Below are 57,671 nucleotides of genomic sequence, written 5' to 3'. Positions count from 1 at the left end.
GCAGCGCCGCAGACATTCCCGAGCTCGCCGCGCAGTTGGAAGGAATGGGCCAGACCGCCGCGAAGTGGTGGGGGTCCATGGACAAATCAGCCAATCGGACCTCGCTGTGGACCGACATCCCCCTGACCGGCATTGGGCAGTCAGCCGACGCCACGGGCAACATGGGCCTGCATTTCAACCGCCTCTATGACATGGCACTTGGATACGCCGTTCCGGGGAACCCTTACGCGGGCAGCCCGGAGCTGGCCGCTGACATTGTTGCGGGCTTGCAGCTCCTGAGTGACACCGCCTACAAGCCATCGGTGAAGGCAGCCGGCAACTGGTGGTTCTGGGAGATCGGCGTTCCCCGGAAGACCGTGGACATCCTGACGCTCCTCTACGCTGAAGTTCCAGAAGCTCTCCGCACGTCATTGTTGGCTGCCGTCCGTTGGTTCGCGCCCAACCCGAATTGGCGCGGACGTGCCACATCCTTGGCAGAGACCGGCGCCAACCGCGTGGACAAGTCCTTAGCCTGCTGCATGCGGGGCATCCTGGATAACAAGGATAGTGAAATAGCGCTGGGCAGGGATGCCTTGAGCGACACCGTCCGTGGCGGGGTCAACAGCGTCTTCACGTACGTGACCAGCGGCGACGGCTTCTACGCTGACGGCTCCTACGTCCAACACTCCTACCTGCCCTACGCGGGAACCTACGGAGTGGTGGCCCTGGCCGGAATCGCTGAGATCATCGCCATGCTGGGCGGCAGTACCTGGGCAGTCAACGACCCCAAGCAGTCCGTGCTCCTCAACGCTGTGGAGGATACCTATGCCCCGTTCGTGTGGGACGGACGGATCATGGACACCATCCGAGGCCGTGCTGTCTCCAGGCAGCGCGAGCCCGACTACGTCAGCGGCTTTGGGCTCATCTCAGCAGTCCTGCTGCTGGCCCCGGGCTGCGAAGAACCCTACAAGTCGCGGTTCCTGGCCTTGGCCAAGGGCTGGCTGGAACGCTGCGCGGACCAGAAACTCGTGGGGCATCCAACCCAGAGCCTGGCAAAGTCCCTGTTGTCCCTGGGCGTCCTTTCCGACGCTGCCGTAACTGCGGCACCGGCGCCCGTCTACAGCCGTATGTTCGCTGACCAGGACAGGCTGGTCCATCACCGCCCCCAGTGGGGCTGCACTGTGAACCTTTCCTCCAAGCGCATAGGCCGCTACGAGTGGGGCAACAGCGAGAACAACCTTGGTTGGTACCAAGGCGACGGGATGACCTTCCTGTACACCAGGCAGGATCCGTCCCAGTTCAGCACAGACTTCTGGCCGACTGTGGATCCGTACTCACTTCCCGGAACCACCGTCAATGACCAGGCGAGGGTCAGCGGAGCCGGGGGTGCGGGCACCGGAATTCCCCGCGCTTTCCAAGCATTTGCCGGCGGGCTGACCGTGGATGGCCGCTGGGGCGTCGTCGGCATGGACCACCTCAACCACAACAAGACCCTGTCCGGCCGGAAATCGTGGTTCTTCCTGGACGACGCAGTGGTCTGCCTCGGTGCGGGTATTACCGGTACCGGGGGTTCGGCCGTGCAGACCACGGTGGAAAACAGGTCCTTCGCGGCCGGTGCCGTTCCTGCGCTGCGCACCGATTCCCGGAAAAGGACCATGGCGGCCGGAGACGCCGCCGTGGCTGTGAAGCGGTCCGTGCATGTGGAAGGCCATGGTGGCTACGTGTTCCTGGAAGCGCCAGGGGTTTCCGGCAGCACTGAAGTGGCCGTGATCCGTCGGACGGGCTCGTGGTTCGACATCAATTCAGGGGCGGACACCGGCGGCACCAAAGATCCCGTGACCCGGGACTACGTGACCATCACGAATCGTCATGGCAAAGATCCCGTGGGGTCCGGCTACGCCTACATGGTGCTTCCCGCTGCCAGCCACTCTGACACTTTCTCCCAGTCCGCGAATCCCGGGGTGAAAGTCCTGGCCAACTCCGCGGAGGTCCAAATGGTGGAGGTAGCCAAGGATCAACTGGTCATGGCCAACTTCTTCACAGCAGGTTCCGGTGGCGGGTACTCGGTTTCCGGGCCATGCACCGTGGCGGCACAGATGACCGGGGACAAGCTCGGGCTCTCCGTGGCCGATCCCTCCCGGACCCAGTCCTCTGTGCAGATCACCGTGGATGGGGCGTGGAGCAAGCTGGCGGATTCCGATGCCGGAGTGACTTTGGTCAGCACCACTCCGCTCGTCATCGAGGTCCAGTTGGACGGACACGGCCACCAGAAGAACCTGACGCTGGGCACCTAGGCGCGATCCGCCGTCGTGCGTCCTGCGGTTGGTTCGCCGAGTTCGCGGGAACACTGCGAGGACCGCCGGAAACTTCCAGCGAACTCGACGGTTTCCCGCGAACACGGCGGCGAGAGTTAAACAAAGGAGGGCCTGGTTCACGAATGAACCCGGCCCTCCTTGTGTGCGAAGCGGTGAAGCTTACGCGTGCGCCTTGATGGCTGCTGCGAGGACCTCGAGGCCGTCGATCAGCAGTTCGTCGCTGATGACCAGCGGCGGGAGCAGGCGGATGACGTTGCCGTAGGTGCCGCAGGTCAGGATGATGACGCCTTCCTTGAGGCAGGCGGCGGCAACGGCCTTGGTGAGCTCGGCGTTCGGCTCCTTGGAACCGGGCTGGACCAGCTCGATTGCCAGCATGGCGCCACGGCCGCGGATGTCGCCAACTACGGAAACTTCCCCGGCCAGTTCGCGGAGCTTGCCCAGGGCGAGCTCTTCGATGTGGCGGGCACGGCCGTTGAGGTCGTGCTGCTCCATGGTGTCGATCGCTGCAAGTGCTGCGGCGCAGGCAACCGGGTTGCCACCGTAGGTGCCGCCGAGGCCGCCGGGGTGAACGGCGTCGAGCAGGTCTGCACGGCCGGTAATGGCGGACAGCGGGAGGCCGCCGGCGATGCCCTTGGCCATGGTGATGATGTCCGGGACAACACCTTCGTGGTCAACGGCGAACCATTCGCCGGTGCGGCAGAAACCGGACTGGACCTCGTCTGCGATGAAGACGATGCCCTTTTCCTTGGCCCACTCGGACAATGCCGGGAGGAAGCCTTCGGCCGGGACGATGAAGCCACCTTCACCCTGGATGGGTTCGATGATGATGGCGGCAACCTGGTCGCCACCGATCTGCTTTTCGATCATGGTGATGGCGCGCTTGGCGGCCTCGGCACCGGTGATCTCCGGGTTTTCTTCACGGAACGGGTAGCTCATGGGCATGCGGTAGACCTCGGGCGCGAACGGGCCGAAGTTGGTCTTGTACGGCATGGCCTTGGCAGTCAGCGCCATGGTCAGGTTGGTGCGGCCGTGGTAGGCGTGGTCGAAAGCTACGACGGCGTCGCGGCCGGTGGCCAGGCGGGCAACCTTGACGGCGTTCTCCACGGCTTCAGCGCCGGAGTTGAAGAGCACGGTGCGCTTGGCGTGGTCGCCCGGGGTGAGGCGGTTGAGCTGCTCGGCAACTGCAACGTAGCCCTCGTACGGGGTGACCATGAAGCAGGTGTGCGTGAAGTGCGCGGCAGCTTCCTGGACGGCAGCGACGACGGCGGGGTCGGACGCGCCGACGCTGGTCACGGCGATGCCGGAGCCGAGGTCGATGAAGGAGTTGCCGTCGACGTCGCGGATGATGCCGCCGTCGGCGTCTTCAACGTAGACGGGGACGCCGGAGGCGACGCCGGCAGCAACGACGGCGGAGCGACGCTCGGCAAGTGCCTGCGACTTGGGGCCGGGGAAAGCGCCGTTGATGTTGCGCTTCTGCTCGATGCGGTACGAGAGTTCGTTCGCGGTGGTGGTCATGGGGTGGTTGCCTTTCTGGGAAATTCGTACGGGTGGGGCGGACGCGCTACGCAACTGAGCTATGCATCTGAGTTATGCATCGAGTGCAGACATCACGTGCTTGATGCGCGTGTAGTCCTCCACGCCGTACATGGAGAGGTCCTTGCCGTAGCCGGACTGCTTGAAGCCGCCGTGGGGCATCTCTGCCGTCAGGAGGATGTGGGTGTTGATCCAGACCGCACCGAAGTCCAGGTCACGGCTCATGCGCATTGCCGTTCCGTGGTCGGTGGTCCAGACGCTGGACGCCAGGGCGTATTCGACGTCATTGGCGAGCTCGAGCGCTTCTGCTTCGGTGCTGAACTTCTGGACGGTGATGACCGGGCCGAAGGTTTCCTTCTGCACGATGTCATCGGTCTGCTTGGCGCCGGAGATGATGGTGGGCTCGAAGAAGAAGCCCTTCTCCCCTGCGCGGTGGCCACCGGTTTCGATCTTGCAGTTGGCCGGAAGGTGCTCCACTACCGAGGTGACGGCGTTGAAGTGGTTCACGTTGTTGAGCGGGCCGAAGTAGTTCTCTTCGTCGTTCTGCGAACCGGTGTGCAGGGTCTTGGTGTGTTCCACCATGGCTGCCACGACGTCGTCGTGAACGGAGTCCTCCACCAACACGCGGGTGATGGCGGTGCAGTCCTGGCCGGCGTTGAAGAATGCGAACTCGGCGATGGCCGCGGCGCTCTTCTTGATGTCGGCGTCCTTGAAGACGATGGCCGGAGCCTTGCCGCCAAGTTCCAGGTGTGCACGCTTGAGTCCCTTGGCTGCGCCGCTTGCAACGGCGATGCCGGCGCGGACGGAACCGGTGATGGAAACCAGGCCGGGAACTTTGTGGTCCACCATCATGGCGCCGGTCTCACCGGTACCAAGGACCACGTTCAGGACACCGGCCGGGAAGATCTCGCCAGCCAGGCGGGCCAGCACCAAGGTGGATTCCGGGGTGGTGTCCGAGGGCTTCAGGACGATGGTGTTGCCCGCAGCCAGGGCGGGGCCGATCTTCCAGATGGCCATGAGGAACGGGTAGTTCCACGGGGCAACCTGGGCTACGACGCCGATCGGTTCGCGGCGGACGTAGGAGGTGTGGCCCTCGAAGTATTCGCCTGCGGACTTGCCTTCCATGATGCGTGCGGCACCGGCAAAGAAGCGGAGCTGGTCTGCGCCTGCGGCAACCTCTTCGGAGGCAATCAGGGAGCGAACCTGTCCGGTGTTGCGGTGCTGGGCGTCAACGAGCTCGTCGCTGTTGGCTTCCACGGCGTCGGCAAGCTTGAGCAGCATGAGCTGGCGCTGTCCGGGGGTGGCGTGCTTCCAGGTCTTGAAGGCCTCAGCTGCTGCGGTCATTGCAGCATCGACGTCGGCCTGCACCGAAATGGGCGACTTGGCAACGATTTCCCCATTGGTGGGGTTCACGATGTCCAGAAGACCCGTACCTGCCGGCGTAACGAATTCGCCGTTGATGAAGTTCTGCAAGGTTTGAACCACGGTGTGCAACCTCTTTCGGTGTCTGGGCATGGGTTTTAGCTGATCAGAGCCTATGCCAGGGAGGGGGTCCAAGGAATAGTCAGCTGCACACAGAGGAGGCCCCGGCTTAGTGCGCTTGACCAGCGCCGGGTTAGGCTTTTAAGCATGGCAATGTCCCTCGCTTCGCTCGTCGCTGTCCCCTCCCTGAAACTCCGCCAGGCCGGCCTGGCCGAAACCACCTGGAACCAGGACATCAGCTGGGTTGCCGTCACGGAATTGGAGGATCCCCAGCGTTTCCTCAGCGGTGGCGAACTGGTCCTCACCACCGGCCTGCGTCTCAAGAGCGCCGCGGACCAGAGGCGCTTTGTCCGTCAGGTCCAGAGGGCCGGCGCCGTGGGCATCGGCTTCGGCATCGGCCTTACCCATGAGGCTGTTCCGGAGGCACTGATTGCAGAAGCAAACCGCTGGGGCCTTCCGCTGGTGCAGGTGCCCTACGAGATCCCCTTCATTGCCATCGGAAAACTGGTAGCGGAGTCGCACTCGGCGGACCACTACTCCAACCTTGAGCGCCTCTTGGCCGGACATCAGATCCTGGCCCGCTCGCTGCTCACCGGCGGTGGCCTGAACGAACTCCTCAAGCAACTGGGCAGCATGCTCCGCACGGACGTTGTGCTCACCCAGTTCAGCGCGCAGTTGTACAACAGTGTTGCGGGAAAACCGGCGCCGACGGCGGATGGCTGGGCGTCCTACCCGATTCCCACCGGCCGCAGGGACGCCTGCACGCTCTGGTTGAGGCAGCCGTTTGTGGACTCGGGAATCGTCAGTTATGCGCAGAACCTCATCAGCGTGGAACTGAACAACATGGTCAAGCAGCGCCAGTCCCAGCGGGCCATGGCCGGCCAGGTGCTGGACGACGTCATCCACGGCACCCTGGAGACCATTGAGGCAGCCCGGCGTTTGGCCGGCGTTGGCATCAACAGCACTCGGAAGAACGTGGTGCTGGTTGCCGAGTCCACAGCCCACCACAAACAACTGGTCAGCATCTCACTGCCCCAGGCGCTGGAAGCGGGCGTCAGCGCCGTCGTCGGGAAGGACCTGGTCACGGTCATCAGCGACGACGGTACCTCGGCTACCGCTCTGGCCAAGAGCCTCAGCGATCATTTGCAGGAAGCCGGTATCCACGCCGTCATTGGGATCGGCGGCGCCTACACGAAGCCGAACGGTTTGCGCTGGAGCTACTTTGAAGCGCGCGACGCCGTGGCGCACGGCTTGCCGGTCAACGAGCCGGAGCGCCTGAGCCTGACCTCGCTGTTGCTCGCCAGTGAGGACGTTCCCCTGGCGGATATGGCCAGCGAATCCCTTACGCCTTTGCGGAAGTTCGACGCCGCCCACGGTGCCGAACTGGTGGCCACCCTGGAGAGCTACCTGAACCACAACGGCTCGGTGGCAGCCGTGGCTGAAGCCCTCACCTTGCACCGCAACACGGTCCGTTACCGTTTGGCCCAGATCACTGAACTGACGGGCTACGACCCCTCGCAGACGCAGGACCGCGTGCAGCTTTGGCTGGCTTTGGCTGTCCAGCGCCTCGGTTCCCGCAACCCCCGCTGAGCGTCCCTCAACTTCCCGCCGCTCAGCGTCCCCATAGGTTCCAACGGAAAGCTTCGAGTTCCAGCGGAGAGCTTCGCCACAAAACTGTGGACATTAGACGTCAAACGTCTAACCTTTAGATATGGCAGCGACGACTCCCCTTACCCCCAGCACCGGAAACATTCCTACCGTTGGCCCTGCCCAGGCCCTGTCTGCGCAGGCGGTCCCCAAAACGCGCGTGGTCGCCGTCGTCGGCATTATTGCCGTGGTCCTTATCGGTTTGAATCTTCGCGCAGGCATCACCAGCGCCGCAGCACTGTTCCACGAACTGCAGCAGGTCCTTGGCTACGGTGCTTTGGTGGCGTCCATCCTGCCGTCCATTCCGCTCCTGTGCTTTGCGGTTGCAGGTTTGGGAACGTCCTGGCTGACCCGCCGCGTAGGCGTAGAGAAAGCCATCGCCATCGCCTTGGCACTGCTGGCCGGTGGTTTGCTGGTGCGTGGCGTTCCGGTGACCGGCGCACTGCTTGGCGGCACAGTCCTGGCAATGTCCGGCCTGGCAGTGTGCAACGTGGCCATGCCGTCCTTCATCCGCGAACACTACTCCGAGCGCACCTCAATGATGACGGGCCTTTACACCTTCACCATGTCCGGCGGCGCCACCTTTGCCGCGGTCGTCAGTGTTCCCTTGGCGCAGGAACTCGGCTCGCCCTCCATGGGCTTGGCGGCTTGGGGCCTGCTGGGTGTCGCAGCCCTCCTCGGTTTCCTGCCCATAGTCCTGCACACCCACCGGAACGCCACCAGGATCGATCGGCCCCGGGTCTCCATGTGGCCGCTGCTGCGTACCCGCCTGGGCATCCTCATCACCGCGATCTTCACCTTCCAGGCTTTCCTGGCATATGCCGTGATGAGCTGGTTTGCCTACATTCTGACCTCGCAGGGTCTCAGCGCTTCCGAAAGTGGTCTCCAGTTCGGCGTGATGCAGCTGGTCTCCGTCGCTGCCGGCATGATCCTGCTCGCCTTCGGTTCCCGCCCCGGCATGCTCCGCCCCGCGCTGTATCTGGCCAGCAGCTCAACCTTGCTGGCCATCGCCGCCATGGTCTGGCTGCCGACGTCGTTGGCGGTTGTTCCCGCCGTCCTGTTCGGCTTCGGCTTGGGCATCTTCCCGCTGGTTCTGGTGATCATCAGCCGCAGTGGACGCTCGACGGCGGAAACCACCGCGCTCTCCACCATCGCTCAATCGCTGGGATACTTGATTGCGGCAATCGGCCCGTTTGGCATGGGCCTGCTCCACAGCGCAACCGGCGGCTGGGTGCTGCCCCTGAGCCTGTTGTCGGTCGTGGCCGTGGCGCTCATGGTTACCTGCCACTTGCTCACCAGCAAGCGCACTGCCACCAAGACCGGACCGAGGACAGCATGACCCTGACCCCTTCGCATCGCCCGGCCCTTGCCGAGGAGATCACCGCCAAGCTGCGGGACATGATCAAGTCCGGCGAGTGGCCGCTCCAGGAGCGGATCCCCGCGGAACCTGAGCTGATGTCCACCTTGGGTGTTTCCCGGGGTACCTTGCGCGAGGCAATCAAGGCACTGGCCCATTCGGGCATGCTGGAAGTACGTCGCGGCGATGGCACCTATGTCCGGGCAAACAGCGAGATGTCCGGCGCGGCGCAGCGCATGTACCTGGAGCACACGCAGGAACATATCGTTGAGGTCCGGCTTGGCCTGGACACCCAGGCGGCCCGCCTTGCCACCAAACACGCCACCGCCGAGGACCTGGCCGAAATGCGCCGCCTCCTTGCGCTCCGCCACGACGCCTGGCAGGCCGAGGACTACCCCACGTGGGCCAGCGCCGACTGGGAGTTCCACGAGCGGGTCGCCCTGGCATCGGGCAATCCCCTGCTGCATCAGCTGTACGTTTCGTTCGGCGGAGTGTTCCACAACGACCTCCTCCGCCAGCAGCGCAAGGACGGCTTCAACGGCATTCCACGCGAGGGCCATGACGAACTGGTTGACGCACTTGAAGCCCATGATCCGGAGGCCGCAATCCAGAGCGTGTACCGGAACCTGGACTACTGCTCGGATAAGGCGCCGCGGTAGCTTTTGCTGTTTACGGCACTGTTTCAACACCGGCACCGGCGGCGTCCCTGAACCTGGCATTGATCAGGACAACCTCCCGTCCGGCCCGGTCCAGGAGACTTGCGGCGACACTCGCCCGGTATCCCGTGGCGCAGTGCACCCAGGTCCTGTGATCCGGCAGTTCGGTGATCCTCCCGAGGAGCTCGTAGACGGGCACGTTCAGCGCACCCTTGATATGGGAAGTGGTGAACTCGTCCGGACGCCGGACGTCCAACACCAAGTCCCCCGGCTTCCGCTCGCTTGCAAAGAGGTTCCAGTCTCCGTGCCCATAGCTCGTCCGGGGATGGTCGGCGGCCAACAAAACGGCTTCAGGCCCGACGGCGGCATCCGGGCTGTCGATGCCGATCCTCGCCAAGTCACGGATCGCCTTTTCAACCTCACTGAGCGGGCCCAGCAATGTGAGGGGTTCGTTCCAGGGGATCACCCAACCCAGGTAGCTGGTGAAGTTGTCACCGCGGCCGTACTCGAAGCCCACGCTGCCTTGAAGGTGGCCGTCCGCAAATGCCACCCTGTGGCGGAGGTCCACCACCCACTCCCCTGCCCTCAACCGCCGGCTCAGTTCCTCAGGATCAACTGAATCCGGCACGTCCAGGTTCGCGGCCCCCACCCCTGCAGCGTTGAGCGGGCTCATGTGAGCGTAATAGGCAGGATAGGCGGTGATGTTCGCCAACAACTCTGAGACGAAGTGGTCCTCGCTGGAATCGGTCAGGGCGTGGTTGGACTCAGCCTGCTCAGCAATCGTCGAGAATTCCTGATGGCTCGCGGGCCCGATCGAACAGAACGATCCGAAGCCATGGGTCGGGTACAGCGCAGCCTCCGGACGGGAAGCATCCACCAGGCGCCGTACCGACGAATACTGGTTATGGGCCAGCTTGGCGGTGTCACGAGGGGAGACCAGGTCCGTCCGCCCTACTGAACCGTAGAGCAAGCTGCCGCCGGAAAACACAGCCTCCCGGCCGCCGTCGTGCGTGTCATCCCGCACCACATAAGAGAGGTGCGTGCGGGTGTGGCCCGGCGTCGCAACGACCGAAACCGCGAGCCTGCCGACGCGCAGGACCTGGCCGTCGGTGACGGGAACCCTCACAAACGAAACCTCATCCGCCGCGTTCACCAGATACGCGGCACCGTGCTTCTCCGCCAGGACCAAACCGCCGGTGACGTAGTCATTGTGCAGGTGCGTTTCGGCCACATGCGTGATCCGGACACCGGCGTCACGGGCAGCCTTTTCAACCCGGTCAATGTCCCGTTGAGGGTCAATAACCAAGGCAACGGAGCCGTCGTGCACCAGGTAACTTCGGTCCCCCAACTGGGGAGTTTCGATGACCACGACGTCCATGCTTCAGGATACAGCCGGGCGCAATGAAGGGGACTAAAAACAGAAACGGGGCCACTCCCAAGGAGTGACCCCGCCCGCAAAACGGAAAACTAGACCTGTGCGGCTACGCCATCGCGGGAGATGTTGACCATGTCCTCGCGCGGCACCACCTTGATGCGCTCACGCTTAACCTCAACACCGTGGGAGGTGCCGGCCTCGGTGGCTGCTGCGCCGAGGGCGAGCTCGTGGGCGTCCAGGGCCAGCCAGCCTTCCCAGCTGGTGAACTTCACGCCGCGGGAATCGAGAAGATCCACGACGGCGTCTGCCGCGGGAACCTCGGCGACCGGCAGGTTTTCGCGGTCCTCCAACAAGTACGTGACGGTTTCGAGGGCATCGCCCTTGGTGTGGCCGATGAGGCCAACCGGACCGCGCTTGATCCAGCCCGTTGCATAGAGACCCGGAACGTGCTGGCCGTCGGCGTCAAGGACGCGGCCGCCGTCGTTGGTGACGACGCCCTTCTTGTGGTCGAACTCGACGTCCGGCAGGGCCGAACCGAAGTAGCCGATGGAGCGGTACACAGCCTGGACCGGGTAGTCGATGAACTCGCCGGTGCCGCGGGCGTTGCCCGTGCCATCCAGCTCGGTGCGCTCGAACTTGATGCCGGCAACCTTGCCCGGGGTTTCCGGGGAGTCCACGATTTCCACCGGGCTGTGCAGGAAGTGCAGGTGCAGGCGGCGGGAAGCGGTGAGCTCGGAGAGGTCCTCGGGCTGCTCGGCGATCCAGTTGGTCAGCGTGCCAACCATGGTTTTGGTCTGGTTGTTTGTCTGGACCTGGCGATCAGACTCTTCGTCGAATTCGAAGTCCTCGGCGTAGAGGATGATGTCTACGTCCTTGGAGTGCGAGAGTTCACGCAGTTCCAGCGGGGTGAACTTCACCTGTGCCGGTCCGCGGCGGCCGAAGACGTGGACGTCGGTGACCGGGGAGTTCTTCAGGCCGGCGTAGACGTTGTCCGGGATTTCGGTGACCAGCAGGTCATCGGCGTGCTTGGACAAGACGCGGGCGACGTCCAGGGCGACGTTGCCGTTACCCAGGACGGCGATTTCCTTGGCGTCCAGCGGCCATTCACGGGCAACGTCCGGGTGTCCGTCGTACCAGGAGACGAAGTCTGCGCCGCCGAAGGAACCCTCGAGTTCGATGCCCGGGATGTTCAGGTCGGCGTCCTTGATGGCGCCCGTGGCGAAGATGACGGCGTCGTAGTGCTTGCGGAGGTCCTCGATGGAGATGTCCGTGCCGTAGTCCACGTTGCCGAAGAAACGGATGTCGCCACGGTCCAGGACCTTGTGCAGGGCGTTGACGATGCCCTTGATGCGGGGGTGGTCCGGAGCAACGCCGTAGCGGATCAGGCCGTAAGGTGCCGGGTAGCGGTCGAAGAGGTCGATGCTGACGGTGAGTTCGCCGCTCTTGACGGCCTCACTCTTGGTCAGGATGTCCGCTGCGTAAACGCCGGCCGGGCCGGAGCCGATGACGGCGACGCGAAGCGGACGGTCCGCAGAACCTACGGGGGTGCTAATTGACACGGCTGTGTTCCTTCTTCTTCTCAGTTACTGCGGACGCGGGGACGGTTGGGGGTAATAGTGCTGTAGTCAGCGGTCTTGAAGTGCTGCGGTGCAAAGGGGCTGACACGGACAACATCGCCGATCACGATGACCGCCGGGTTGGCCACGCCGACGGCTTCCGCCTGGTCCGCGATGGTCCCCAGAGTGCCGATGGTGACGCGCTGGTCCGGCAAATACCCGTTCTCTACGATACCTACTGGTGTGTCCAAAGGCAGACCCGAGCCTGCCAGTTCAGCCGCGGAATCACGCAATTGGGCCACTCCCATGAGCAACACCACAGTGTGATCCGGGCGTGCGGGGACCTTGGAGAGCTCTTCGTGGCCGGTCACCACGCTGAAGCCCTTGGCCAGGCCGCGATGGGTCACCGGGATTCCTGCGGCAGCGGGAACGGAAATTGCCGACGTCACGCCGGACACCACTTCAACCTCGACGCCGTTCTGCCGGCAGAATTCTGCTTCCTCACCGCCGCGTCCCAGGACGTAGGGGTCCCCGCCTTTGAGGCGGACCACCCGGTTGCCCTTGAGGGCTTCCTCTACAAGGATCCTGTTGATCTCAAGCTGGGGCACGGGGTGGTGCCCGGGGGTCTTGCCGACCTCGATCACCCGGACGTCGGGCGCCAGTTCCTTGAGCAGCTCCCGTGGGCCAAGACGGTCGGCAACCACGACGTCGGCCTGGCCCAGCAGGCGACGGCCGCGGACGGTGATGAGCCCCGAGTCGCCGGGCCCGCCGCCCACCAAAGAAACCGAACCGACGGAGCCGGGCGTTCCCGGCTTACGGTGCCGGCGCAGCGGAAGGTCCCCGGTTTCGAGGGCCGTGGCAACTGCGTTCCGAAGGGCCATGGCACGGCGTGGGTCTCCCCCGGCGTTGATGGCGATCTTGACGTCGTCCACCACGGCAACCGCGGGTGTCCACGCGGCCGATGCTTCATGGTCCGAGGCGTTGACGCACCAGATACGCTGCGCCTCGGCGTCGGCTGCGACCTGGGTGTCCACGGCGGGAGCGCCAGTAGCAGTCTGAACGAACCAGACGCCGTCGACGTCGGTTGTGCGGTACTCGCGCTGCTCCCAGGTAAGGAGGCCGGAAGCGGCGAGCCCGCGAAGTGTTTCGGTGGCAACGGGAGCGACCACGGTGACTTTCGCACCGGCGTCGAGCAGTCCTTTGGCGCGGCGCGACGCAACGGGGCCGCCGCCGACCACCAGCACGGGGCGGCCGAGCAGCCGCAGCGCGGTGGGGTAAATGTCCTGTATTGCCATGAAAAAACTGTAGGGCGGCCCCGTAACATGCTTCAAAGACTCGGAAACACCCGGTAACGCTGGGTAATCCAACGTCACATAATTCCATGCTTAGCCGGAAGAAACCCTGTCTTTAAGCGTCAGGTAATAGCTCCGCTGCTCCTTGCCCAAGTGCTCGATCGCGTAACGAAGAGCCGTGCGGGGCATGGTTGCCGCGTGCTCGTCCAGGAAGGCCAGCAAGCGTTCGCGGCTGCTGCGTCCGGCATCGCGGACCCACCCGCCCACGGCTTTGTGGATGAGGTCTTCTTTGTCTCCGAGCAGGAGGGCGGCGATCGCGAAGGTGTCATCCAACTGGCCTTCACGGATGAACGCCGAGGTGGCAACAATGGCCGTCCTGCGCTCCCACATGTTCTGCGACCGGGCCAGGCTGTAGAGCGGGTCGCGCGGCTTATTCAGCAGCCATCCGCCCACCACGTTCCCAGCGCCGAGGTCCACCAAGTCCCAATTGTTGATGCGATCGTGCCTCCGCAGGTACAACCCGTAAAGCTCCCGACGCCGTTCTTCCGGGGTCTTCTTTTTCTGCGCCTGGAGAGCCATGATCTTCACGGCACCGGCCCTGGCCTCGTGAATGTCTTGCTCCAGGAGCATCTCGATATCTTCCAGGGACATGGCCGCGAATTCCTTGGCCAGTGTGAAAACCTCGCCCATGCGGACGCCCAGGAAGAAGTCGCCCTCGGCATAGTCGCCCTTGCCGGTCTTGAAATAGCGCTGGTACTTGGCTTGCTCGACATCCGACTGGCGGATTTTCAGGCGCTCCAAGAACGCGACGGCGGTGGGCTCGGTTCCCGGCGCCGGCGCGGCAGGCTTCCGGTCTTTGGGGGCCTTCCCGCCCTTGGGCCCTCTTCCGTCCTTGGGGGTCATGCCTCCATCATGCGCCTAAAACACCGACCAGCCAGTACGGGTGGTGAATTCGTCCAGCGCTGCGACCCCGGCCACGGAATTCCCGGATCGTCCCAGCCCAGGGCTCCACACGCTGATGGAGCACTTGTTCGGGACCACGGCCACGATCCCGCCGCCCACGCCGCTCTTGCCCGGAAGTCCCACCCGGTATGCGAATTCGCCAGCGGCGTCATACGTCCCGCACGTGAGCATGACCGCGTTGATTCTCTTGGTCTGTGCCGGAGAGAGCAACAGAGTCCCGTCTGCGCCCAAGCCGTTGGAGGCAAGGAACCGGGTTGCGAGTGCAAGGTCTTCACAGGTCATGGCGAGCGCGCATTGCTTTGCATAGGAATCCAGGACGTCCTCCACCGGGTTTTCCAGGTTGCCGCAGCTTGCCAGGAAGTGAGCCAAGGAAGCGTTGCGGTGGCTGTTGGCCAGTTCGGAGCCGGCCACCTGCTGATCGGTGTCGATGCTGTCCTTGGTGGTTTCCTGACGCATCAGATCCCGCACGGCGTACGCTGCGTTTCCGGTCAGGCTCAGGAGGCGGTCCGTCACCACGATTGCACCGGCGTTGATGAAGGGGTTCCGGGGAATGCCGTCTTCACTCTCCAACTGGACCAGCGAGTTGAAGGGGTTGCCGGAAGGCTCCCGGAACACCCGCTTCCAAATACTGTCTCCGTCGAATGCCAGTACCAAGGCGAGCGCAAAGACCTTGGAGATGCTTTGGATGGAAAAGTCCACGTGGGCGTCTCCAGCTGAATACACCTCGCCCTCACGGGTGGCGACGGATATGCCGAATTGTTGGGCGTCCACGGCTCCCAGTTGGGGGATGTAGTCAGCGACGTTGCCTTGGCCGACATGCGGCTGCACGGCCCCGACGATGTCGTCGAGGAGATTCTGGATATCCATGGTTCCTAGCCCTTGGTCCCTGCATAGGTCCAGAGCCTGATCTGGAGGTGTGCCAGTAAGCGTTCATCCGCTGATTGCAGATCCAGCCCGGCCACTTCGCAGGCGCGGCGGAGCCTGTAATGAACAGTGTTGCGGTGGACCGCCAATTCCTCGGCGCACCGGTTCACGTCTCCGAAGAACTCCAGGTAGGTCAGGAGGGTCAGGGCGAATTCCGGGTAGCGACCGCATAGCCGGGTGATTCCTGCATGACGCAGGGTGGTCCGGGATTCGAGCAACTCCAGCAGTTCCCTGGTCAGGACTGTTGTTTCCACGTCGCTGTAAGAGGCCACTCGGACGTCCGGCGTTGCTTCCATGACTTTGAGGACGCTGCGAACGTGGTCAAGGGTGGCATGCAGTGCGTCCAGGCGCGGAACGATGGGACCCACTGCTGCCTGCACCTGGAAGTGAAGGTGCGTGGTGGCATCACGAACAATCGTGTTGACCAGCCGGTTGATAGCGGGCAGGGACTTTTGCGGGTCCACGTCCGGGAGGATGATGGCCGTTTCCATGCCAAGGGCTCCTACCACCGCGCCGGGCCGGTACGCAGCGGCGTGGATCGATGCCACTTTGGACAGTTCCCCCCTGCGCAGCTGGAGACCGGCCGCGCTTTGGCTCAGCCCTCCTGCGGAGATCAGCACCAACGCCGCTGGCTTGGCGGGATCGATGCCCGCGGATTGGGCCTGGGAGTGGACTTGCGCCGTGCCGCTGAGCAGGCTGGAGACCCGGTCCTCGCGCATCGACTGCGACTGCTCGTTGCGGTGCCGTACCAGCTCAATGGCCGCGTGCCGGGCAGCGCCCACCATGATGCGATCCGTGTTGGCCGCCAAGGGTTCAGCACCTTCCTGCAACCAGATGTACCCCATCACCCGGCTGCCGGCGTGAATGCCGATCGCCACACGTTCCCGAAGCCCGGCCTCGAGGTTGGCCTCCACGTGAACAGGTGCTTCAGTAGCTTGGAGGTGCTTGTAGACTCCTGATTCCTTGAGGAGTTTCTGGTACTTTTCAGGGCCACGCCGCGCCAGGATGGACAACCGGCGGAGCTCGTCAACGTCATTGGACGCCGGGGAGTAGGCAAGGACCCTGTTGCCCGGATCTTCGATCACCACGTGGCCATTGGTCAGTGTGGCCGTGGTTTGGGCGATCGCGAACAGATCGCGGTGGACTGACGTGGGGGTTTCCCCGGGCACATCGTTCTCACGGACCCGGTCCAGCGCGATGCTCTCGAACTTATCCCAGCGGAGCCCCGGGGCGACCGCCACCAGTCCAATGCCGGTCGGTTGGAGCAACTCGGCCACGGCTTCCAACTCGCGTTCACTGCCCTTGACAGCAACTGCTGTGGGACGGCCCGCCATGATGCGGCGGAGCGCAGGGAGCGCCGCACGCCCGCGAACGCCGATCAACATGACCAGGGCCCCTGGGCGGATCTCGTCGTCGTCTTCAGCATCAACAATGACAGTTTCGCGAACGGTTCTGTTGTCCTCTGCCGGGGCCAGCAGCAACCGGGCGTTGCCGACACCCAGGTCTTCGAGGACATCGCTCAATAGGGTGACGACGCCGTCGTCGTCAATTTCCAGGGCTTTCAACGAAGCTATCGCTTCCTCTCCACATCAGTTCCATCAGCAGTACGCTTCCTCGCCATTGAGGGCGCCGCCGGTACATGTGCGCAGGCACGCACAGCGAGAAACATTACCGGCCCTTCAGAACACCAGTGTTGTCCCCCCGGCACAAGAGCCGGGCCCCGAATTTGGTTCGCCAGCCAATTTGTTGTCGACGGCGGCGACCTAGAGTTGGTGACTGTCCCACACACCACAAAGACTGACTGCAGCGCGGCCAATTTCAGGCATAACTGCGACGCAGCCAGCCCCACGTTGTGGAGTATTGAGCCACCCGAGGTGGCAACGGAGTCAAAGGAGACCCCCGAAGTGATACCCACCCCTGCGTCCACACAAACCCTTTCTTTCCCAACAGACCTGGCTGCCAGTCCGCCGTCGAACGCTTTCGCCCAAGAGGAAACCGGCTACCGCAAGACCCTCAAGCCCCGGCAGATCCAGATGATCGCCATCGGAGGGGCAATCGGTACCGGGCTCTTCATGGGCGCCGGAGGCCGCTTGAACGGGTCCGGACCTGCGCTGGTGCTGGTCTATGCCGTCTGCGGATTCTTCGCGTTCCTGATCCTGCGGGCACTGGGCGAGTTGGTGCTGTACCGCCCCACCTCCGGCTCGTTCGTTTCCTATGCCCGCGAGTTCTACGGCGAGAAAATGGCCTACACCGCCGGCTGGCTCTATTTCCTGAACTGGGCCATGACCTCCATTGTGGATGTCACCGCGGTTGCCCTGTACGTGAAGTTCTGGGGCCAATATTGGGCACCCATCAACGACATCCCGCAATGGCTGATCGCATTGATCGCTTTGGTAGTGGTGCTCTCCCTGAACCTGGTGTCCGTGAAGATCTTTGGTGAGATGGAGTTCTGGTTCGCCATGATCAAGGTGGGGGCCCTGGTGACGTTCCTCGTGGTGGGAGTCTGCTTCATTGTTTTCGGCGGCCGGACGGATGTTGGCGTTCCGGGTTTCAACGTCATCGCTGAGAACGGTGGCATGTTCCCCATGGGCTCAGTGGCACCGCTCCTGGCCATCAGCGGCGTGGTGTTTGCCTACGCAGCTGTGGAACTGGTGGGCACCGCGGCCGGCGAAACCGCCGAACCCCACAAGGTGATGCCCAAGGCCGTGAACACAGTGGTGATCCGCATCGGGGTCTTCTACGTGGGCTCAGTCCTGCTGCTCTCGCTCCTGCTTCCCTTCACGTCCTACAAAGCCGGCGAATCTCCGTTTGTCACCTTCTTCTCGCATCTCGGTGATCCGCAGGCCGGAGCCATCTCGGCGTCCGTGATGAACTTCGTGGTCCTCACCGCGGCATTGTCCAGCCTCAACGCCGGCCTCTATTCCACCGGCCGCATCCTCCGCTCCATGGCTGTGAACGGCTCGGCTCCGCAATTCACCGGTCGGATCAGTAAGTCCGGGGTGCCCTACGGCGGCATCCTGCTGACAGCGGTCATCACGCTGGTTGGCGTCGGCTTGAACGCCGTCGTTCCATCCCAGGTCTTTGAAATCGTGCTGGAAGTCTCGGCGGTGGGCATCATCGGCGGCTGGGCCACCATCATGTTGTGCCACATCAAGCTCCAGCACTGGGTCCGCAACGGCAAAGTGGTGCGGCCTGCGTTCAGGCTCTTCGGAGCGCCCTTCACTTCCTATCTCACCCTCGGATTCCTGGCCTTTGTCCTGGTCACCATGGGGTTCTCGGAAACGGGCCGCTGGGTGCTGGCCTCATTGCTGGTGTTGGCGCCACTGCTGATAGCCGGCTGGTATGCGTATCGCGGCCGTATTCGCACTGCCCTGACGTCCTAGACCCCTTTTCAGTTTGAAAGTGAAACACATGAGCACCCCTTCCCCGTCCCCCAGAATCGGCACCCCCAGCAGGGCTTGGCGTTCCCGTGCCGACGCTTGGGAGTTTTTGGGATACGCCCTCAGGCAGCTCGCCTCGGCCCGACACCAGGAGTCCGGTTTGCTGTCCCAGATCGATAGGACCTTTGCCCTCCTGGCAGCGGTGGAACCGTATTGGGCAGAGCCCGGAGTCAACGCCGTGGCCCAGTTGCGCCAATTAATCGACGACGGCGAACCCCAGGCCGCGCTCCAGCTTCTGGGCGGTTTGTCCCACCTCCCGCTCGCCTCTGCCGGGGAAACAGCTGCGGTGCCGCGCGGGGAGATCCTGGACGAGGAAGTTGTTGACCAGTCCGAGCCGGCGGAACGGCCACGCTTTGAGGTCCTGGTGGTGGACACCATGGAGCCTGAAGAAGCCGAAGCGCTCAAGAACACCATGGCTGCGCAGCGCCGCGCTTCGGATGCGTTCACCTACACGGTCAATGTGGTTCCCAGTTATGAGGATGCACTGGTTGCCATCATGCTGAACCCGGATATCCAGTCTGTTGTTCTTCGCCCGGGCTTCTCCCTCCGCAGCTCCCATCTGTTGGGCAGCGACCTCCGGAGGTTCCTGGCCCGGCATACCTCCGCAGACTTGCAGGACTCGCGACCCATCAGACGGATCCTTGCGCTGGCCGAAGCAATTTCCGGGCTGCGGCCGGAACTGGACGTCTACTTGGTGGCAGGGGTCTCCATCGAGTCCCTGGCGGGATCCCTCACCAGGAAGTTCCGGCGGATTTTCCGGCGACAGGATCATCTGGACCTGCATCTGTCACTGCTGTCCGGGGTGGCCGAACGCTACGAAACACCGTTCTTCACGGCGTTGCAGGACTACAGCCGCCGCCCGGCCAGCGTCTTCCATGCCCTTCCGATTTCCCGGGGTGCGTCGGTGGGGACTTCACCGTGGATCCGGGACATGGCCGATTTCTACGGGACAAACCTGCTGTTGGCCGAAACCTCCGCCACCTCGGGCGGTCTGGACTCCTTGCTGGATCCGCACGGGTCCATCAAACGCGCTCAGGAACTCGCCGCGCGGGCCTTTGGTGCGCAGCGAACCTACTTCGTCACCAACGGCACGTCCACGGCCAACAAGATCGTTCACCAGTCACTGCTTGCCCCGGGCGATGTTGTGCTGGTTGACCGCAACTGCCACAAATCGCACCACTACGCCTTTGTGCTTGCCGGTGCCCGCGTGTCCTACTTGGATGCCTATCCCCTGGACAAGTACGCCTTTTATGGGGCCGTCCCTCTGGCCAGCCTGAAGCGCAGGCTCCTGGAGTACCGACGGGCAGGCCGGCTTCACGAGGTGAAAATGGTGACCCTCACCAACTGCACGTTTGATGGTGTCGTCTATGACGTCGAAAGGGTCATGGAGGAATGCCTGGCCATCAAACCGGATCTGGTTTTCCTGTGGGACGAGGCGTGGTTTGCCTTCGCCCGCTCCCATCCGGTGTACCGCCGTCGAACCGGCATGGCGGCAGCAGCGGCACTGGAAGCTTCCTTCAGCGATCCTGCCTACGCCACCCGGTACGCGGAACAGGCAGCCGCCCTTCATGACCCGGTCACCGGCGAACCTGTTGATGACGAAGCCTGGCTCTCCACCAGGCTGATTCCGGATCCTGCCAAGGCACGCCTGCGGGTCTACGCAACGCAGTCAACCCACAAAACGTTGACCTCGCTGCGGCAGGGTTCCATGATCCACGTGTATGACCAGGACTTCGCCGGCTCCAACCGGGAGTCCTTCCGCGAGGCTTACATGACCCACACGTCCACCTCCCCCAACTACCAAATTCTGGCTTCCCTGGACATTGGCAGACGACAGGTGGAGCTTGAAGGTTTCGGCCTGGTGCAACGGCAATCCGACCTTGCCGTGTCCGTGGCCCAAGCCGTGGCCCGGCACCCCCTGCTGAAGAAGTACTTCCGGGTGCTTTCCTCGCGGGACCTCATCGGTCCGCGCTATAGGGAAACCGGCTCCAGCATGCCGCTGCGGGATGGGCTGTCGGAGCTGGAGGACGCCTGGCAGCGGGACGAGTTCGTCATCGATCCCAGCCGCCTCACGCTGGACATCAGCAAAACAGGGATCGACGGCGACACTTTCCGCCACAGCTACCTCATGGACGATCACGGCATCCAGGTGAACAAGACCTCACGGAACACTGTGCTGTTCATGACCAACATCGGCACGTCCCGAAGCTCCGTGGCGTACCTGATCGAGGTCCTGGTGAAACTCGCTGAAGGCTTTGAGAACCCGCATCCTTCGGCGCGGGCTCGGACGCTACCTGCATCGTCCGACGCTCCCCGCCCGACTCCCCCGCTCCCGGATTTCAGCACCTTCGCCGCGCGCTTCCGTACGGATGATTCCTGCGAGGACGGTGATATCCGGGCCGCCTACTTTGAGAGTTACAAACCCGATTCCACGGTGTACCTGTCCGCGGCTGAGGTGGCTTCCGCCGTGGCCGAAGGACAGGAAGTAATCTCGGCAGGATTCGTCACACCGTATCCGCCAGGGTTCCCCATTCTGGTCCCGGGGCAGGTGATCACCCGGCAAACCCTCGAATTCATGGCTGCTTTGGATACGCGCGAAATCCATGGGTTCGATCACGAACGGGGGTACCGGGTGTTCGTGGCGCCTGCTTCTTCTTCTGTTCTCGAGCTGGTGGCGGTGGCGTCCTAGACTTTCGCGCTCCAACCGAAGGCAGGGGCGACGTGCTTGGCGACGTTGCCCAGCAGCTTGGCGTTGTAGTCGACGCCAAGCTGGTTGGGCACTGTGAGCAGGACCGTGTCGGCTGCTTGCACGGCTGCGTCCTTCGCCAGTTCGTCCGCTAATTGATCCGGCTCGCCGATGTAGCTTTTCCCGAAACGGGACAACGCGCCGTCGAGAATTCCTACCTGGTCCTGGCTGTCCGCTTGGGCACGCAGACCGAAGTAGTGGTTGTCTTGGCTGTCGACGATCGGAATCACGCTGCGGCTGACGGAAATCCTTGGTTCAAAGTCGTGCCCTGCGGCCGCCCAGGCTTCGCGGAACATCCGGATCTGCTCTGCCTGCAGTTCGTCGAAAGGAACACCGGTGTCCTCGGTGAGGAGGGTTGAACTCATGAGGTTCATGCCTTGCTCTGCTGCCCAGACTGCAGTCTTCCGGGTTCCGGCGCCCCACCAGATTCTCTGAGGGAGGCCGGGTGACTGGGGTTGGATGGGCAGCAAACCTGTGGCCCCGCCGGCGTAATGCGGGTCCGCTTCGGCCACCCCGTGCCCGGCGATGGCTTTGCGGAACAATGCAGTGTGGCGGCGGGCCATGTCGCCACCGTCCTCACCGTCCTCGGGGACGTAGCCGAAGTTGGCTGCTCCGTTCCGTGCGGGTTCGGGTGAACCACGGCTCACTCCGAGCTGCAGCCGCCCATCACTGATGAGGTCTGTGGCTGCTGCCTCCTCAGCCATGTAGAGCGGGTTTTCGTAGCGCATGTCGATGACACCGGTGCCCATCTCGATCTGGCTGGTCCGCGCCGCAATAGCGCTCAGCAGTGGAAAGGGCGATGCTTGCTGCCGGGCGAAGTGGTGCACCCTGAAGAAGGCTCCGTCGATGCCCAGTTCCTCAGCGGCCACAGCGAGTTCGATGCCCTGTTTCAGGGCTTCCCCAGCCGTTGGCACGAGGGAACCCGGGACGCGGGCCCAGTGACCGAAGGAGAGGAAACCGATCCGTTTGTTGTGCATGTTCGGGACAACTCTTCACGGTCCGGGGAAATTCCACTGGCACCGTGTACGCGCCCACACGGTCCCGAGTCCGTCACTTCGCGTTACCTGTGCAAATAGATCCGCGGGATTAGGTAGAGTAGGCGGCGGGGATGCTTTATCTATTCGATGGAGTTTTTATGGAATTCGATGCTCATGCTGCTGATCGCCTGATCGCTGCATGTCGGGACGTCGCGCGTACGTTGCAGGATCAACGTGGCGGACGGGAATCGGCCTCGACTGCTGCTCTCACGGAATTTCGGGGCATGTTCGCAGACTGCTTCCGGGAAAACGTTGCCTCTGAAAGGGCGGCCCGGTCCGAGCTGGTCAATATGTTGGAAGATGTTGCCCGTCAGGTCCAGGACGCGAAGAACGCGGCCGAGGTTGAGCAGCGTCGCTTGGATGACTTGACCGAGTGGGCGCTGGCCTCCGGCTGGGCCCGTGCTGGCGGCGGTTTTGGGGTGGATGTAGGGCCCCGCCCGTCGACGGCGGAGACTGACCGTCCGGTGGTGAGCGTGGAGACGGCCCGGCAAGGGTTGCGTGTCTGGGCGAGCGGAAGCCCTGCTGGGGCGAGTTCCGCTGATCCGGACACCTTGGACTCGGCAGTGTCGACCTTCAGGATCCACGACGACTCAGACCGAGCTTCCGCTGACAAAGTCAGTGCAGCTGTGTCCGATTTCGAGGAGAAGTGCTCCTGGGTGCACTCTGACCTCCACGCTGTCCGTGGCGGGCTACGACGGTTCCTCGAAGACAACCATCAGGACGCGAGCCGGCTTTCCGATATCGCGTCCACGTTCCGCGCTGCCGGTGGGAGCGGGGACGTCGGTCAGATAACGGTATCGAACGGCGTTCTTGTGCTTGCAACGGCGCCGATGACCTTATCGGACTCGGCGCTGCTGGGCTACTTGTCCACTGCCTCCGAGGCTGACGTGAAGGCATTGTCCACAATACCCGGATGGCAGCAGACCCTGCGAGGCATGGACCCATCGAAAATCGGGGCTTGGTGGGCGGGCATGAACCCTCCGGCCGGCACCGCCACGGCCGTGGCTGGGTTCTCGCGGGTGCAAGAGCTGCTGCTGACTGCGGCTCCGGCCGTGTTCGGCGCTTTGGACGGAATGCCCGCACTGGCCAGGGTCCGGGCCAACCAGTTGAATGTGCCAAGCCTGCTCCGCGCGGCGGAGAACGACCTGGAATCAGCACGGAAGTTGTCCGAGTTCGGGCAAAGCCACCACGACCCTAACCGAACAAAAATGCTCGAAAATGAGGTGGCGTACCTGAATCTGGTGAAAGCCGGGGACGTACAGCTTTACCTCTATGACCGGGACCGGTCCAGGATTGTGGAAATGATCGGCACTCCGGGCTCCGACACACGGCATGTGATCACCTACGTTCCGGGCACCTTCACCGGGATGGACATCTTTTACACAGGCGGGGTACAGCAGGTCTCGAGCTACCTCCGTAGCGAAGTGCCGGGTACGGTGGCTTTCGTTTATAAGGATGGGCGGTTCCCTGGGGAGGAGAACACCGCCGGCGGTCCCAACCTGGCGAGAATCGGTGAGGCGAACGATGAAAAACTCGCACGCACGTCCGGGCAGCAACTGGCATCCTTCGAAGCCGGGATGCGCACTGATCCCTACCTAAAGGGTGCCGAACAAACCGGCATCGGGCACAGCTGGGGCCTGGCAAACCTCACCAGCTCCGAAGTTGCCGGAGCCCGATACGACAAGGTGATCTCTCTCGCTGGGGCAGGCATGCTCCCGGACTGGAAACCACAGCCAACCACGCAATATTCGAACCTGTACTACTATGATCTGCTCATCCATGGCCAGGGAGTTATCAACCCCGTCACGAAAAAGGGGGTGGTGTGGGAGGGAAACAATCCGATTCATCGCGATGAGTTTGAACAGCACTACTACCGCGGCCCCCACGACGACCAACTTAGGGCGATCAATACCGTCGAAGAAGGGAACATCCTCATGGAAAACCACAACCTCATCGCCTCCGACAGCGAAGACAATGATAAGGCACTTCGGTACATGAAGAAGTTGGTAAATCAATGAAAGTGTCGACCCATGCTGTGTTGCTGCTGGCGGCAACGATGGTGCTGGCCGGTTGTGCCGGAATCCCTAGGGGAACTCCGATTGAAGCACCAGAGCCCACCGCAACAAAGACTCAGGAGGACCCGATGCATGGTGAACTGACGTGGCAGGAAGCGAAGGCCAAAGCCCAAGCCGTGGAATTGGAGATCGCCGCCCTGATCCCGAAAGGCACGGTTGTCTCCATCGATCAAAAGAAGAAGGGCGTGCTGCTGTCCTGCAACAAGACACAGCACAAGTGGAAGGGCTCCACGACCATCACGGTAGCCGACGGAACCAAAATCGATTCAATCGTGAAGGACATCGAAGCCCACTACCGGGCGAATGGACTCAAGGTGTCAGCCGATAAGGATATAGACGGAAAGATACTGGTCCAAATCGATCCACCTGCTCCTGGGGAGAATTACCTCGTCGGTGGAGGCGTAAAACCTGATGAGATTTGGATCGATTCGGGTTCTCCATGCTTCACACTGCCCGAGGGCATCTACCCAGGCGGGGATTTCTAGATCCCATGAACAATTACAACCTCATCGCCTCAAACAACGAGGACAACCTGCAAGTACTCAGAGTCATGCCTGGAATTGTGCCTCAATGAGGGGGCGACAAGGAGCCATGGCGTTGTTGCTGTTGGCGGGTTCGATCGGGCTCGCAGGTTGCGCCGGAAACCCAAGCGTGAGTTCGACCGAGTCAACCGTGCCAACTGCCGCTGATACACAGGAGGAACCGTTGATAACTGAACTGACCTGGCAGGAAGCCAAAGCCCACACCCAAACTATGGAGCTGGAGATCGCCGCCCTGATCCCAAAGGACAAGGTTACTTCCATAGTCCAGAAAGAGACGGGCGTTCTCCTGTCCTGCAGCAAGACAGAACACAACTGGAACGGTTCGACTTCGATCACGCTGGCTGAGGGAAGCGAAGCTGAATCTGTCGTGAAAGAACTTGAGACGGCTGCACGGGCACACTTCACGGATCATCGTTTTGAGGTCTCAAGCGACCGGACCATCCAAGGCACCTTTCGTGTTGAGATAAGCAATCCGGCCACCTCGGAAATGTATCTCATCAGGGAGGACGATCCCGGCGTCATTCGCATTGCATCAGGTTCGCCTTGCTTCACAATGCCCGAGGGTACCTACCCGGGTGGGGATTTCTAGATGCTTTTGAGCAACCGTGATCTCATCGCCTCCAACATTGAAGACAACGAGCAAGTAATCAAAGACATGCGCGGGATTGTGGCTAGGTGAGGGCGCGACACAGCGCTATGGCGTCGTTGCTGCTGGTGGGTGCGATGGTTCTGGCCGGCTGTTCTGGAAGCCCCGGAGGGACACACATCGAACCACCAGTACCCACCGCAACAAAGACGCCGGGTGAACCGATGAAAGCTGACCTGACGTGGCAGGAAGCCAAAGCCCAGGCCCAAGCAATGGAACTGGAGATCGCCACGCTCATCCCAAACAACACCGTTGTCTCGATCGATCAGAAGAAGAAGGGCATGCTTCTGTCTTGCAACAAAAACCAACACAACTGGAATGGTTCCACGACCATCACGGTTGCCGAAGGAACGAACATTGAGCCGATCGTGAAGGACATCGAAGCCCACTACCGGGGGCAAGGGCTCAAGGTGTCAGCCAATATGGATGTAGACAAAAAGCTTCTTATCCAGATTGATCCACCTGCTCCCGGGGAAAACTACCTCGTCGGTGGCGGCGTCAAACCTAATGAAATTTGGATCGATTCGGGCTCGCCGTGCTTCACCTTGCCCGAGGGCATCTACCCGGGCGGGGACTTCTAAACCAGAGCTCATGAGAGTGGTTCGGCGTTTTCACGTTGCCTCCACAATCGTCAAGCAGCCCGGCGATAATGCATGGCCACCGCCCCGTTACTGTGCGGCTCGGCCGAGATCAGCTCAAGATGCCGGGTGCTGGGCAGTCCGCCTTGGTACAGCGTTGGTCCGTGGCCGGTGATCATGGGGTGGATGAGAAATTTGTACTCGTCGATCAAGCCCAGCCGGTCCAGCTCTGTTGCTAGTTTCCCGCTGCCAACAAGTACCCCTTTGGGAGTCTTGTCCTTGAGTTCCTGAACGGCCGTACCCAGTTCGCCGACCAGCCGATGACTGTTGGTCCAGGGGAAGTCGCTCCGCGTTGTGGAAACGACGTACTTAGGTTTCCCCTCCAAGGTAATCGCCCACTCACGAAGGGCTGGCGGCGCTTCTACCTCGCCCCGGGCCACCAAGGGCCAGTACTCCTCCATCATTTCGTAAGTGGTGCGCCCCCAGAGCATCGCACCGCTCTGATCCAGGAGGCGTGTGAAGTGGGCGTGGGTCTCATCATCTGCGATCCCCTCCCGGTGGTCGACGCAGCCATCCAGAGTGACGTTGATGCTGAACGTGAGAAGGCCCATTCGCCGATTCTAGGCCGTTGCCGGCGTTAGCGCAGCGGGATTGCCGCAGTAGTGTGCTTATTCTTGCATTGCAAAGACCGATACCCTCCAGGGGTATAGTGTTGCGAATGGACGCAAAGGAGGAGTGCGCGTGAGCGGGTCATCGTCGCGGGTTTCATCGCCCCTTCTCAGACGAGGATCGCTCTTGATGCTCGTGGCTGCCATCATTGCGGGCTTGTTCGGAATGCATGTGATGAGCGGATCCCATGGGGAACATTCCGTCACGCCAACAGCCACTGACGCGATCACCCTTCACGGGCAGGGCACTTCACATCATGTGCACGACACTTCGCAACCCCTCCCTGCCGGTCATCCTGCGGAAGCGGAACAGTGTACGTCCGGAAGCTGTTCCTGCGCCGAGGCGGTAGGTGTTACCTGCACACCGTCGCTAAAAACCGGTTCCTTGGTTGCGCCGCTCCCAGCCAGCGCGGCTACCTACACTCTCACTGCCACCGGGTACCAAGATCCATTGCCATCCTGGTCCTACCGACCAGACCAGCCCACGCCCGGGCAACTCAGCATCAGCAGGACGTAAGCACTGGTAGGGGCCGCCAACATGCGGGCCCTTCGCCACACCCCGGACCCCTATGGCTCCGGGCGCCCAACTGCTTACCCTTGGCGGCAGACGTTGGTGCCGCCTGAATTGGCAAAGGACCAATCACTGATGAACAAAACACGCTACATTGTCACGGGAACCGCTTTGGCAACCCTGCTCGCACTGGCCGGCTGCGGATCCAATTCCGGCTCGGGCTCGATGCCGGGCATGGATCACGGCACCTCCAGTGCATCGGCAAACCCGTCGGCGGGCAGCACGGATCCGGTCCACAACGCGGCGGATACGATGTTCGCGCAGATGATGATTCCCCACCATGCCCAAGCCGTGGAAATGTCCGACGCGATGCTGGCCAAGCAGGACATCCCGGCGGCCGTAACGGAGCTGGCAGCCAGGATCAGGGCCGCACAGGCCCCCGAGATCGAAAAAATGACCGGTTGGCTTACAAGCTGGAATGAATCGGCCACCATGGCTGCCGGCGATCACAGCTCCCACAGCATGGACGGCATGATGAGCGACGCCGACCTGCAAAAACTCGAAGCGGCACAGGGCACAGAAGCTGCCACACTCTTCCTGACGCAGATGATCGCGCATCACGAAGGTGCCGTGACCATGGCCAAAACCGAAACGAGCCAGGGTCAGAATCCTGAGGCCGTCCAGCTCAGCAAGGATATTGTGGCCTCGCAGGAAGAGGAGATCCAGGAAATGAAGGATCTCTTGGCTGGACTCTAGCCTCACGCCAACGTAACGCAAGGGCCCGACGGCGGTAGGTCGCCGTCGGGCCCTTGCGTTCAGGTCGGGTGCGCCGACCAAAGGAGCCTAGCGGGAACTGCCCGCCAGCAAACCCCGGCGCTGGAGCAGTCGCTTCTCGATCGGCCCGAACACCAGGAGCTCAATCAGGATGCCTACGAACAGGATGAGCAGGATCGCGGACATCACGATGGTCATGTCAGACAACAGCCGGCCCTGATCCAACAGTGAGCCCAGCCCGAAGCCAATGGTGCCGCCCACCGCGATGATCTCGGCGGCCATGAGGGAGCGCCAGGAGAAAGCCCAGCCCTGCTTCAGACCACTGATGTAGCCGGGAAGTGCTGCGGGCAGCACAATCTGCAACGCCATCTGGAGCCGGCTGGCGCCAAGCACCGTTCCGACGCTCCGGTACTGCGGCGGGATCTGATCCACGCCGGAGATGAGGCCGTTGATGATGGACGGAATGGCGCCCATGAAGACAACGAAGTAGACGGTGGCGTCGGTCAGGCCGAACCAGATGATGGCGGCTGGAACCCATGCCACTGAAGGCAGAACCTGGAGCCCGGAAATCAACGGCCCAAACGCGCGGCGCAGAGGAGCGACCTGGGCGAGCAAAAGACCAATGGGGGTCGCGATCACCACGGAGATCAGGAAGCCGATTACACCACGCTGCAGCGAAGTCCACACTGCTTCCTGGACTTTGCCTTCGCCCCACATCGTCACGAACTGGGTGAGCACGTCAAGCGGCCCCGGTACCAGGTCCCGCCGCTTGAACCCCAACGAAACGTAGAACTGCCACGCGAGGATAAGCACCACAAGCGCGGCGACGGGCAGCAGGACACGCTTCCATTCGATACCGCGCTTACGGCCCGTGTCCGACTGCAAATTGTCCAGGCCCGCTTCAAGGTCCCGGAGCTCCGAGGCGTTGCCCTTCAGCGACGGCGAGGTGATGTGCTCTTTGGATTCAGTCACGGGAAGGGTCCGCTCTTCGGTGGTGATGGGGTTACTTGGCATGGCGGCGGATCTCCTCGCGAAGACGGCGGGTGATGGTTCCGGTCAGCTCCCCGGCACGGCCGGCATCGGTACGGTGTTCCTCGGTGACGTCCCACTCGGCCACCACACGGCCAGGACGCGAAGACAACAGCAGCACGCGCTGACCCAGTCGAACAGCTTCGCGCACGTTGTGGGTGACGAACACGATGGTTCGGCCCGTTTCCTTCCAGATCCGCTCAAGCTCGTCATGCAGAAGATCCCGGGTGATCGCATCGAGGGCAGCAAACGGCTCATCCATCAGCAGCAACTGCCGGTCCTGGGCCAAGGAACGGGCCAACGCAACGCGCTGCCTCATGCCACCGGACAGTTCGTGGGGACGCTTATCCCCCGCGCCGCCCAAGTGCACCAGCTCCAACAGCTCGGTGGCACGGGCACGCCGGCTCGCCTTGGTGCTGGACTTGTCAGCCAACTGCAACGCCAACTCGATGTTGCCGCGCGCGGTCAGCCACGGGAACAGGGCCGCGTCCTGGAACATGAAGGCAGCGCCGTCGCTGGGTACTTCAAGAGCGCCCGACGTCGGCGGTTCCAGTCCCGCCATGATGTTCAGCAGGGTGGACTTACCGCAGCCGGACGCACCGAGGAGGGCGACGAACTCGCCTTGCGCGATGGTGGCGTTGACGTCGTCCAGCACCGGGGCGCCGTCGCCGAAGCGCTTGCCCAGGTTCTCGAGTACGACTGGCATGGTCCCGTCCTTCGTGTTGATTGGTAGAGCTGATGTGGCCAAAGGCCGGCCCGCTCCCCCGCATAAATAGCAAGGGGAATCGGACCAGCCCGTTACTGCTTAGTCCTGGCCAAGACCTGCGGCTGAGGTCTTCTTGCCTTCGACCTCGTTCAGGGTTCGGAGGTCGAAAATGCCGTTGATGTCGGCCTGCTTTGTGGTTCCGGCCTTCACGCCGTCTTCGAGCAGCTTCTTGTAGGTACCTGCGAGCGGGTCGGTGGTGAACTTGATGTTCTGCAGCGCACGCTCAATCACGTTGGCCGGAAGCGGCTTGCCGGCAGTGTCCTTCAGGACCGCGTTGATGGTGGTGGCTTTCTCCTCAGCAGAGGCCGCGTTGAGCCAGTTCACCGACGCCACGTGCCCCTTCAACAGGGCCTTCACGGTTTCCGGGTGTTCGGCGGCGAACTTCTTGTTCACGATCAGGATGGTGGTGGTGAAGTCACCGTTTTCCCACAGGTCCTTCTCATCCACAAGGACCTTAGCCCCGGCCTCAAGCACCAGTCGGGAGGCCCAAGGCTCCGGCAACCACGCGCCGTCGAGCTTTCCATCTTGGAAGAGCTTCAGCGACTGGGCGTTTTCGGTGGGGTTGATATTGACGTCGCCGCTGCCATCAGTGTTGGTCTTGAATCCCTGGTCACCGAGCCACGCGCGGAGTGCCACGTCCTGGGTGCCACCGAGCTGCGGGGAGCTGAGGATCTTGCCCTTGAGGTCCGCTGCGGAGTTGATCTCCGGCTTGACCACCAACTGCGCACCACCGGAGGCTGCACCGGCGATGATGCTGATGGACTCGCCGTTGCTCTTGACGTAGGAGTTGATGGCCGGGTTCGGGCCGATGTACGTGGCGTCGATGGCGCCGGCGTTCAGGGCTTCGATCGCGGCGGGCCCGGCGTTGAAGACCTGGGTGCTGAGCTTGGTATCGCCGAGTTCCTTGGCGATCAGGCCCTTGCTGGTACCTACCAGCGCCGGTCCGTGCGTGACGTTGCTGAAGTAGCCGAGCTTGAGCTCAGCTGCCGGGGACGTGGTGGGCGCCGGGGCCGCCTGGTTGTTTTGCGAAACAGCGGAAGCAACCGCGGCACCTGCACCGATCAGCAGCACCAAGCCGACGGCCAGGGCGATCTCTACTGTGCGGCGGCGCTTGGGCTTGGATGCGGTCTCACCGGCGACAATGCGGGTGGTACCGGAATCGGGTTTCGGTGACTCGGGAGTGTTCGACATGAGGGTGGGTCCTTAGAAGATGTGGGATGCGAGCGGGGCGAAGATCAGGCCCCGTGACATCGCCCGTCGAGGGCAAGCAAGGACCATTCCGGAGAGGTCATGCCTTCACAGTAGGGACTGTCATATTTCGGCTTCAATCCCGCAGAAATCAAGGTTCACGCAGGTTCACGTGACGTCATACTCACCGCGAGGGCTTCAATGTCGCGCGGAGTTGTGCGGCAGCAGCCACCTATGAGATGGGCGCCCCGGTCCTGCCAAGCAGCTGCGTTGCCGGCCAAGGTTCCGGTGCCCTGAACGCCCTCCGACGGACTCCATGTTTTGGTCACAGCGTCGTAGGTCTCTCCGGAATTCGGGTAGGCCACCAACGGCTTATCGAAGGCTTGTTGCAGAGCGCCCAGCGCGTCAGTCACCAGTTCCAGCGGCACACAATTAACCCCGACGGCGGCCACCCGCGGTTCCGCGCGCAGCAGCGCTGCCACGTCCGCAAGGGGCGTTCCGTCACTGATCTGGCCGCTGTCCCGCAGCGTAAACGTAAACCAGGATTCGACGTCGAACTCCGCCACGAGCGCCAACAGCGCCTCCGCTTCGGCATACGACGGCAGCGTCTCGCACGCCAGGAAATCGGCCCCGGCCTCCACCAGCGCAGCAATACGGGGGCGGTGGAAATCCTGGAATTCCGCGGCGGAAAGCGTGTAATCCCCACGGTATTCAGAGCCATCGGCGAGGTAAGCGCCGTAGGGTCCAACGGATCCGGCCACCAGCAAAGGGCCGCTCGCAGACCCCTCCTCCAAGGCTTCGCGCCGGGCTTCGTCGGCCAGCCGGACACTCAACGCCACCAACTCCAACGACTCCTCCACGGACAGCCCGCGCCGCGCGAAACCCTGCGGAGTGGCCTGGTAGCTGGCCGTGATCGCTACGGAGGCACCGGCGTCGAAGTAGTCGCGGTGGACCTGCTTGATCAGATGCGGCTGCTCCAGCAGGACCTTGGCGGACCACAAAGCGTCTTCCAGATCGCAGCCGTGGGCCTCCAATTCGGTGGCTAACGCACCGTCCAGGACCAGGTCCTTGCCGGCGTTGAGGAGATTGCTGAGCGTGGTGTTCTGTGGCATGGGTCCTTCCCAAAAAGAAAACCGCAGCTTGTCCGAAATTCCCGCCGTACAACGTGAGAAGTCGCGAACAAGCTGCGGTTTTGTGACTACGTGTGACCCTAGATGACGTAACGTTCGTCTTCGTGGTCGCCCGGGTGGTCCTTCACCAAGCCGGCGGCAAGGGTGTTGCCGTCGATGGGGTCGATCACCAGGAAAGCGCCGGTGCGGCGGTGGTGCAGGTAGTTCTCCAACGGCAGCGGAGCAGAGAGCCGGAGCTGTGCGTGTCCGATGTCGTTGAGTTCCAAGTTGGACGCCGGCTCCACATTGAAGGTGGCCAGATCCAGCTTGCCGGTGACGTTGCGGACCAGTGCCTGGACCGTACGCGTACCGTGCTTCACCAGGACCTTCTGGCCTTCGCGCAGCGGCTTCGGCGAGAGCCAAGCCAAGGACGCATACAGGTCAGCGGTGCTTTCGCGGACCGTACCGGCAGCGGCGATGGTGTCGCCACGGGCGATGTCGATCTCGTCAGCCAGGCGGACAGCCACGGACTGCGGAGCAGCGGCCTCGTCAAGCGACTGACCGGCGAAGTCGATGCCGATCACCGTGGTGGTGCACGGTTCGTGGCCGGGGCTGATGACACTGACTTCGTCGCCAACCTTGACTGAACCTTCCGTGATCTGGCCGGCGTAGGCGCGGTAATCGCGGTACGCCTCAACGTCCAGGCCGGCAGCAACGGCATCCGGAGCCAGGGCACCCTGGGGACGGATCACCAGCTGGACCGGGAAGCGGAAGCTCTCCAGGTCTGCCTCGAGCTCGTCAGCGGCCGGGAGGGTTTCGAGGACCTCCAGCAACGCAGGACCGGTGTACCAAGGGGTGCGCTCAGAGCGGTCCACCACGTTGTCGCCGTCGAGGGCGGAAACAGGAACCACGAAAAGGTCTGTAACCCCGCCAGCATTTGAATCTTCACGACCCAAGCCAAGCTCGCGGGCAACCTTCTGCACGTCCGCTTCGATGTCGCGGAAGACCTGCTCGCTGAAGTCCACCAGGTCGATCTTGTTCACAGCCACAATCACGTGGGCAACACGCAGCAACTGCAGAACGGAAAGGTGGCGGCGGGTCTGCTCCAACACACCCTTACGGGCGTCAATAAGAACGACGACGGCATCCGCAGTGGACGCGCCGGTCACCGTGTTCTTGGTGTACTGAACGTGGCCGGGGCAGTCCGCCAGGATGAAGCTGCGGCGGTCGGTAGCGAAGTAGCGGTAGGCCACATCGATGGTGATGCCCTGCTCACGCTCGGCACGCAGGCCGTCGGTCAGGAGGGCGAGGTCGATCCCGCCCTTCTCGCCGCCGAAGCCGCGATCCGCAGAGGTGCGGGCAACGGCGTCGAGCGTGTCAGCAAGAATCGCCTTGGAATCGTGAAGGAGGCGGCCCACCAGAGTGGACTTGCCGTCGTCCACCGAGCCGGCAGTAGCGAAACGGAAGAGGGTCGTTGGCAGGGCTGTTTCCAGCCCGGCAGCCAGTGTTTCGGTGCTCATTTAGAAGTAGCCGTCCTTCTTGCGGTCTTCCATGGCTGCCTCGGAGATGCGGTCATCTGCTCGGGTGGCGCCACGTTCGGTCAGGGTGGAGGCAGCGACTTCAACAACGACGTCGGCCACGGTGCGGGCGCCGGACTCGACGGCACCTGTGCAGGACATGTCACCCACTGTGCGGTAACGCACCAGTTTGGTGATGACTTCCTCGTTGGGCAGCGGCTGGGAAACCTCGCCTACAGCGCGCCACATGCCGTCACGGGCGAAAACTTCGCGCTCGTGGGCGTAGTAGAGGCCCGGGAGCTCGATGTTCTCGCGCTCGATGTAACGCCAGATGTCCAGCTCGGTCCAGTTGCTGATCGGGAACGCGCGGACGTGCTGGCCCACCGTGTGGCGGCCGTTATACAGGTTCCACAGCTCGGGGCGCTGGTTGCGCGGGTCCCACTGGCCGAATTCGTCGCGGAGGCTCAGGATGCGCTCCTTGGCACGGGCCTTGTCCTCGTCACGGCGGCCGCCGCCGAACACGGCGTCGAACTTGTTGCGCTGGATCGCATCCAGCAGCGGAACGGTCTGCAGCGGGTTGCGGGTACCGTCGGCACGCTCAGCCAGTTCGCCGCGGTCGATGAATTCCTGGACCGAGCCGACAACAAGCTTCAAGCCGAGGCGCTCAACAGTGCGGTCGCGGAAGTCGATGACCTCCGGGAAGTTGTGGCCCGTGTCCACGTGCAGGACCGGGAAGGGAACCTTGCCCGGCCAGAACGCCTTGGTGGCCAGGTGCAGCATGACTACGGAATCCTTGCCACCGGAGAACAGCAGCGCAGGCTTCTCGAACTCGGCAACAACCTCGCGGATGATGTGAATGGCTTCGGACTCGAGGGTGTCCAGGCTTGAGAGACGGGTCGACTCCAAAACCGAAGCAGCAGATGCCGCCCCGGGAGTGGCATCGGGCCTGTCGAAGCTGGACGCAATGCTGCTTGCAGCATTGTCGTCCAGCGAAGGGGCGGGGGCGGCATCTGCTGCGTAGGCGTCCGTTGACGTTGTTTGGGTGCTCATGTGTGTAGTCCGCATTCTGTCTTGTCGGATCCTGCCCAGCGGCCGGCACGGGGGTCTTCACCCGGGGCAACCTGGCGGGTGCAGGGCTGGCAGCCGATGGACGGGTAGCCCTGGCTCAGGAGGGGGTTGACGGGAAGGATGTTGTCTTCGGAGTACTCGATCAGCTGATCGAAGGTCCAGTCGACCATCGGGTTCACTTTGACCAGGCCGAAGCCTTCGTCCCAGGTGACCACCGGGGTATTGGTGCGGGTGGGTCCCTCGTCGCGGCGAACTCCGGTGAACCACACCTCGTAGCCGGCCAGCGAGCGGCGCAGGGGCTGGACTTTCCTCAGCGCGCAGCACTGGGCGGGGTCGCGGGCGAACAGGTCCTTGCCGAGCAGGCGGTCCTGCTGTTCAACGGTGGTCTCCGGAAGGACGTCCACCACGTTGACGCGGAGATTCGCTGCGACTTCGTCGCGGGTCTCGTACGTTTCCTTGAAGTGGTAGCCGGTTTCCAGGAACAAGACGTCGACGCCGGGAAGCTGGTCCGCGACCAAGGCCGGCAGGACGGCATCGGCCATGGAGCAGGCCACCGTTACCGTGGGCAGCTCAAAGTTGCGGGCAACCCAGGCGATGACGTCCTGGGCAGGGGCATTCCAACCGAGTTCAGCGGCGCCGGCCTCAGCCAGTGCCTTGAGTTCCTCGTGGGAGCGCAGGGCAGCGGCAGGCGATGCCGCCCCCGCCCCTTCGCCGCGCGGCTGATCTCCGATCAGCCCAGCGCGCGGCTCCGACAGGCCCGATGCCACTCCCTGGGCGGCATCGCCTGCCACTCGCTGATTTGTGCTCATTGGAGATCTCCTTCATCTGCCGAGTGTGCCCACTCTGCGAAGGTCTGGCCTTCCGCGCCGACGGCGACGAATTTACGGACCACGCGCTCCACGTAATCGGGCAGGTCTTCAACCGTGACCTTGAGGCCGCGGACGGTACGTCCAAGACCGGCTTCTTCGCGCTCGTTGTTGGCCAGCCCGCCACCGAGGTGGACCTGGAAACCCGGGGTGGGGTCGCCGTCGGGCGTGGGCAGCATCATGCCCTTCAGGCCGATATCGGCCGTCTGGATGCGTGCGCAGGAGTTCGGGCAGCCGTTGATGTGGAGGGACAGTGCCGAGGGCAGCTGCTTGGTTTCCACGAGGTCGGCCAGGCGACGCTCCAGCTCAGCGATGGCCGTTGCCGCGGTGACCTTGGTTTCGACGATGGCCAGCTTGCAGAACTCGATGCCCGTGCAAGCAATGGTGCCGCGACGGAACACGGACGGACGTGCCGAGAGGCCCAAGGTGTCCAGTTCGGCGATCAGCGGCTCAACCTGCTCCTTGGCAACGTCCAGGATGACCAGCTTCTGGTGAGGAGTAGTGCGCAGACGGTATGAACCGTGCTTCTCCAAGGTGTCCGCCAACGTGACCAGCGCTTCGCCGGAGGTGCGGCCCACAGTCGGGGTGACTCCGATGAAGAACTTGCCGTCCTTCTGCTCGTGAACGCCGATGTGGTCACCGGGAGCCGTGGGCTTGGGAGCGGCGGGGCCGTCGGGAAGCTTGAAGCCCAGGTATTCGTCCTCAAGGATCTGGCGGAATTTGGCCGGTCCCCAGTCGTTCATGAGGAACTTCAGGCGGGCCTTGGTGCGCATGCGGCGGTAGCCGTAATCGCGGAAGATGCTGGTCACGCCGAGCCATACTTCAGCGGCTACATCCGCCGAAACGAACACACCGAGGCGTTCGGCCAGGCGCGGGTTGGTGGAGAGGCCGCCGCCAACCCAGAGGTCGTAGCCGGCGCCAAGTTCGGGGTGGACGACGCCAACCAAAGCGAAGTCGTTGATCTCGTGCACCACGTCCTGGGACGGGTGGCCCGTGATGGCCGTCTTGTACTTGCGGGGCAGGTTGGCCAGTTCGGGATCGCCGATGAAACGCTCGGCGAGCTCGTGGATCAGCGGCGTGGGGTCGATGATCTCGTCCTTGGCAATGCCGGCAACCGGGGAGCCGAGGATGACGCGGGGAACGTCGCCGCACGCTTCAGTCGTGGACAGGCCGATGGACTCCAGGCGGCGCCAGATCTCCGGCACGTCTTCGACGCGGATCCAGTGCAGCTGGATGTTCTGGCGGTCCGTGAGGTCGGCCGAGCCGCGGGCGAAGTCCACGGAAATCTGGCCGATGACGCGCAGCTGCTCAGTGGTCAGCGCGCCGCCGTCGATGCGCACGCGCAGCATGAAGTATTTGTCTTCGAGCTCGTGCGGTTCGAGCGTTGCAGTCTTGCCGCCGTCGATCCCGGGCTTGCGCTGGGTGTAGAGACCCCACCAACGGAAGCGGCCGTGAAGGTCCGTGCCGTCGATCGAATCGAAGCCCTCTTTGGAGTAGACAGACTCAATGCGCTCACGGACGTTGAGCCCGTTGTCTTCCTGCTTCCAGGTTTCGTTGGCATTCAGTGGAGCGGTGCCGTCAACCTTCCACTGGCCGTGGGGCTTGGCGGCAGGGCGGGTGCGCGCCGGACGCGAGGGAACTGCGGTGTCCGAGGACGCACCGGCTACAGCTGTATCTGTCATACATCGACTGTAGGTCTGGCCAGATTTAGCCAGCAAAGGTCCGGAAATGCTAAGTCACCTAGGGAAACATTTCGTCACGAACACGCCCGCGGCCTTGTCCGGAGGGCCTGGTTTGTGCAGGCCTTTACAGCCACTTTTCCGCGCGGATAAAGGTTAGGAGAGCCTTTCCAACACTGCGTCATACCGTTCCAGCGCGATCTCGGCGAGCACCTTCGACGGCAACAGTGGCGCCGCCACAACATCGGCCCCGGCCTTGGCCAACTGGTCGTGGAAATAGCCGGTAGCCAACAGGTACGAGGCAATGAAGACCCGGCCTGTCCCACCGTCGGCGGCGAGTTCTTCGCGCAAGGAGGCGACGCCGTCGGGCACTGTGGGCTGGGCACTGGCGCCATAAGCCACCCGCACCTTGTTGGGAAGCAGCCCTCCGAGCAGCCGCCCCTGCTCCTCCGAATCAACCGAGCCGTCCGGAAGGGAGGAGCCAGCGGCAGCCAGCAGCACGCCGTCGTTCTCCTGCAGCCCGGCCGCGCGCAGGTGGTTGGCCAACAACTCAGCCAGCCGCGCATCGGGTCCAAGCGGCCTGGCAGCCACGACCTCGGGCCGGGACTTGATGGCTTTGGGCACGTCCACCTTGATGTGGAAGCCGGTGGAGAGCAAAAGCGGTACGACGACGGCGGGCGTCCCCTCGGGCAGGCCCTCCACCACGCCGCCCAGCTCTGGTTCCTGCACGTCAACGTATGCCTCAACCACCTGCAACCCGGGGCGGAGGGCTTCGATGTCGGCCATGACCTGTCGGATGGCAGCTTGCCCTTCGGCATTCCGGGTTCCGTGGGCGCAAGCGATCAAAACGGGGCTGTTCATGGGAGCTAGCGTAACGTTGAGCCAGCATCCATTGAGAGTCGTATCCAGAAAGAACCCGTCCACTTGATTTCCATCGACATCGTCCTTCTCTGGCTCGACCTGGTTGGCGTGTTCTTCTTCGCGGTCTCAGGATCCTTGCTGGCCGCCCGTAAACAATTCGACATTGTGGGCTCCGTGCTCCTTGGCTCCATCGTGGCCCTGGGCGGCGGCGTGATCCGCGACATCATCATCAACGCCGGGCCGCCCATAGCCTTCACCAATCCGGCCTACCTCGCTCCCCCGCTGCTGGCTGCGATGCTGGTCTACTTCTTGTTCTCCTCGGTCCAGCGCTTCACGTCGCTGCTGACCCTGTTCGACGCCGGCGGGCTGGCTTTGTTTTGCATCACCGGAACGCTCAAGGCACTGACTGCCGGGATGAATCCTGTGGCAGCGATCCTCCTGGGAGTCACCACTGCTGTGGGCGGCGGCCTCCTGCGCGACATCACGGCGAACGAAATCCCCACCCTCTTCAATGCCCGCGATCTCTATGCGCTCCCCGCGTTTGTTGGGGCCGGGCTCACCACGTTGCTGTGGAATTTGGGGACCTTTACCGGGCTCACGGCGTGCGTAGTTGCCGGCGTTGTTTTCGCCTTCCGTGTCACAGCCTGGCGACGCAGCTGGCACGTACCACTGGCCGTCCGCGGATGGCACCGTCCCGGCGCCGGGCCGGGCGCAATTTCGGGTGCCCGGGATTAGCTAGGATAAGAGCATGACTGACATGTTCCTCGAGAAGTTCCGCGCGCTGGTCCCAAAGTATCTCGAGGATGAATGGCAGGAAGAAGACGGCCTCACACCGGACGAACTGGATGACGCCCTCGCCGATCACTCCTTCACCATCCCGCTGGTCCTGCGCGAGTTCTACCTCGCGATCGGTGGCTGCGAGGACCTCATGGAGGCCTACCACTACTTCTGGGATCCCGAAGAGCTCGAGGTGGATGACGAAGGTTTCCTCATGTTCCTTGAGGACGAGGAAGAGCAGTTCACCTGGGGCTTCCGCACAGCCGACCTCGGCATCCCGGACCCCATCGTGTGGCGCCGCAACAACGCCCGCGGCCAGTGGAAGAGTGAAGAGGGCACCTTCTCTGAATTCGTGTTCGACATGTTCGAGTGGGCGTTCAACGACGACGAAGACTAAATTTCAGTGCCCACGTGGGTTTCCTGACCCTGTTTGAAGTACTTTCAGCCCCTATGCACCCGCAATTGGTTGCATAGGGGCTGTTCTGTGTTCAAAGAAGGTCAGGACGCCACGGAGTTTTGAGGTTAAAACGGAATGGCCCCGGTTCGTTGCAACGTTACGAGTCATACGCTGCACCGAACCGGGACCACAATCTCCGTTCGCATCAGACCCACCGGAGGCATTTAGTGGATCCGTGAATAGCTTATGACAATCCTGTCACAAGCGCAACTCTTGGGGTCAATGAATATTCAAGGATGGCGCGTTCCTTTTACGGTCCAGTGCAGTTGTCCACATAGGCTGAAAAGCAGGTGCTGGGGAGTCGTCTTCGCAGTAACCATGGCTTGATGGACCTCCCTCAATTCCTTCGCTCCCGACACGGTGTAGCCAGGACTGCAGACTTGAAGCGTGCCGGCTTCTCTGAGAGGACTCTGGCCTCAGCGTTGAACTCAGGGTCGATCACAAAATTGCAGCGAGGCGTCTACGTCACTCAAGGAGCGGACTCCGACGTCGTCGCCGCCTTTCGCGCGAATGGCCGCCTTACCTGCGTCTCGGCGGCAAGGTTCTATGACCTTTGGATACTTCGAAAACCTGAGACCCTACACCTGAGCTGCGGCAACGGCCTCCCCAAGCCCGGCATTGTTGACCACGCCTGTATGACCCATCCCCCGCATTCCTACCTACCAGTTGCCGGCGTTGCCGACGTTCTGATGCACGCACTCCGTTGCAGGCCGAAGCTTGAGTCCCTGGTCATGGTCCAGAGCGCTGTGAGTCAGGCGCTGCTGAGCCCGGATTACCTGAGGTCGAAGCTGACCGGACCTCGGAATGGGCGGGCCCGGGCGATCTTGGGGCTGGTCCTTCCCAGGGCAGATTCATTGCTGGAAGTCTTGGCGCACACCCACTTCACCGCGGCAGGACTCACGGTGAAGATGCACGTTCAGCTACCCGGAGTCGGTGAAGTCGACTGCCTTATCAACGGTTCCTTGGTGATCGAGCTCGACGGCGGCACCCACTTGGAAGGCTGGCAAGTGAAGAAGGACCAGTACCGGAACAATGCAAGCATGCGAGGCGGCTTCCTTGTCCTTCGCTACTACTACTCCGACGTCGTTCACCATCCAGAAAGGATGGTGGCTGAGGTGCTTGAAGTCCTGACCATCAGGGAAGCCGGCCACTTCGGACCCTCGCGTTGGACGCCAAAGTGGGTGCCGGCGTCGTGATCCGGGCTTTGCCGTGACGACTTGACCTTCTTTGGAACGAGGACGGCCGCTACGCAACCCAAAGAGGGTGCATAGCGGCCGCCGAGAGCCTAAACAAGGTCAGGAAGACACGCCTTGAAGGAAGACTAGCTGCTGCGGTCCACCACGGCATGTGCGAAGTTGGTCAACGAGGCCTTCACTACGCCTTCGGGCAGCGGAGCCAGGGCAGCGACGGCCTCGGCGGACCACTGGCGCGCGATTTTCCAGGACTCGTTGGTGACGGGGTGCTCACGCAGGCCGGCAACGGCCTCAGCCAAGGCTTCGTCGGAGGACAGGTCGCCGTCGATCAATTCAAGCAACGCAATCGCCGAGGCATCCCCCGCAGCGGCGTCACGGCGGAGCAGCAGCACAGGCAGGGTGGGCACACCTTCACGGAGGTCGGTGCCCGGGGACTTTCCGGACTTGACCTTTACCCCGGTGACATCAATGACGTCGTCGGCAAGCTGGAAGGCCACACCCACTTTCTCGCCGTACTCAACCAGCAGGTCCTCATAGGCTTCATCGGCACCAGCGAAGATCGCACCGAGCTGCCCGGACGCTGCCACCAGGGAACCGGTCTTGTCCGCGATGACGGAAAGGTAGTGCTCCACGGGATCTTCGTCTTCGCGCGGGCCCACCGTTTCGTGGAGCTGGCCGAGGCACAAACGCTCAAAGGTGCGGGCTTGGATGCCCAGGGCACGGGAGCCGAGCTCGGAAACAAGGATGGAAGCACGGGCGAAGATGAGGTCGCCGGTGAGGATGGCCACCGAGTTGCCCCAGACTTCGTGGGCCGTGGGAGCACCGCGGCGGAAGGGTGCGGAGTCCATCACGTCGTCGTGGTAGAGCGTTGCGAGGTGCGTGAGTTCAACAACTACTGCCGCCTGGACAACCTCGGGGCGTGAGGCATCGCCAAGGTGGGCACACAGCAGGGTGAGCAGCGGACGGATGCGCTTGCCCCCGGCTTCCACCAGGTGACGCGACGTCGCATCAGCCAGGGGATCCGAGTTGGAGATGGCTTCGCGAAGCTTCTTCTCCACCCGTGCAAGGTTGGTGGTGATGGCAGGCCCGAGTTCGGCATCGCCGGCAATTGCGGCGAAACCGGCGGGCAACTGGAGCCCCGTTGCGATCGCGGTGGTGTTGGGAGCAGGCTCCACAGTGTCCCGCAGACCGTGCCCGGCATGCGTCCAGCTGTGTTCGGCAGAGTTCGTCACGGGTTAACCCTAACTAGTTGGTGCGGAAACCGCGGTGTTGGAGCCTGCCGGCGTCAGCGCACGGGCAGATGAAGTGTTGGACGTTGCCGGAACCAGCATCTCGAGGACCCGGATCACACGGTCTTCGAAGCCTTTCGCAGCAGGGTCGGTGAGGTTGGCGAGCATGCGGACCACGAAGCGCATCAGCACCGGTATCGGCATCCCGGTGCGCAGGGCGAGCTTCATCACTGCCGGCTTGCCGATGAGGGAGGCAAAGGCGCGGCCCAGCGTGAAGTGCGATCCCCACTGGTCCCGCACATAGTCTGCGTACCGCGAGAGGTGAGCGTCGGCGTCGTGCGTTGACCAACCGGCCGAGGCAGAGCGTGCGGAAGCGTCAACAATAAACTCGGCCGCGAAGCGTGCGGACTCCATGGCGTAGGAAATGCCCTCGCCGTTGAACGGGGAGACCATGCCGCCGGCGTCGCCCAGCAGAAGCAGGCCGGGTGAGTAGTGCGGGGTGCGGTTGAAGCCCATAGGCAGCGCGGCACCACGGATTTCGCCCACCTGATTTTCGGGGGTGAAGCCCCACTCGGCGGGCATGCCGGCGGTCCATTCGCGCAGGACCTGCTTGTAGTCGAGCTTGCCGAATTCCTTGGAGGAGTTCAGGATCCCGAGCCCGACGTTGGAGGTACCGTCGCCTACACCGAAGACCCAGCCGTAGCCGGGCAGCGGTTTGCCGGATTTGCCGGGAAGTTCCAGCCAGCCTTCCATCCAGTCGTCGTTGTGGCGCGGGGAGGTGAAGTAGGTTCGCACCGCGACGCCCAGAGGACGGTCGTCGCGCTTATGCATCCCCAGCGACACTGCGGTTCGGGTCGAATTACCGTCGGCGGCGAGTACGACGTCGGCGTGGAAGTCGCGCGTTTCACCCGTCTTACGTCCGGACTCGTCAAGGATGGCGGCCCGGGCGCCGATGACACGGCCGTCGTCGGAAGTGAGGGCGGAAGTAACGCTGTGGCGTTCAAGCACGACGGCGCCGGCGGCCTCGGCGTGCCGCGCCAGGGACTCGTCGAAGCCAAGCCGTGTTCGGATCAAGCCGTAAGTGGGAAAGTCGGAAACCTCGGGCCAGGGCAGCTCAATGGTGCGTCCGCCGGCAATGAGGCGAAGGCCCTTGTTCCGGCGCCACCCGTCCTCCACAGCGTGGGAAAGTCCAAGCTTCTGGATCTCCCGGACGGCACGGGGCGTGAGGCCGTCGCCGCACACTTTTTCACGGGGAAAGGAGGTCTTTTCCAGCACCGTGACGTCGATGCCCGCCTGGGCGAGGTAATACGCGGCGGTGGACCCAGCCGGGCCCGCGCCAACAATCAGTACTTTCACGTCGTCCTAAATCAGCAGGCTGTACGGGGTCAGCCGGCCTGTTGGCGCGGCTTGATCTGGCGGCGAAGCTTGGCCACGGGAACACTTTCGCGGTGCTCGGCGGGCTTCTGTGCGCGGTGCACTGCGACGATGCCGCCGCTGAGGTTGCGGTACGTGATGTCCGTCCAGCCGGCTTCGCTGAGCCACTGGGCGAGGTGGTCCTGGTCAGGCCAGGCGCGGATGGACTCGGCAAGGTACACGTAGGCATCCGGGTTGGAGGAGACCTTGGTGGCGATGGCGGGGAGCGCACGCATGAGGTATTCGGTGTAGAGGTTGCGCCACAGCGGCACCACGGGGTGCGAGAACTCGGCAATGACCAGGCGTCCGCCCGGCTTGGTGACGCGCAGCATTTCCTCCAGGGCCTTGCGGGGTTCTACGACGTTCCGCAGGCCGAAGGAGATGGTGGAGGCATCGAAGCTGTTGTCAGCGAACGGCAGGTTGGTGGCGTCACCGGCAATGAAGTCGATGTCCGGACGGCGGCGCTTGCCGACCTTGAGCATGCCCAGGGAGAAGTCGCAGGCCACAACGTCCACGCCGGCATCGGCATAGGGTTCGCTGGACGTTCCGGTTCCGGCGGCAAGGTCCAGGACCTTCTGGCCCGCCTTGACATCCACCGCGTCAACGACGATCCGGCGCCAACGGCGCGTCTGCCCCATGGACAGGACATCATTGACGACATCGTATTTTGGGGCGACATCATCAAACATCGTCGCAACTTCGTCCGGACGCTTTTCCAAGGATGCTCGGTTCACCCTGTAATTGTCTCAGACATTCAGCCGACTTTGCTGCGCTGTAGAAGTCGGCTCAGATTCTGGTTGTCGGCGGGAGTACTGTTGTTCCATCATGACGAGCACGCTCCGCACCTTGACAGTCCCCCTCGATGTTGAATCATCCTCCGGGGGGCTGCCGTCGTTTCTGGTCCGGGACGACGTCCTTTGCTGGTCCCGGCGCGAAGCCGGTCTGGTGGGCTACGGCGAGCTGACCCGTTTCAATGCCACCGGCCCGGAGCGTTTCCTCGAGGCCGATATCTGGTGGCGGCACCTCATTCTTGAGGCCGAAATCACTGACCACGTGGAGCTTCCAGGCACCGGTCCTGTGGCATTCGGCTCATTCGCCTTCTCCAAAACCTCCCCGCACGTCTCCCGTTTGATCCTCCCTGAGCTGGTGGTGGGGATTCGTGATGGCCGCGCCTGGGCTACCCAATTAACGTTCGACGGCGCACCCCTTACCGAGGCGGGCGTCCTCGCCTCCGTGCATCGCTGGCTGACCGAGCCGGAACCAAGCGGCGAGGACTCAGCGGCAGGAGGCTCCGACGTCGTGCCCTCACTGGAGGCGGTCATGGCGGACGGTTCCGCCGGTCACTTGAGTTCAGGTTCCCTGAGCGAGGCCGCCTGGATGCGGGCTGTTTCCAACGGCGTGGAGGAGATCCGCGCCGGGAACCTGGAGAAGCTTGTTTTGGCGCGCGACGTCGTCGCTACCCTTCCGGAGGGCGTGAACGCTGCGGAGGTACTTCGCCAGCTCGCAGCCAGGTACCGCGAATGCTGGACGTACGGCGTGGACGGCCTGGTGGGCGCAACGCCGGAGATGCTGATTCAAGTGGAGGGCCGCACTGCCCAGGCCCGCGTGCTGGCAGGAACCCTTGACCGCCGCGACGCTGACGGCATGGACGGCTCGCCGATGGAGTACGCGGAGCGCGTCCTGGCCGGATCCGAGAAGCAGCGGCACGAACATGAGATCGCAATTGATTCCCTGACCCGGCAGCTGGCTCCTTTCTCGGAGGCGATGAATTCGCACAGTGAGCCTTTCATTCTGGAGCTGCCCAATGTGTGGCACCTTGCCTCTGACGTAAAGGCGGAGTTGGCCGATATTGAGGGCCATGTGCCCACGTGCCTGGCTCTGATCAACGCTTTGCATCCCACCGCCGCCGTCTGCGGAACGCCGACATTGGTTGCCGGCGCCTTGATCCGCAAGCTCGAACACCTGGACCGGGGACCGTACGCAGGACCGGTGGGCTGGCTCGACGCCGCCGGCAACGGCGAGTGGGGAATCGCCCTGCGCGGTGCAGTGATCGAAGACGCCAACACGGTTCGTTTGTACGCGGGATGCGGAATTGTTGAAGGCTCACAGCCCGAGGCCGAACTGGCCGAAACGTGGGCAAAGTTCCGCCCGATGCTTGAGGCCCTGGGTATTCGCCGCTGAATCTGGGATCCCGGACAGGGCTTCTGCTTTACTGGTTGATAAGTGCGTAAACTAGTTATCCAATAGTGAAACTAAGTTTCCTGTGATGCACATCTCACGTTCGGCGCTACACTAAAACCGACTCAGTTCAGCATCCACCGCAACAAAAGGTAAACAACATGCAGATCTCCCGTTCGGTTCTGTCCGGCACCAAGATTGCCGCCGTACTCGCGGCCGGCGCCCTGGCCCTCACCGCTTGTGGCGGCTCGTCCACCCCGGCGGCTTCGGATGCCTCGGGCCTGAAGCTCATCAACGCCGGCAAGCTCACGGTGTGCTCGGACGTCCCCTACGAGCCCTTCGAGTTCCAGAAGGACGGCAAGATCGTAGGCTTCGACATGGACATCGCCGCAGAGATCGCCAAGGACGTCAAGGCCGAACTCAACGTGGTGGACAGCTCCTTCGAAGCAATCGAGACCGGCACAGCACTGACCGGTTGCGACGTCTCCATCTCCTCGATCTCCATCACGGACGTCCGCAAGAGCGTCATGGACTTCTCCACCCCGTACCTGGACGATGACCTGACCCTCGTGGCCACCTCGTCCTCCGGCATCAGCAACATCGATGGTGCCAAGGGCAAGAAGGTGGGCGTCCAGCAGGCCACCACCGGTGCCCAGTACGCCAAGGACAAGGGCATCGACGCGCAGCAGTTCGAAGACTCCGGCCTCCTGGTCCAGGCCCTCAAGGCCGGCACCATCGACGCCGCCATCGGCAACCAGTCCGTCCTGGGCTACGCCATCAAGGACGACTCCAACCTCAAGCGCGTTGAAGACTACGCAACGGGCGAGAAGCTGGGCATCTCCATCAAGAAGGGCAACACGGCCATGGCGGACGCTGTAAACGCCACGCTGAAGCGCATCACCGACGACGGCTCACTGAAGAAGTTCGAGACCACCTGGTTCGGCGAAGCCACCAAGTAGTCCGAGCCCCGGCTCCCGAGATCCACGCAGGCGGGCCCCGAAACGACACGTTGTTTCGGGGCCCCACCTGCGCAACATGAATGTGAGAACACCATGGCAATGACTGCACGTCAACGAGCCAAAGTCAGTTTGTACGTCCAGGCCGGAATCTTCGTCGTCGTCCTGGCCGCAGTGATCCTTGCTGTGGACTGGAAGACGATCGGCACCAGCGTCTTCAACTTCGCCAAGATCGGGCCGATGTTCCCGGACATTTTCCTGGTGGGCCTCAAAAACACCCTTATCTACACGGCCCTGGCGTTCGTGGTGGGCCTGTCCGGCGGTCTCCTGCTTGCCCTGATGAAGCTCTCATCGTTCCCGCTGTACCGCTGGCTCGCCACCGGCTACATCGAGTTCTTCCGCGGCGTCCCGGCACTGCTGGTCTTCATTGCCTTCGGCTATGGCGTTCCCCTGGCCTTCGGCGTCCAGTGGGACGTCAACATCGTGGTCATGGTATCGCTGGGCATGGTGGCCTCGGCCTACATTGCTGAAACCCTCCGTGCCGGCCTCCAGGCTGTGCCGAAAGGCCAGATGGAAGCCGCCCGTTCCCTGGGCATGCCGCATTGGCGGGCCATGATCTCCATCGTCATCCCCCAGGCGTTCAAGATCGTCCTGCCGCCCCTGACCAACGAGATCATCCTGCTCACCAAGGACTCCTCGCTGATCTACGTCCTGGGCCTCACCGCCTCGCAGTACGAGCTCACCAAATTTGGCCGCGACGGCATCTCCAGCCTCGGTGCCGGCCTGACTCCGCTGCTCGTCGCCGGTGCCTTCTACCTGGTCATCACCATCCCCTTGAGCCTCCTGGCACGGAAGTTCGAAAGCCGCTCCGCGCGGACGAAGCGATAGGCAGGACAGTCATGAACGACGTCGTAAACAGCACAGTCCGCGCCGCGGGCGTGGACATCAAGGACCTTCGCAAGTCCTATGGCAGCAACGAAGTCCTCAAGGGCATCTCGCTGACCGTTGAGCCGGGCCAGGTAGTTTGCTTGATCGGGCCATCGGGTTCGGGAAAGTCCACCCTCCTGCGCTGCGTCAACCTGCTGGAGCACCCGAACGCGGGCACCATCAACGTAGGCAAGTTCGAGGCAACGGACCCCGACGTGGACCTCAACAAAATGCGTCAGAGTGTTGGCATGGTGTTCCAGCACTTCAACCTGTTCCCGCACCTGAGCGTCCTGGACAACTGCACCATCTCGCAGATGAAGGTCCTCAAGCGATCCAAGTCCGAGGCAGCCGGAGTGGCCCGCCACAACCTGGAGCGCGTTGGCCTGGGACACCTCGCCGACCGATTCCCGGACCAGCTCTCCGGCGGCCAGCAGCAGCGCGTAGCCATTGCACGTGCGCTGTCCATGGACCCGCAGCTCATGCTCTTCGATGAACCCACCTCCGCCCTGGACCCCGAGACCGTGGGCGACGTCCTGGCCGTCATGCGCAAGTTGGCCCAGGAAGGCATGACCATGCTGGTGGTTACCCACGAGATGGGCTTCGCCCGCGAAGTGGCCGACCGCGTTGTCTTCATGGACGCCGGTGTTGTTGTGGAAGAAGGGCCGGCGGAGAACGTCATCAGCGCCCCCACCCAGCCGCGCACCAAGGAATTCCTGCGCCGCGTCCTGGACCCCACGCACATTGGTGTCGAGGAAGCTTAGTTCATTCGTTTCCCACGCTGACGGGCGGGCAACACTCTTCTTGGGTGGTGCCCGCCCGTTCTGCGTAGGTGGCCGTTCCGGGCCGGCTCAGCCGGCTGTCAGGACTTGGCCCACCGCAGCCGAAATTGCGTCCTTGATCCTCGCATGAAGCGCACGCAGGCCCCCGCGGTCCACGCGAACCTCCACAATGGTGCGGCCCTTGAGCGGCGACGTGAGCGCCTCGGTGAGTTCCGCCGTCGTGCTTACCGTTCGGTGTCCGACGCCGTACGCCGCGGCGAGTGCCGAAATGTCCACTGAGTGCGGGGTGCCAAAGAGACGCTCGACGGCGGTGCCGTAGGCGCCTGAGTCCTCCACGGCACCGTGCTCCAGGAGGCTGAAGATGGCCCCACCTGAGTCATTGAGCACCACGATCCGCAGGTCCGGCACCGGTTCGCCTTGGCCGAGCAGCAGTCCCCCGGCGTCGTGGAGGAACGTAACGTCGCCCAGGAGGACGGTGGTTTCGCGTCCGCTGCCCAAGGCGACTCCGGTGGCGGTGGCGATGGTGCCGTCGATGCCGGCAAGGCCACGGTTGGCGTACACCGATGCGATGGGTTGGGTATGGGGCTGTCCGGCGAGGTCAACGTCACGGATTCCGTTGGAGGACCCAAGCACCAGTTGTCCGCGGGAGTGCTCCCAAACAGCGGCGCCAACTGATGGCCCGTTGGCGAGGACCTCCCCCGCGAGCACTCCGTCAAGGGCGTGTTGGGCCGCTGCACCAGCCAGGAGCCAGGCGTCCAACCATTCCGCGGAGCCTCGGCCGGCGAATTCGGCGAGCTCGGGAAGGGTCTCGATCGGCGTTTCGCGACGGCGCCCGGCCTCATACCAAGCCACAGGAACAGGCTGGTAGATGGCCGTTTCCACAGATTCCCGGGCAAGAAGGGCAGCCACGGGCCGGGAAAGGGTGGCCCGGCCAAACAGGACTACCCGTTGGATCGGCGATCTTGATCCGGGCCCGAAGTGTTCCAGCAGTACCCGGTACGGACCCACGGCGTTCGGTCCGAAACGTGCGTTGGAGGACGGCTCAGCGAGCAGCGGCAGACCATGGGCACGGGCAAACGCCTCGGCCACCGGGCCGGCATCGTGACCGGCGAGGACCACGGTTCGTCGCTCGACGAGTTCGCTGGGCGCTGCCGGAAGATCCAGTGACTGGGGACCGGCGTCGTAATGGAACACGCCGTGTCCCGCAGCAGCCGGCAGTGCGTCGCCGTCGGCCGGTGTCAGTGGGTCGCGAAAGGCGAGATTCACTTGGACAGGACCGGGAGGAGTGTCGGCAAGGGCACCGGTTGCTGCGTAGAGCGCGGTGGCAACGGCTTTCTGGGGATCGTCACCTGCCGGGACGTCGACGGCGAATCTCACGTGATCGCCGAAAAGGTCCAGTTGGATGGTGGTCTGGTTGGCCCCGGTTCCGTGGAGCTCTTCCGGGCGGTCCGCGGAAATCACCACCACGGGAACGGCGGAATGGTTGGCTTCCATGACAGCCGGCAGAAGGTTGCCCACTGCGGTTCCGGACGTAGTCAGCACGGCAACCGGAGCCTGGGTGGAAAGGGCCAGGCCCAGCGCCGTGAATCCGGCGTCCCGTTCATCAATACGGACGTGGAGCTGAATCCTGCCTGCAGCTTCTGCTTCCGCGAGAGCGTAGGCCATGGGTGCCGAGCGCGAACCCGGCGACACCACCGTATGCCGCACACCGCCGTCGAGCAGTGCCTTAACGGCGATCCGGGCGGCACCGATGGATGTCAGAGAGTACTGGGAAGTCACCGCTCCAGTCTATTGGGGCAGCCAGTCCGCCAACGCTCGCTCACAACCCCTGCCCCACCAGCCAACCCTCACTCACATCCCCTGCCCCACCAGCCAACCCTCGTTCACATCCCCTGCCCCACCAGCCAACCCTCACTCACAACCCAGCCGTTAGCGTTCTTCGACGTCGAGGACTACCTCGTTATGGCGCAGGAACCAGGGTTTGAAGGGAGGGTCGAAACGCGCGAACCTGGGCGAACCGATGGGTGTCAAACCAGCCAGTTGAAGGGCCTCGTGCAGGGCCGCGGTGTGGCGTTGAAAGGCCGAGGCAGTTCCATTGCCTGTGAATCGGGCGACAGCAGACAACGCCCCGGGCACCTCGCGGATTTTGACCCTGGGCTCATCCGGGACAGGGGCATTTTCCGCCTTCAGTCCCGCCGGCAAGACGAAGGCTACAACGTAGTCTTCGTCTTCGCTTCCCGGGGCAGGGCCTGTCTGCAATACCGGTGCCGTCATGACCAGTTCCTCGGAGGAACCAGACTCCTGGATAACGGGGGCGGTCATGGATAACTTCTGCTGAGCCGTGTTGCTGCCGCTGATGTAGTTAAAGAGGTATCGGAAGGCCTGGTTCGCGGCGCGATCAAAAGTGGCGTGCACCTGAACCTCGGCGAGAACATGCGCGGGATACCGACGCAGTTCGAAGTGGGGATACTTCTGGACCAGATCGTACGGCTGCTGTTCAGTCATGGTGCAACCGAGCTTACGCCGCAGTCGCGCGTCTTGGCAGAGGTAGACGTGAGCGAGGGTTTGGCCCAGACACCGGGGACCTGAAAGAGGGATTGGCCCAAACACGGGGGACGTGAGCGAGGGATTGGGTCGGAAGTGGGAATGCTCCCCTCCCCGGGATTCCAGGGAGGGGAGCATTCGTCATTCAAGAATCAGGCAGACCCTGCTTTCGGAAGCAGACCTCACCGCCGAAAGAGGCAGACCCTACTTCCGGAAGACCTGAACCACCGAGGGACGCGGAGCCCGAACCGCACCGGCAGCCGGGACACTTCCGGCGGGGACGTAGTCCGGGAAGAACGAGTTCTGAGCAGCGAACGAGCCGTCCTCGCCAGGGTGCTGCACGGCGACGAACACGGTCCGCTCTTCGTCGTGGATGACAGGGCCACAGGTTTCCGCGTCGCGGGGAACGGCGAGGAACTGCTCCACCTTGCCGCGCTCTGGACCTTCGAGGGTGACCTTGAACAGGCCGTCCGCGTACCCGATGGTGCCGGGGGCGCCGTCGGTGGAGATCCAGAGGTTGCCCACAGAGTCGAAAGCCACGTTGTCGGGGCAGGAAATCGGGGAGACCTTCTCCACCGGGAATCCGGAGAAGTAGGTGGAGGTGTTCTTGGCGGGGTCACCGGCCACCAGCAAGAGGTTCCAGTTGAACTTGGTACCCGTCTGCTCGCGTCCCTCGGTGATCTCCACGATGTGTCCATCACGGTTCAGGGTGCGCGGGTTGACCTCCGTTGCACCTTCCTTGCCTGCCTTGCCGCGGTCTGAGTTGTTGGTGCAGGCCACGTAGACCTTGCCGGTGAGCGGGTTGGGCTGGACGTCTTCGCAACGGTCCATCTTGGTGGGGCCAACTTTGTCGGCTGCCAGGCGGGTGTAAACCAGGACCTCGGGGACGGACATTCCCGGCACAGCGGACTTACCGTCGACCACCAGCGGCAGCCACTCCCCTGTGCCGTCGAAAGCACCGTCAGCGGGGAGCTTTCCTGTGCCATCAATCTCGGCAGCAAGCGAATCTCCGGTGAACTTGGCTACGTAGAGGTCGCCCTCCGAGAGGAGCCCCATGTTGTTCTTGCGGGCTTCCTTGGAGTCGCCGGCCTGGTACTTGCCCTTGGAGACGAACTTGTAGAGGTAGTCGAAGCGCTCGTCGTCGCCCATGTAGGCCACTACGCGTCCGGAAGGAGCCACGATGACGTTGGCGCCCTCGTGCTTGAAGCGCCCCATTGCCGAGTGCTTTTTGGGCGTGGACGTGGGGTCGAACGGGTCCACTTCCACGATCCAGCCAAAGCGGTTGGTTTCGTTGGCGTAGCCGGAGTTGCGGGTATCGAAACGGGGTTCGTCAAGTTCCCACTGGCGGGCGGTTGCTTTGGCGGAGAGACCGTACCGCTTGTCGCCGTCGCTGGTTCCAGGGGCCACGAAGTAGCCGTTGAAGTTTTCCTCGCCGGAGAGAATGGTGCCCCACGGGGTGGTGCCACCGGAGCAGTTGCCCAGCGTTCCCTTGATCCAGCGGCCTGCCGGGTCGTCAATCGTCTTGACCAGGTTGGTGCCTGCTGCTGCGCCGGTCAGCTCGTAGACGGTGTCAGTGAGGAAGCGGCGGTTCAAGGGTGCGCCCTGGATGTAGTTCCACGGCTTGTTCTTGTTCTTGCGCTCCAGTTCAACAACAGCCAGACCGTGTCCGGCGCGGCCAATGGCACGTCCCTCGGCGGGGTCGAAGCCTTCGGGCAGCATGATGTTCTCGTTGGTGTACTCGTGATTGGTGAACAGCAGGGCGCGGCGGTCTTTGGATCCCGGGATGGGCAGGATGTCGGTGTAGTCGTTGTTGTATCCGAACTGGCGTGACTGGGCTGCAGCCGTCTGTGCGTTCAGGTCAAAGGCCGGAGAGTCGGCGAAGAGCGGATCGCCCCAACGGATGACGGGCTTCCAGTCAAACCCCTCGGGGACCGTGAAAGCGTCCACTGCAGCATCCACGGGCTTGATGGCTGTGAACTTGAGCTTGGACTTATCAAAGCCCTTCTTGGCGGCATCGGCGAGTCCGTTGCCAGGGTCGGCAACAGCTGCGTCTCCACCGGTCAAGGCACCACCGAACACGACGGCGAGTGCACCTGCGGCGCCGAGGCCCAGGGCGGCCCGGCGGGACATGGCTGTTGAGGCGATGTCCCGGAAGTAGCCGTTGGCGCTGGTGTTGCAGACATCGCCCGAGCAGGCGTTGTCGCACTTCAGTGCACAGGTGACCGCGCTGCGCTTGCCCTTGGTGTGGCCGAGCATGGGGAGCAGCGGAAACGTGCGTCCGGTGGTTTCAGACATGGGGGGAAGACCTTCCAGAGGATGTACGAGGTTCCCGCTGAGCTTTTCAGCGGAAACCGAAGCTGAGAGGTCTCCCCGGTTAAGAAACGGTGAACAAAGGGTGCTTGTTTCCCGCCAGGATGGCGTACACCCGGCCAAGCCGTTCCAGCCACCATTCGCGACGTTCCGCTGAGGCCGCATACTGCTCAAGCAGCCCGGGATCGGCGACGGCCTCGCGCACGTGGATGGCGCCGTCGTCGGCCACGAGCGGGTCCAGCGTTATATCCGAGGTGAACAGCGAAACAGTCCCAAGCCCGCAGGCATAGGGAAGGGACGGTAGTGCAGCTGCGAGCGCGAGCCCGGCGCGGATGCCCACGGAAGTGTCCAGGGCAGAACTGACGACGGCGGGCAGTCCGGCTTGCTCGACGATCTCCAACGCCCGACGGACTCCCCCGAGCGGAGCGACTTTGACCACGATCAGGTCCGCGGCGCCGGCTCTGGCTACCCGAAGGGGATCCTCTTCCTTGCGTACGCTCTCGTCCGCAGCGATAAGGACCGGTGTTCCGGCGTCCGAGAGCCGGCGACGGACCTCGGCCAGTCCTTCAATGGTGGGAACCGGTTGTTCGGCATACTCAAGTCCTAAAGCCGAGAGCTTGCCCAGGGCCTCTGCTGCTTGACCTACGTCCCATCCCCCGTTGGCATCGACGCGGATGGCGGCCTCCGGCAGTGCCTCGCGAACTGCCCGTACACGTCCAAGATCGTCCCCTAGCGACTGTCCGCGCTCGGCTACTTTGATCTTGACCGCATCCACGCGCCCGAACCTGGCCAGTATCTCCGGCACACACTCTGCCGGAACGGCGGGGACCGTCGCGTTGACCGGGATGGAGTCCCTTAGAGGAGTAGGGAAGCCAATCCACCCAGCTTCCAAGGCTGCGGCCAGCCAGCGGGAAGATTCGTCGTCGTCGTATTCGGGGAAGGGACAGAACTCGCCCCAGCCCAGCGGCCCTCGAAGGATGAGGGTCTCACGCTCCATGATGCCGCGGAATTTCACGCGCATGGGCAGAGAGACTACGTGGGCGGAATCGATGAGTTCTTCGAGGGAGGGAAGTGCAGGCATGTTGCCACTGTACCGGCGCTCCCTTGGCCCCCGGGCAGGCCGATGAGGCTATGTGGATAAGCTATTCCATCCAGTAGTTCCGGACCCTGCCCAAAGCCTCGCCCAGTCGGACACCGGATAATTCAAGGGTGCTTTCCGGCATTCCCAACGCATCCCACCGGGCCACCAGCGTGCTGTCCCCGTCCAGCGGCAACGGCCACAGCCAGTAGCGGCCGGTGAACTGCACGTAGTCTGTGTTGTTGCTTCCCCCGCCCCCACCCAGGGTTGTCAGCACCGGCCCGGTGACGTCCCCGGTATCTTCGAAGGAGGCCGGTCCGTGAATCGCCGCAACAGCTTTATGTCCGTCCGCCAAAGCCACTCCAAGTTCCAACCCCGCCCTGGTGTCCAGGCTTGAGCGCGGGTGGTTGTAGCTCTCCTCCACGATCTCCCGCCATTCCTGGTCTGATTCGTCCCTGCGCCGAACGGACCAGACAAGATCCAGCAGGCATCCGGTGGAATAGACCTCCACCAGTTTCAGCGCCACCACCATCCGCTGGCTCTGGTGGATAAACCCACCTGCCGTGACCACACCAGGCAGTTCGTCCGACGGCGGTCCGGCCCACCCCGGCCGGGGCGGCTGCGGTTGACGGGCCCGCTCGGGAGGCTCAGGGAGGTCGTCGAAGAAGCTCATGCTCCATCCATACACCACCTTGGTGGCACTGGGGAGGGGCGGGTGGCAACCGAGAGAGGGCAATCGCGATATTCTCGGAAGACGACTCAATGTGGGGGAGATATGACTCAATCAACGCCCGGCTCCGCGACACCTCCCGGCTGGTACCCGGACCCATCGGATCCGCGCCTGGACCGTTGGTGGGACGGCCATGCCTGGACTGCCCACCAGGCTCCGCAGCAGTTTCCGCAGCAGGTGCAGTACCAACAGCCGTTCAAGGCTCCGCGTACCCCGATCAGCGAGCAGACACCTGTCTACAACCCCTTCATTTGGGCCATCACGTTGCTCCCGCTGGTCTCGGTGCTGTTCATGTTGACCTGGCAGCCTGAGTTCCGTGTCATCACCACGCGGCAGGGTGTCACCACCATGGACCCGTTCTCGATGTACACGCCCGGGTATTTCCTGCTGATGGGCTCAAGCCTCGTGATCTATGGCCTGTCGGTGTTCTTCGCGTACTTGGACTATCAGCGGTTGGCGAGGTCCGGCGTCGTGCGTCCTTTCCACTGGGCCTGGGCATTCCTGAACTCGGCCGTCTACGTGATTGGCCGCTCAGTGATCGTCAACAAAGTGGCTCCCAAACGAGGGCTGCTGCCGGTCTGGATCACCATTGGCGTCTTTGTGATCAGCATGGTGGTGGCTGGCATCTGGACCTCCAACATGATGCAGAACATGATGTCTTCCTTCGGTTCTTCACTGCCGACCTAGGCACCGGGAAGCCTCACACGCGTTAGGTAGACTGCTGTCAAAGACGGAAGGACTACCCATGAACCGCAAGGCCACCGCGCTGGACGTCGCCAAACGGGCGGGCGTCTCCAGGAGCGCAGTCTCACTGGTTCTGAACGGCCGGGGAGATGGGAACGTAGCCAAGGAGAGCCAGGATCGCATCCGGGCAGCGGCACTTGAGCTGAACTACTCCCCCAACGCGATCGCGCTCAGCCTGCGCAACCAGCGCTCACGGGTGATCGGCATCCTCTCCGATGAAGTGGTAGTCAGCCCCTTCGACGGCAACATCATCGGCGGGGCGGACGACGTTGCACGCAGCCGCGGCTTTGTCACCGTGGTCATGGATACCGAGCGCGATGCCGCCAGGGATGCGAGCGCCATTGAAACCCTCCTGGACCGGCAGGTTGATGGGCTTATGTACGTAACCGTTGGCCTGAAACCCATCGAGATTCCGCACGGCATGCTCCGTGTCCCCTCGGTCCTGGCCAACTGCTACGACGACCAACCTGAGCCCCAATTGCATCACGTCATTCCGGACGAGGTAGCTGGCGGCAGGGAGGCCACTGAGCATTTGTTGGAGCTTGGCCACCGGGACATTGCCCTCCTGGCCGGATCCGAAGATTCTCCGGCCGCACCGCTCCGTGTGCAGGGCTACCGCGATGCACATGCCGCGGCCGAGATCCCGGTTCGGGGGGACCGGATTTTCATGGCCGGTTGGGATATCGACGCCGGCTTCCGCGGCGCCATGAAACTGCTCGACGGCGTGTCCCCGGCCGATCGGCCCACGGCCATCATGTGCGCGAATGATCGCCTGGCTATCGGGGTAACCCTTGCGGCTGCACGCCTTGGCCTCAGCGTTCCCCAGGACCTCTCGATCATGGGCTACGACGACGAGACCCGGATCGCCGACACCATGGTTCCCGCACTCACCACCATGGCGTTGCCGTTGCGGGAGATCGGGCGTGCAGCCATGACAACCTTGTTGGACATGATCGAAGCCACGGACCACACAGGAAAAGGGACCACCGTTGAAACGATGGTCCCTTGCCGCTTGGTCACCCGGGAATCGACCGGGCCGGCGCCTACTCGCTGAGGCTTTCGCGTCGCGAACCCCGCACACCGGGCCCCACAACACACCCGCGCACCTTGCGAGGCCCACTCCGCACCCAAAGACACACCCAAACCCTGCACACCAGGCCCCACAACACACCCCCTCGCCTTGCGAGGCCCACTCTGCGCCCCAACACGAGCGTCAAGCACGCAAAGCGGGCCCCACAACACACACCCACCTCGTTGCGAGGCCCACTCTGCACCCAAAGACACACCCAAACCCTGCACACCGGGCCCCACAACACAGCAGCGCGCCGGGGTCAGGAGCTAACAGCGCACGACGCCGGCCCGCCGCCTAGGCGGGAAGGCTCAACTCCCACACGTCGGCAGTCGCGCCGTGGGGCAGGGTGAGCTGCCATTCCTCCCCCGGAGCCGGGTAGGCACGAACAGTGGTGGCCACAGAGCCCGAGCGGTACACCTCAACGAGGGAAGCATCAACGAAGATCCGGAGCTCCTCCCCTGCAACAACGGATCCTGAGTAGACCACCTGCGCGTCGGCACCGGAGCCCAGGACCAATTCCACGGCACCGTCAGCGGCGCGGGCACCGTCAGCGGCGCCAGCACCGGCAGCGGCGGTCAAGGCACCGGCAGCGGCTCCAGCCACGGAACCAGCACCACCCCGCACCAGCACCTCGGCAAACGCAGGCACAGCAACAGATCCCGTAGCCCCCGAAGCCACAGCAGCACCCCGGTATGCGAGAACTTCGGGCGCAGGAGCAACCACCAGCACCCCCTCAGCCACCGACAAAACGCGGGGATGCGTCAACACACCCGACCACCCGGCGTCGTCGATTTCTTCCTGGGTGCGGCCCCGCCGCCCGTCACGGCCGGGGCCTTCGTTGGCCCACCCCCACAAGAGAGCAGAAGCAGCCTCACCACCAGCGGAATAGGAAAGCTGAACAATTTGCGGGGCATAGAAGTCGCGGCCAAGATCCGCCTTCCCACCGGAGGACGGCGCAAATACCGGCAGCCCGGACGAAGGATCCTCGGACAAGGAGCCGGTCAGGTACCCCACACCGTTGGCGTGCTCGTGGTCGTCTCCGGAGAGCCACAAGGAGAACATCATGACCCAAGTGGAGCCGCCTGAAGAGAGTGGCACCTCCACC

General features: G+C 63.1%; 48 protein-coding genes and 1 pseudogene (2 of these 49 cut by a window edge). 21 read left to right on the top strand and 28 right to left on the bottom strand.

All coding sequences use genetic code 11. From position 1 onward, the window contains the following. Positions 1–2,273: the 3' portion of a polysaccharide lyase 8 family protein gene (locus BLQ01_RS01455; RefSeq protein WP_254779133.1), read on the top strand. 139 nt of this gene lie to the left of the window's left edge; only the last 2,273 of its 2,412 coding nucleotides appear in the window; the start codon falls outside the window, past its left edge; the stop codon is at positions 2,271–2,273. A gap of 180 nt (positions 2,274–2,453) precedes the next feature. Here the strand turns inward: BLQ01_RS01455 and gabT are convergent, their stop codons facing one another. Together gabT and BLQ01_RS01445 are read right to left on the bottom strand one after the other, a co-directional pair. Beyond that, entirely contained in the window at positions 2,454–3,809 is a 1,356-nt protein-coding gene (gene gabT, locus BLQ01_RS01450) for a 4-aminobutyrate--2-oxoglutarate transaminase (protein WP_026539700.1), read from the bottom strand. Between the two features lie 72 nt (positions 3,810–3,881). Beyond that, a complete protein-coding gene (locus BLQ01_RS01445) occupies positions 3,882–5,312 on the bottom strand; it encodes an aminobutyraldehyde dehydrogenase (RefSeq protein ID WP_026539699.1) in 1,431 nt (476 codons plus the stop codon). 144 nt (positions 5,313–5,456) lie between these two features. Between BLQ01_RS01445 and BLQ01_RS01440 the strand changes: the two genes are divergently transcribed. From BLQ01_RS01440 to BLQ01_RS01430, 3 genes are all read left to right on the top strand, one after another. Beyond that, complete coding sequence (locus tag BLQ01_RS01440) at positions 5,457–6,899, top strand: PucR family transcriptional regulator (RefSeq protein ID WP_026539698.1); 1,443 nt, start codon at positions 5,457–5,459, stop codon at positions 6,897–6,899. 121 nt (positions 6,900–7,020) lie between these two features. Next, the gene (locus BLQ01_RS01435; RefSeq protein WP_026539697.1) at positions 7,021–8,295 is read left to right on the top strand and encodes an MFS transporter; all 1,275 of its coding nucleotides are present in this window, start codon (positions 7,021–7,023) and stop codon (positions 8,293–8,295) included. Next, positions 8,292–8,972, top strand: a complete 681-nt coding sequence (locus BLQ01_RS01430; protein ID WP_026539696.1) for a FadR/GntR family transcriptional regulator — start codon at positions 8,292–8,294, stop codon at positions 8,970–8,972. Before BLQ01_RS01435 ends, BLQ01_RS01430 begins: the two co-directional genes overlap by 4 nt. Before the next feature lie 10 nt (positions 8,973–8,982). Here the strand turns inward: BLQ01_RS01430 and BLQ01_RS01425 are convergent, their stop codons facing one another. The 6 genes from BLQ01_RS01425 to BLQ01_RS01400 all read right to left on the bottom strand — a co-directional run bounded on the left by BLQ01_RS01425 (position 8,983) and on the right by BLQ01_RS01400 (position 16,644). After that, positions 8,983–10,347: an MBL fold metallo-hydrolase gene (locus tag BLQ01_RS01425; RefSeq protein ID WP_091549826.1), complete on the bottom strand. Its 1,365-nt coding sequence runs from the start codon at positions 10,345–10,347 to the stop codon at positions 8,983–8,985. A gap of 89 nt (positions 10,348–10,436) precedes the next feature. After that, on the bottom strand, positions 10,437–11,903 hold the full coding sequence (locus BLQ01_RS01420) for an FAD-dependent oxidoreductase (RefSeq protein WP_026539694.1): 1,467 nt from the start codon (positions 11,901–11,903) through the stop codon (positions 10,437–10,439). A gap of 20 nt (positions 11,904–11,923) precedes the next feature. Then, the gene (cobA, locus tag BLQ01_RS01415) at positions 11,924–13,195 is read right to left on the bottom strand and encodes a uroporphyrinogen-III C-methyltransferase (protein ID WP_091549825.1); all 1,272 of its coding nucleotides are present in this window, start codon (positions 13,193–13,195) and stop codon (positions 11,924–11,926) included. Positions 13,196–13,285: 90 nt separating this feature from the next. Continuing rightward, the gene (locus BLQ01_RS01410) at positions 13,286–14,095 is read right to left on the bottom strand and encodes a DNA alkylation repair protein (RefSeq protein ID WP_091549824.1); all 810 of its coding nucleotides are present in this window, start codon (positions 14,093–14,095) and stop codon (positions 13,286–13,288) included. A gap of 15 nt (positions 14,096–14,110) precedes the next feature. Then, positions 14,111–15,022 carry a glutaminase gene (locus tag BLQ01_RS01405; protein WP_026539691.1) on the bottom strand — a complete coding sequence of 304 codons (912 nt, stop codon included), beginning with the start codon at positions 15,020–15,022 and terminating at the stop codon, positions 14,111–14,113. A gap of 5 nt (positions 15,023–15,027) precedes the next feature. Beyond that, a complete protein-coding gene (locus tag BLQ01_RS01400) occupies positions 15,028–16,644 on the bottom strand; it encodes a PucR family transcriptional regulator (protein ID WP_091549823.1) in 1,617 nt (538 codons plus the stop codon). Positions 16,645–17,031: 387 nt separating this feature from the next. On the opposite strand from BLQ01_RS01400, the gene BLQ01_RS01395 reads away from it, so the two are divergent. Together BLQ01_RS01395 and BLQ01_RS01390 are read left to right on the top strand one after the other, a co-directional pair. Continuing rightward, on the top strand, positions 17,032–18,462 hold the full coding sequence (locus BLQ01_RS01395) for an amino acid permease (protein ID WP_254779212.1): 1,431 nt from the start codon (positions 17,032–17,034) through the stop codon (positions 18,460–18,462). Positions 18,463–18,490: 28 nt separating this feature from the next. Further along, complete coding sequence (locus BLQ01_RS01390; protein WP_091549822.1) at positions 18,491–21,208, top strand: aminotransferase class I/II-fold pyridoxal phosphate-dependent enzyme; 2,718 nt, start codon at positions 18,491–18,493, stop codon at positions 21,206–21,208. Here BLQ01_RS01390 and BLQ01_RS01385 read toward each other — a convergent pair. Further along, complete coding sequence (locus BLQ01_RS01385) at positions 21,205–22,242, bottom strand: LLM class flavin-dependent oxidoreductase (protein ID WP_091549821.1); 1,038 nt, start codon at positions 22,240–22,242, stop codon at positions 21,205–21,207. The two genes, BLQ01_RS01390 and BLQ01_RS01385, sit on opposite strands and share 4 nt — an antisense overlap. Positions 22,243–22,400: 158 nt before the next feature. Here BLQ01_RS01385 and BLQ01_RS01380 point away from each other — a divergent pair, with 158 nt between their 5' ends. The 4 genes from BLQ01_RS01380 to BLQ01_RS01365 all read left to right on the top strand — a co-directional run bounded on the left by BLQ01_RS01380 (position 22,401) and on the right by BLQ01_RS01365 (position 26,146). Beyond that, positions 22,401–24,320 (top strand): hypothetical protein, encoded by a 1,920-nt coding sequence (locus BLQ01_RS01380; protein ID WP_091549820.1) that lies wholly within the window; start codon positions 22,401–22,403, stop codon positions 24,318–24,320. Next, positions 24,317–24,862 (top strand): hypothetical protein, encoded by a 546-nt coding sequence (locus BLQ01_RS01375; RefSeq protein ID WP_139183426.1) that lies wholly within the window; start codon positions 24,317–24,319, stop codon positions 24,860–24,862. Before BLQ01_RS01380 ends, BLQ01_RS01375 begins: the two co-directional genes overlap by 4 nt. A gap of 106 nt (positions 24,863–24,968) precedes the next feature. Further along, positions 24,969–25,508 (top strand): hypothetical protein, encoded by a 540-nt coding sequence (locus tag BLQ01_RS01370; protein WP_091549818.1) that lies wholly within the window; start codon positions 24,969–24,971, stop codon positions 25,506–25,508. A 107-nt stretch (positions 25,509–25,615) separates the two neighbouring features. Further along, positions 25,616–26,146 carry a hypothetical protein gene (locus BLQ01_RS01365; RefSeq protein ID WP_139183424.1) on the top strand — a complete coding sequence of 177 codons (531 nt, stop codon included), beginning with the start codon at positions 25,616–25,618 and terminating at the stop codon, positions 26,144–26,146. 50 nt (positions 26,147–26,196) lie between these two features. On the opposite strand, the gene BLQ01_RS01360 is transcribed toward BLQ01_RS01365, so the two are convergent. Then, complete coding sequence (locus BLQ01_RS01360; RefSeq protein WP_091549816.1) at positions 26,197–26,754, bottom strand: dihydrofolate reductase family protein; 558 nt, start codon at positions 26,752–26,754, stop codon at positions 26,197–26,199. A gap of 703 nt (positions 26,755–27,457) precedes the next feature. Here BLQ01_RS01360 and BLQ01_RS01355 point away from each other — a divergent pair. Further along, positions 27,458–28,078: a DUF305 domain-containing protein gene (locus BLQ01_RS01355; RefSeq protein ID WP_175493316.1), complete on the top strand. Its 621-nt coding sequence runs from the start codon at positions 27,458–27,460 to the stop codon at positions 28,076–28,078. Positions 28,079–28,165: 87 nt separating this feature from the next. Here BLQ01_RS01355 and BLQ01_RS01350 read toward each other — a convergent pair whose 3' ends face one another. From BLQ01_RS01350 to BLQ01_RS01310, 9 genes are all read right to left on the bottom strand, one after another. Next, positions 28,166–29,110, bottom strand: a complete 945-nt coding sequence (locus BLQ01_RS01350) for an ABC transporter permease (protein ID WP_091549814.1) — start codon at positions 29,108–29,110, stop codon at positions 28,166–28,168. Further along, a complete protein-coding gene (locus BLQ01_RS01345; RefSeq protein WP_091549813.1) occupies positions 29,100–29,831 on the bottom strand; it encodes an ABC transporter ATP-binding protein in 732 nt (243 codons plus the stop codon). The genes BLQ01_RS01350 and BLQ01_RS01345 overlap by 11 nt, the downstream gene beginning before the upstream one ends. A 99-nt stretch (positions 29,832–29,930) precedes the next feature. Beyond that, positions 29,931–31,082: an ABC transporter substrate-binding protein gene (locus tag BLQ01_RS01340; protein WP_091549812.1), complete on the bottom strand. Its 1,152-nt coding sequence runs from the start codon at positions 31,080–31,082 to the stop codon at positions 29,931–29,933. Positions 31,083–31,237: 155 nt separating this feature from the next. Continuing rightward, positions 31,238–32,191 carry a homocysteine S-methyltransferase gene (mmuM, locus tag BLQ01_RS01335; RefSeq protein WP_091549811.1) on the bottom strand — a complete coding sequence of 318 codons (954 nt, stop codon included), beginning with the start codon at positions 32,189–32,191 and terminating at the stop codon, positions 31,238–31,240. A gap of 98 nt (positions 32,192–32,289) precedes the next feature. Further along, positions 32,290–33,708 (bottom strand): sulfate adenylyltransferase subunit 1, encoded by a 1,419-nt coding sequence (locus BLQ01_RS01330; RefSeq protein WP_091549810.1) that lies wholly within the window; start codon positions 33,706–33,708, stop codon positions 32,290–32,292. Beyond that, the gene (gene cysD / locus BLQ01_RS01325; protein ID WP_091550326.1) at positions 33,709–34,671 is read right to left on the bottom strand and encodes a sulfate adenylyltransferase subunit CysD; all 963 of its coding nucleotides are present in this window, start codon (positions 34,669–34,671) and stop codon (positions 33,709–33,711) included. A gap of 80 nt (positions 34,672–34,751) precedes the next feature. Then, positions 34,752–35,582 (bottom strand): phosphoadenylyl-sulfate reductase, encoded by an 831-nt coding sequence (locus BLQ01_RS01320; protein WP_254779130.1) that lies wholly within the window; start codon positions 35,580–35,582, stop codon positions 34,752–34,754. After that, entirely contained in the window at positions 35,579–37,321 is a 1,743-nt protein-coding gene (locus BLQ01_RS01315; protein ID WP_026539672.1) for a nitrite/sulfite reductase, read from the bottom strand. Before BLQ01_RS01315 ends, BLQ01_RS01320 begins: the two co-directional genes overlap by 4 nt. Before the next feature lie 153 nt (positions 37,322–37,474). Then, positions 37,475–38,179, bottom strand: coding sequence for a sirohydrochlorin chelatase (locus BLQ01_RS01310; RefSeq protein WP_254779127.1), 705 nt, complete (start codon positions 38,177–38,179; stop codon positions 37,475–37,477). A gap of 63 nt (positions 38,180–38,242) precedes the next feature. On the opposite strand from BLQ01_RS01310, the gene BLQ01_RS01305 reads away from it, so the two are divergent. The 4 genes and pseudogenes from BLQ01_RS01305 (at position 38,243) to BLQ01_RS22835 (ending at position 40,609) form a co-directional block, all read left to right on the top strand. After that, positions 38,243–38,914, top strand: coding sequence for a trimeric intracellular cation channel family protein (locus tag BLQ01_RS01305; protein WP_026546391.1), 672 nt, complete (start codon positions 38,243–38,245; stop codon positions 38,912–38,914). A 13-nt stretch (positions 38,915–38,927) separates the two neighbouring features. Further along, positions 38,928–39,353: a hypothetical protein gene (locus BLQ01_RS01300; protein ID WP_026546392.1), complete on the top strand. Its 426-nt coding sequence runs from the start codon at positions 38,928–38,930 to the stop codon at positions 39,351–39,353. Between the two features lie 386 nt (positions 39,354–39,739). Continuing rightward, positions 39,740–39,868: pseudogene (locus BLQ01_RS22840) on the top strand (type IV toxin-antitoxin system AbiEi family antitoxin domain-containing protein); the annotation flags it as partial. Positions 39,869–40,048: 180 nt separating this feature from the next. Then, positions 40,049–40,609 carry an endonuclease domain-containing protein gene (locus BLQ01_RS22835; RefSeq protein WP_309803511.1) on the top strand — a complete coding sequence of 187 codons (561 nt, stop codon included), beginning with the start codon at positions 40,049–40,051 and terminating at the stop codon, positions 40,607–40,609. A gap of 125 nt (positions 40,610–40,734) precedes the next feature. Here BLQ01_RS22835 and BLQ01_RS01290 read toward each other — a convergent pair whose 3' ends face one another. From BLQ01_RS01290 to BLQ01_RS01280, 3 genes are read right to left on the bottom strand one after another with little or no spacing between them, the layout of a single operon-like run. Continuing rightward, the gene (locus BLQ01_RS01290; RefSeq protein ID WP_026539667.1) at positions 40,735–41,838 is read right to left on the bottom strand and encodes a polyprenyl synthetase family protein; all 1,104 of its coding nucleotides are present in this window, start codon (positions 41,836–41,838) and stop codon (positions 40,735–40,737) included. 9 nt (positions 41,839–41,847) lie between these two features. Further along, positions 41,848–43,191, bottom strand: coding sequence for a geranylgeranyl reductase family protein (locus BLQ01_RS01285; RefSeq protein WP_026539666.1), 1,344 nt, complete (start codon positions 43,189–43,191; stop codon positions 41,848–41,850). 29 nt (positions 43,192–43,220) lie between these two features. Then, positions 43,221–43,982 (bottom strand): demethylmenaquinone methyltransferase, encoded by a 762-nt coding sequence (locus tag BLQ01_RS01280; RefSeq protein WP_026539665.1) that lies wholly within the window; start codon positions 43,980–43,982, stop codon positions 43,221–43,223. A gap of 91 nt (positions 43,983–44,073) precedes the next feature. Here BLQ01_RS01280 and BLQ01_RS01275 point away from each other — a divergent pair, with 91 nt between their 5' ends. The 4 genes from BLQ01_RS01275 (at position 44,074) to BLQ01_RS01260 (ending at position 48,070) form a co-directional block, all read left to right on the top strand. Next, complete coding sequence (locus BLQ01_RS01275) at positions 44,074–45,429, top strand: isochorismate synthase (protein ID WP_091549807.1); 1,356 nt, start codon at positions 44,074–44,076, stop codon at positions 45,427–45,429. 158 nt (positions 45,430–45,587) lie between these two features. Further along, the gene (locus BLQ01_RS01270; protein ID WP_026539663.1) at positions 45,588–46,385 is read left to right on the top strand and encodes an ABC transporter substrate-binding protein; all 798 of its coding nucleotides are present in this window, start codon (positions 45,588–45,590) and stop codon (positions 46,383–46,385) included. A gap of 93 nt (positions 46,386–46,478) precedes the next feature. Next, a complete protein-coding gene (locus BLQ01_RS01265) occupies positions 46,479–47,270 on the top strand; it encodes an amino acid ABC transporter permease (RefSeq protein ID WP_026539662.1) in 792 nt (263 codons plus the stop codon). An 11-nt stretch (positions 47,271–47,281) separates the two neighbouring features. Continuing rightward, the gene (locus BLQ01_RS01260) at positions 47,282–48,070 is read left to right on the top strand and encodes an amino acid ABC transporter ATP-binding protein (RefSeq protein ID WP_026539661.1); all 789 of its coding nucleotides are present in this window, start codon (positions 47,282–47,284) and stop codon (positions 48,068–48,070) included. An 87-nt stretch (positions 48,071–48,157) separates the two neighbouring features. Here the strand turns inward: BLQ01_RS01260 and menD are convergent, their stop codons facing one another. The 5 genes from menD to BLQ01_RS01235 form a co-directional block, all read right to left on the bottom strand. Beyond that, positions 48,158–49,867: a 2-succinyl-5-enolpyruvyl-6-hydroxy-3-cyclohexene-1-carboxylic-acid synthase gene (gene menD, locus BLQ01_RS01255; protein ID WP_091549806.1), complete on the bottom strand. Its 1,710-nt coding sequence runs from the start codon at positions 49,865–49,867 to the stop codon at positions 48,158–48,160. 150 nt (positions 49,868–50,017) lie between these two features. Next, complete coding sequence (locus BLQ01_RS01250) at positions 50,018–50,593, bottom strand: SOUL family heme-binding protein (RefSeq protein WP_026546398.1); 576 nt, start codon at positions 50,591–50,593, stop codon at positions 50,018–50,020. A gap of 243 nt (positions 50,594–50,836) precedes the next feature. Beyond that, positions 50,837–52,927, bottom strand: coding sequence for a PhoX family protein (locus BLQ01_RS01245; RefSeq protein WP_091549805.1), 2,091 nt, complete (start codon positions 52,925–52,927; stop codon positions 50,837–50,839). A 79-nt stretch (positions 52,928–53,006) separates the two neighbouring features. Then, positions 53,007–54,023 (bottom strand): o-succinylbenzoate synthase, encoded by a 1,017-nt coding sequence (locus BLQ01_RS01240; protein WP_091549804.1) that lies wholly within the window; start codon positions 54,021–54,023, stop codon positions 53,007–53,009. Positions 54,024–54,084: 61 nt separating this feature from the next. Further along, on the bottom strand, positions 54,085–54,693 hold the full coding sequence (locus BLQ01_RS01235) for a hypothetical protein (protein WP_254779121.1): 609 nt from the start codon (positions 54,691–54,693) through the stop codon (positions 54,085–54,087). A 102-nt stretch (positions 54,694–54,795) separates the two neighbouring features. Here BLQ01_RS01235 and BLQ01_RS01230 point away from each other — a divergent pair, with 102 nt between their 5' ends. Both BLQ01_RS01230 and BLQ01_RS01225 read left to right on the top strand, forming a co-directional pair. Continuing rightward, positions 54,796–55,437: a DUF2510 domain-containing protein gene (locus tag BLQ01_RS01230; protein WP_091549802.1), complete on the top strand. Its 642-nt coding sequence runs from the start codon at positions 54,796–54,798 to the stop codon at positions 55,435–55,437. Positions 55,438–55,495: 58 nt separating this feature from the next. After that, positions 55,496–56,548, top strand: a complete 1,053-nt coding sequence (locus BLQ01_RS01225; protein ID WP_026541179.1) for a LacI family DNA-binding transcriptional regulator — start codon at positions 55,496–55,498, stop codon at positions 56,546–56,548. A 312-nt stretch (positions 56,549–56,860) separates the two neighbouring features. Here the strand turns inward: BLQ01_RS01225 and BLQ01_RS01220 are convergent, their stop codons facing one another. Beyond that, on the bottom strand, positions 56,861–57,671 hold the 3' portion of the coding sequence (locus BLQ01_RS01220; RefSeq protein WP_091549801.1) for a glycoside hydrolase family 32 protein. 656 nt of this gene lie beyond the right edge of the window; only the last 811 of its 1,467 coding nucleotides appear in the window; the start codon falls outside the window, past its right edge; its stop codon occupies positions 56,861–56,863.

This window comes from Arthrobacter sp. UNCCL28, from assembly GCF_900102805.1.
In the GTDB taxonomy this organism is placed as follows: domain Bacteria; phylum Actinomycetota; class Actinomycetes; order Actinomycetales; family Micrococcaceae; genus Arthrobacter; species Arthrobacter nicotinovorans_A.
The sequence above is the reverse complement of the archived record's forward strand: the minus strand, read 5'-3'. Positions and strand labels throughout refer to the sequence as shown.

Bases quoted from the DNA above. Each gene is read 5' to 3' on its own strand.
- BLQ01_RS01275 (WP_091549807.1), top strand. From the start codon at position 44,074: ATGACGAGCACGCTCCGCACCTTGACAGTCCCCCTCGATGTTGAATCA.
- BLQ01_RS01270 (WP_026539663.1), top strand. From the start codon at position 45,588: ATGCAGATCTCCCGTTCGGTTCTGTCCGGCACCAAGATTGCCGCCGTA.
- BLQ01_RS01250 (WP_026546398.1), bottom strand. From the start codon at position 50,593: ATGACTGAACAGCAGCCGTACGATCTGGTCCAGAAGTATCCCCACTTC.
- BLQ01_RS01315 (WP_026539672.1), bottom strand. From the start codon at position 37,321: ATGACAGATACAGCTGTAGCCGGTGCGTCCTCGGACACCGCAGTTCCC.
- BLQ01_RS01370 (WP_091549818.1), top strand. From the start codon at position 24,969: ATGGCGTTGTTGCTGTTGGCGGGTTCGATCGGGCTCGCAGGTTGCGCC.
- BLQ01_RS01310 (WP_254779127.1), bottom strand. From the start codon at position 38,179: ATGAACAGCCCCGTTTTGATCGCTTGCGCCCACGGAACCCGGAATGCC.
- BLQ01_RS01300 (WP_026546392.1), top strand. From the start codon at position 38,928: ATGACTGACATGTTCCTCGAGAAGTTCCGCGCGCTGGTCCCAAAGTAT.
- BLQ01_RS01350 (WP_091549814.1), bottom strand. From the start codon at position 29,110: ATGCCAAGTAACCCCATCACCACCGAAGAGCGGACCCTTCCCGTGACT.
- BLQ01_RS01435 (WP_026539697.1), top strand. From the start codon at position 7,021: ATGGCAGCGACGACTCCCCTTACCCCCAGCACCGGAAACATTCCTACC.
- BLQ01_RS01385 (WP_091549821.1), bottom strand. From the start codon at position 22,242: ATGCACAACAAACGGATCGGTTTCCTCTCCTTCGGTCACTGGGCCCGC.
- gabT (WP_026539700.1), bottom strand. From the start codon at position 3,809: ATGACCACCACCGCGAACGAACTCTCGTACCGCATCGAGCAGAAGCGC.
- BLQ01_RS01375 (WP_139183426.1), top strand. From the start codon at position 24,317: ATGAAAGTGTCGACCCATGCTGTGTTGCTGCTGGCGGCAACGATGGTG.
- BLQ01_RS01340 (WP_091549812.1), bottom strand. From the start codon at position 31,082: ATGTCGAACACTCCCGAGTCACCGAAACCCGATTCCGGTACCACCCGC.
- BLQ01_RS01390 (WP_091549822.1), top strand. From the start codon at position 18,491: ATGAGCACCCCTTCCCCGTCCCCCAGAATCGGCACCCCCAGCAGGGCT.
- BLQ01_RS01405 (WP_026539691.1), bottom strand. From the start codon at position 15,022: ATGGATATCCAGAATCTCCTCGACGACATCGTCGGGGCCGTGCAGCCG.
- BLQ01_RS01345 (WP_091549813.1), bottom strand. From the start codon at position 29,831: ATGCCAGTCGTACTCGAGAACCTGGGCAAGCGCTTCGGCGACGGCGCC.
- BLQ01_RS01230 (WP_091549802.1), top strand. From the start codon at position 54,796: ATGACTCAATCAACGCCCGGCTCCGCGACACCTCCCGGCTGGTACCCG.
- BLQ01_RS01425 (WP_091549826.1), bottom strand. From the start codon at position 10,347: ATGGACGTCGTGGTCATCGAAACTCCCCAGTTGGGGGACCGAAGTTAC.
- BLQ01_RS01225 (WP_026541179.1), top strand. From the start codon at position 55,496: ATGAACCGCAAGGCCACCGCGCTGGACGTCGCCAAACGGGCGGGCGTC.
- BLQ01_RS22835 (WP_309803511.1), top strand. From the start codon at position 40,049: ATGACCCATCCCCCGCATTCCTACCTACCAGTTGCCGGCGTTGCCGAC.
- cobA (WP_091549825.1), bottom strand. From the start codon at position 13,195: ATGGCAATACAGGACATTTACCCCACCGCGCTGCGGCTGCTCGGCCGC.
- BLQ01_RS01355 (WP_175493316.1), top strand. From the start codon at position 27,458: ATGAACAAAACACGCTACATTGTCACGGGAACCGCTTTGGCAACCCTG.
- BLQ01_RS01330 (WP_091549810.1), bottom strand. From the start codon at position 33,708: ATGAGCACCGAAACACTGGCTGCCGGGCTGGAAACAGCCCTGCCAACG.
- BLQ01_RS01440 (WP_026539698.1), top strand. From the start codon at position 5,457: ATGGCAATGTCCCTCGCTTCGCTCGTCGCTGTCCCCTCCCTGAAACTC.
- BLQ01_RS01240 (WP_091549804.1), bottom strand. From the start codon at position 54,023: ATGCCTGCACTTCCCTCCCTCGAAGAACTCATCGATTCCGCCCACGTA.
- BLQ01_RS01265 (WP_026539662.1), top strand. From the start codon at position 46,479: ATGGCAATGACTGCACGTCAACGAGCCAAAGTCAGTTTGTACGTCCAG.
- BLQ01_RS01430 (WP_026539696.1), top strand. From the start codon at position 8,292: ATGACCCTGACCCCTTCGCATCGCCCGGCCCTTGCCGAGGAGATCACC.
- BLQ01_RS01260 (WP_026539661.1), top strand. From the start codon at position 47,282: ATGAACGACGTCGTAAACAGCACAGTCCGCGCCGCGGGCGTGGACATC.
- BLQ01_RS01410 (WP_091549824.1), bottom strand. From the start codon at position 14,095: ATGACCCCCAAGGACGGAAGAGGGCCCAAGGGCGGGAAGGCCCCCAAA.
- mmuM (WP_091549811.1), bottom strand. From the start codon at position 32,191: ATGCCACAGAACACCACGCTCAGCAATCTCCTCAACGCCGGCAAGGAC.
- BLQ01_RS01380 (WP_091549820.1), top strand. From the start codon at position 22,401: ATGGAATTCGATGCTCATGCTGCTGATCGCCTGATCGCTGCATGTCGG.
- BLQ01_RS01360 (WP_091549816.1), bottom strand. From the start codon at position 26,754: ATGGGCCTTCTCACGTTCAGCATCAACGTCACTCTGGATGGCTGCGTC.
- BLQ01_RS01245 (WP_091549805.1), bottom strand. From the start codon at position 52,927: ATGTCTGAAACCACCGGACGCACGTTTCCGCTGCTCCCCATGCTCGGC.
- BLQ01_RS01365 (WP_139183424.1), top strand. From the start codon at position 25,616: ATGGCGTCGTTGCTGCTGGTGGGTGCGATGGTTCTGGCCGGCTGTTCT.
- BLQ01_RS01235 (WP_254779121.1), bottom strand. From the start codon at position 54,693: ATGAGCTTCTTCGACGACCTCCCTGAGCCTCCCGAGCGGGCCCGTCAA.
- BLQ01_RS01320 (WP_254779130.1), bottom strand. From the start codon at position 35,582: ATGAGCACAAATCAGCGAGTGGCAGGCGATGCCGCCCAGGGAGTGGCA.